Source organism: Nonomuraea sp. K271, from assembly GCF_009908215.1.
GTDB classification, from domain to species: Bacteria; Actinomycetota; Actinomycetes; order Streptosporangiales; family Streptosporangiaceae; genus Nonomuraea; species Nonomuraea longispora.
This window is the reverse complement of record NZ_JAAAHR010000010.1, coordinates 57,470-102,687: the sequence shown is the minus strand read 5'-3', so window position 1 is coordinate 102,687 and position 45,218 is coordinate 57,470. Positions and strand designations below refer to the sequence as shown.

At 71.7% G+C, this 45,218-nt stretch carries 37 protein-coding genes and 1 pseudogene (1 of these 38 cut by a window edge); 17 read left to right on the top strand and 21 right to left on the bottom strand.

All coding sequences use genetic code 11. From position 1 onward, the window contains the following. From GUY59_RS05615 to GUY59_RS05590, 6 genes are all read right to left on the bottom strand, one after another. Window positions 1–2,630 (bottom strand): amino acid adenylation domain-containing protein (locus tag GUY59_RS05615; protein ID WP_201760535.1); only part of this gene is annotated, 2,630 nt, incomplete at its 3' end. Window positions 2,631–2,682: 52 nt separating this feature from the next. Next, on the bottom strand, window positions 2,683–3,513 hold the full coding sequence (locus tag GUY59_RS05610; RefSeq protein ID WP_201760534.1) for an SDR family oxidoreductase: 831 nt from the start codon (window positions 3,511–3,513) through the stop codon (window positions 2,683–2,685). Further along, complete coding sequence (locus GUY59_RS05605; RefSeq protein ID WP_138199139.1) at window positions 3,510–4,223, bottom strand: thioesterase II family protein; 714 nt, start codon at window positions 4,221–4,223, stop codon at window positions 3,510–3,512. Before GUY59_RS05605 ends, GUY59_RS05610 begins: the two co-directional genes overlap by 4 nt. Before the next feature lie 684 nt (window positions 4,224–4,907). Further along, window positions 4,908–5,435, bottom strand: a complete 528-nt coding sequence (locus tag GUY59_RS05600; RefSeq protein WP_138199138.1) for a hypothetical protein — start codon at window positions 5,433–5,435, stop codon at window positions 4,908–4,910. A 60-nt stretch (window positions 5,436–5,495) separates the two neighbouring features. Continuing rightward, complete coding sequence (gene argG, locus GUY59_RS05595; RefSeq protein WP_138199137.1) at window positions 5,496–6,941, bottom strand: argininosuccinate synthase; 1,446 nt, start codon at window positions 6,939–6,941, stop codon at window positions 5,496–5,498. A gap of 76 nt (window positions 6,942–7,017) precedes the next feature. Further along, window positions 7,018–7,722 (bottom strand): GntR family transcriptional regulator, encoded by a 705-nt coding sequence (locus tag GUY59_RS05590; protein ID WP_161714420.1) that lies wholly within the window; start codon window positions 7,720–7,722, stop codon window positions 7,018–7,020. A gap of 108 nt (window positions 7,723–7,830) precedes the next feature. Here GUY59_RS05590 and GUY59_RS05585 point away from each other — a divergent pair, with 108 nt between their 5' ends. Genes GUY59_RS05585 through GUY59_RS05565 form a run of 5 tightly spaced genes read left to right on the top strand, consistent with a single transcriptional unit; the run spans window position 7,831 to window position 12,751 of the window. Continuing rightward, window positions 7,831–8,580 (top strand): sulfite exporter TauE/SafE family protein, encoded by a 750-nt coding sequence (locus tag GUY59_RS05585; protein WP_161714419.1) that lies wholly within the window; start codon window positions 7,831–7,833, stop codon window positions 8,578–8,580. A 2-nt stretch (window positions 8,581–8,582) separates the two neighbouring features. Further along, on the top strand, window positions 8,583–9,965 hold the full coding sequence (locus GUY59_RS05580) for an amidohydrolase family protein (protein WP_138199134.1): 1,383 nt from the start codon (window positions 8,583–8,585) through the stop codon (window positions 9,963–9,965). Further along, entirely contained in the window at window positions 9,962–11,200 is a 1,239-nt protein-coding gene (locus GUY59_RS05575; protein WP_138199133.1) for an MFS transporter, read from the top strand. The genes GUY59_RS05580 and GUY59_RS05575 overlap by 4 nt, the downstream gene beginning before the upstream one ends. Then, window positions 11,200–11,901, top strand: coding sequence for a fumarylacetoacetate hydrolase family protein (locus GUY59_RS05570; RefSeq protein ID WP_138199132.1), 702 nt, complete (start codon window positions 11,200–11,202; stop codon window positions 11,899–11,901). Before GUY59_RS05575 ends, GUY59_RS05570 begins: the two co-directional genes overlap by 1 nt. After that, the gene (locus tag GUY59_RS05565) at window positions 11,879–12,751 is read left to right on the top strand and encodes a polysaccharide deacetylase family protein (RefSeq protein ID WP_138199131.1); all 873 of its coding nucleotides are present in this window, start codon (window positions 11,879–11,881) and stop codon (window positions 12,749–12,751) included. Before GUY59_RS05570 ends, GUY59_RS05565 begins: the two co-directional genes overlap by 23 nt. A gap of 199 nt (window positions 12,752–12,950) precedes the next feature. Here GUY59_RS05565 and GUY59_RS05560 read toward each other — a convergent pair whose 3' ends face one another. From GUY59_RS05560 to GUY59_RS05530, 7 genes and pseudogenes are all read right to left on the bottom strand, one after another. Beyond that, window positions 12,951–14,414, bottom strand: coding sequence for an aldehyde dehydrogenase family protein (locus GUY59_RS05560; protein WP_138199130.1), 1,464 nt, complete (start codon window positions 14,412–14,414; stop codon window positions 12,951–12,953). Between the two features lie 424 nt (window positions 14,415–14,838). Next, a complete protein-coding gene (locus tag GUY59_RS05555) occupies window positions 14,839–16,095 on the bottom strand; it encodes a cytochrome P450 family protein (protein WP_138199129.1) in 1,257 nt (418 codons plus the stop codon). A gap of 315 nt (window positions 16,096–16,410) precedes the next feature. Further along, window positions 16,411–16,896: a DUF3224 domain-containing protein gene (locus GUY59_RS05550; RefSeq protein ID WP_201760533.1), complete on the bottom strand. Its 486-nt coding sequence runs from the start codon at window positions 16,894–16,896 to the stop codon at window positions 16,411–16,413. A 97-nt stretch (window positions 16,897–16,993) separates the two neighbouring features. Beyond that, the gene (locus tag GUY59_RS05545; RefSeq protein WP_161714418.1) at window positions 16,994–17,626 is read right to left on the bottom strand and encodes a TetR/AcrR family transcriptional regulator; all 633 of its coding nucleotides are present in this window, start codon (window positions 17,624–17,626) and stop codon (window positions 16,994–16,996) included. Window positions 17,627–17,840: 214 nt separating this feature from the next. Continuing rightward, window positions 17,841–18,244, bottom strand: a pseudogene (locus GUY59_RS05540) (IS1634 family transposase); the annotation flags it as partial. A 300-nt stretch (window positions 18,245–18,544) separates the two neighbouring features. Then, window positions 18,545–19,546, bottom strand: a complete 1,002-nt coding sequence (locus tag GUY59_RS05535; protein ID WP_138199127.1) for a nucleoside hydrolase — start codon at window positions 19,544–19,546, stop codon at window positions 18,545–18,547. Between the two features lie 39 nt (window positions 19,547–19,585). Next, window positions 19,586–20,311 (bottom strand): GntR family transcriptional regulator, encoded by a 726-nt coding sequence (locus tag GUY59_RS05530; protein WP_138199126.1) that lies wholly within the window; start codon window positions 20,309–20,311, stop codon window positions 19,586–19,588. A gap of 134 nt (window positions 20,312–20,445) precedes the next feature. Here GUY59_RS05530 and acnA point away from each other — a divergent pair, with 134 nt between their 5' ends. Then, window positions 20,446–23,091, top strand: a complete 2,646-nt coding sequence (gene acnA, locus GUY59_RS05525) for an aconitate hydratase AcnA (protein ID WP_138199125.1) — start codon at window positions 20,446–20,448, stop codon at window positions 23,089–23,091. On the opposite strand, the gene GUY59_RS05520 is transcribed toward acnA, so the two are convergent. Continuing rightward, complete coding sequence (locus GUY59_RS05520; RefSeq protein WP_138199124.1) at window positions 23,078–23,554, bottom strand: hypothetical protein; 477 nt, start codon at window positions 23,552–23,554, stop codon at window positions 23,078–23,080. The genes acnA and GUY59_RS05520 overlap by 14 nt on opposite strands. A gap of 270 nt (window positions 23,555–23,824) precedes the next feature. On the opposite strand from GUY59_RS05520, the gene GUY59_RS05515 reads away from it, so the two are divergent. The 6 genes from GUY59_RS05515 to GUY59_RS05490 all read left to right on the top strand — a co-directional run bounded on the left by GUY59_RS05515 (window position 23,825) and on the right by GUY59_RS05490 (window position 31,255). Continuing rightward, window positions 23,825–24,955, top strand: a complete 1,131-nt coding sequence (locus tag GUY59_RS05515) for a sensor histidine kinase (RefSeq protein ID WP_138199123.1) — start codon at window positions 23,825–23,827, stop codon at window positions 24,953–24,955. Beyond that, window positions 24,948–26,105, top strand: a complete 1,158-nt coding sequence (locus GUY59_RS05510) for a hypothetical protein (RefSeq protein WP_138199122.1) — start codon at window positions 24,948–24,950, stop codon at window positions 26,103–26,105. The genes GUY59_RS05515 and GUY59_RS05510 overlap by 8 nt, the downstream gene beginning before the upstream one ends. Further along, complete coding sequence (locus GUY59_RS05505) at window positions 26,039–26,764, top strand: response regulator (RefSeq protein WP_138199121.1); 726 nt, start codon at window positions 26,039–26,041, stop codon at window positions 26,762–26,764. Before GUY59_RS05510 ends, GUY59_RS05505 begins: the two co-directional genes overlap by 67 nt. Before the next feature lie 426 nt (window positions 26,765–27,190). Further along, complete coding sequence (locus GUY59_RS49815; RefSeq protein WP_138199120.1) at window positions 27,191–29,119, top strand: AfsR/SARP family transcriptional regulator; 1,929 nt, start codon at window positions 27,191–27,193, stop codon at window positions 29,117–29,119. Window positions 29,120–29,245: 126 nt separating this feature from the next. Beyond that, a complete protein-coding gene (locus GUY59_RS05495; protein WP_138199119.1) occupies window positions 29,246–30,619 on the top strand; it encodes an alanine/glycine:cation symporter family protein in 1,374 nt (457 codons plus the stop codon). 39 nt (window positions 30,620–30,658) lie between these two features. Continuing rightward, window positions 30,659–31,255, top strand: coding sequence for a DinB family protein (locus GUY59_RS05490; RefSeq protein WP_138199118.1), 597 nt, complete (start codon window positions 30,659–30,661; stop codon window positions 31,253–31,255). Here GUY59_RS05490 and GUY59_RS05485 read toward each other — a convergent pair. Then, window positions 31,252–31,851: a TetR-like C-terminal domain-containing protein gene (locus GUY59_RS05485; RefSeq protein ID WP_138199117.1), complete on the bottom strand. Its 600-nt coding sequence runs from the start codon at window positions 31,849–31,851 to the stop codon at window positions 31,252–31,254. The two genes, GUY59_RS05490 and GUY59_RS05485, sit on opposite strands and share 4 nt — an antisense overlap. Before the next feature lie 82 nt (window positions 31,852–31,933). On the opposite strand from GUY59_RS05485, the gene GUY59_RS05480 reads away from it, so the two are divergent. Together GUY59_RS05480 and GUY59_RS05475 are read left to right on the top strand one after the other, a co-directional pair. Continuing rightward, a complete protein-coding gene (locus tag GUY59_RS05480) occupies window positions 31,934–33,109 on the top strand; it encodes a DUF418 domain-containing protein (RefSeq protein WP_138199116.1) in 1,176 nt (391 codons plus the stop codon). A gap of 197 nt (window positions 33,110–33,306) precedes the next feature. Continuing rightward, window positions 33,307–34,917, top strand: coding sequence for an ABC-F family ATP-binding cassette domain-containing protein (locus GUY59_RS05475; RefSeq protein ID WP_138199144.1), 1,611 nt, complete (start codon window positions 33,307–33,309; stop codon window positions 34,915–34,917). Between the two features lie 74 nt (window positions 34,918–34,991). On the opposite strand, the gene GUY59_RS05470 is transcribed toward GUY59_RS05475, so the two are convergent. Genes GUY59_RS05470 through GUY59_RS05460 form a run of 3 tightly spaced genes read right to left on the bottom strand, consistent with a single transcriptional unit; the run spans window position 34,992 to window position 39,326 of the window. Beyond that, a complete protein-coding gene (locus GUY59_RS05470; protein WP_138199115.1) occupies window positions 34,992–36,902 on the bottom strand; it encodes a hypothetical protein in 1,911 nt (636 codons plus the stop codon). After that, window positions 36,890–37,888, bottom strand: coding sequence for a hypothetical protein (locus tag GUY59_RS05465; protein WP_132334450.1), 999 nt, complete (start codon window positions 37,886–37,888; stop codon window positions 36,890–36,892). Before GUY59_RS05465 ends, GUY59_RS05470 begins: the two co-directional genes overlap by 13 nt. After that, entirely contained in the window at window positions 37,875–39,326 is a 1,452-nt protein-coding gene (locus tag GUY59_RS05460) for a hypothetical protein (protein WP_138199114.1), read from the bottom strand. The genes GUY59_RS05465 and GUY59_RS05460 overlap by 14 nt, the downstream gene beginning before the upstream one ends. Window positions 39,327–39,521: 195 nt before the next feature. On the opposite strand from GUY59_RS05460, the gene GUY59_RS05455 reads away from it, so the two are divergent. Together GUY59_RS05455 and GUY59_RS05450 are read left to right on the top strand one after the other, a co-directional pair. Next, a complete protein-coding gene (locus tag GUY59_RS05455) occupies window positions 39,522–40,862 on the top strand; it encodes a DUF4407 domain-containing protein (protein ID WP_138199113.1) in 1,341 nt (446 codons plus the stop codon). Further along, window positions 40,852–42,366, top strand: a complete 1,515-nt coding sequence (locus GUY59_RS05450) for a serine/threonine-protein kinase (protein WP_138199112.1) — start codon at window positions 40,852–40,854, stop codon at window positions 42,364–42,366. Before GUY59_RS05455 ends, GUY59_RS05450 begins: the two co-directional genes overlap by 11 nt. Before the next feature lie 83 nt (window positions 42,367–42,449). Here the strand turns inward: GUY59_RS05450 and GUY59_RS05445 are convergent, their stop codons facing one another. The 3 genes from GUY59_RS05445 to GUY59_RS05435 form a co-directional block, all read right to left on the bottom strand. Next, the gene (locus GUY59_RS05445; protein WP_138199111.1) at window positions 42,450–43,337 is read right to left on the bottom strand and encodes a hypothetical protein; all 888 of its coding nucleotides are present in this window, start codon (window positions 43,335–43,337) and stop codon (window positions 42,450–42,452) included. Between the two features lie 141 nt (window positions 43,338–43,478). Continuing rightward, window positions 43,479–44,135 (bottom strand): TetR/AcrR family transcriptional regulator, encoded by a 657-nt coding sequence (locus GUY59_RS05440; RefSeq protein ID WP_138199110.1) that lies wholly within the window; start codon window positions 44,133–44,135, stop codon window positions 43,479–43,481. Beyond that, window positions 44,132–44,716 (bottom strand): TetR family transcriptional regulator, encoded by a 585-nt coding sequence (locus tag GUY59_RS05435; RefSeq protein ID WP_138199109.1) that lies wholly within the window; start codon window positions 44,714–44,716, stop codon window positions 44,132–44,134. Before GUY59_RS05435 ends, GUY59_RS05440 begins: the two co-directional genes overlap by 4 nt. Window positions 44,717–44,813: 97 nt before the next feature. Here GUY59_RS05435 and GUY59_RS05430 point away from each other — a divergent pair, with 97 nt between their 5' ends. After that, window positions 44,814–45,218 carry the 5' portion of an NAD(P)-dependent alcohol dehydrogenase gene (locus tag GUY59_RS05430; RefSeq protein WP_138199108.1) on the top strand. Its footprint extends 636 nt past the window's final position, so the window shows 405 of its 1,041 coding nt (coding positions 1–405); the start codon lies at window positions 44,814–44,816; its stop codon lies off the right edge, out of view.

Sequence of the window (45,218 nt, the reverse complement as noted above, 5' to 3'; positions counted from 1 at the left end):
GTGAGCGGCAGCGCGGGCAGCGCCGTGACGGTGGCGGGCATCATGTGGTCGGGCAGCACCTTGGCCGCGCGCCGGCGCACCTCGGCGGGGTCGACGTCGGCCGGGGTCACGTACGCGTCCAGCCGCGCCAGCGCATGATCGACCGCCTGCTCGCCTCCGGCCTCGCGCCCACCGTCGGCCGCGGGTCCACCCCCGGTCGCGTGCCCGGCCGTGTCCGTCCGTCCGGGCGCGTCCGGGCGGCCGTCGCGGAGGACGACGGCGGCCGAGGTGACCGCGGGGTCGTCGAGGAGGACGTTGCGGATCTCGTCCAGCTCGATGCGGAAGCCGCGTACCTTGACCTGGGTGTCCAGCCGGCCCAGGTGTTCGAGCCGCCCGTCGGGCCGCAGACGGCCGCGGTCGCCGCTGCGGTACATGCGGCCCCCGGCGAACGGGTCCGGCACGAAACGCTCGGCCGTCAGCTCCGGGCGGCCCAGGTATTCCGTGGCCACCCCCGTCCCGCCGACGTGGATCTCGCCGGGCGCGCCGACGGGAACGGGACGGCCCCGCTCGTCGAGGACGTACACGTGCCAGCCGGGCAGCGGGCGTCCCACCGACCGGGACCCCGCGATGGCGTCGCCGCGGGTCACGGTCTGTGCGGTCACGTGGACCGTGGTCTCGGTGATGCCGTACATGTTGACCAGGCGGCAGCCCGGATACCGGTCGAACCAGCCCAGCAGCGGGCGGACGTCGAGCGTTTCGCCGCCGAACACCGTCAGCCGGACGGCGAGCCGTTCGTCCCGGAGCCGGTCGGCCTCCATGAGCTGGGCGAACGCCGACGGCGTCTGGCTGAGCACGGTGACCCGCTCGCGCACCAGCAGCTCGTGGAACTCCTCGGGCGACCTGGACACCCAGTACGGCACCAGGACCAGCCGGCCGCCGGTGAGCAGCGGCCCCCAGATCTCCCAGACGGAGAAGTCGAAGGCGCTGGAGTGGAAGTTCGACCAGGTGTCGCCGGGACCGAGCCCGAAATCGTCCTGCGTGGCCGTCAGGAGGGCGACGACGTTCCTGTGCGGCACCACGACCCCCTTGGGGCGGCCGGTCGAGCCGGAGGTGTAGATGACGTACGCGGCGCCGTCGGGACCGCCGCTCTCCGGAACGCCGCCGCCGTCGGAGGCGGCGAGCCCTTCGGGGGAGACGACGCTCAGCCCGTCGCCGGCGGGGAAGTCACGGTCGGCGACGACCACGCGCAGCGCGGCGTCCCCGGCCGTGTACGCCAGCCGCTCCGCCGGATAGGCGGGGTCCATCGGCACGTAGACGGCCCCGGCCTTCAGCACGGCCAGCATGGTGGTCACCAGGTCGGGCGTGCGGTCCAGGCAGAGTCCCACCCGGTCGCCCGCCCGCACGCCCATCCCGCGCAGGGCGGCGGCGCGGCGGCCGGCGAGCGCGTCGAGTTCGGCGTAGGTGAGCGAGCGGTCCCCGCCGGTGACGGCGACGGCCTGGGGCTGTTCGGCGGCACGGGCGGCGACGATCTCGTCGATCCGCTCAGGCCGCCGTCCGAGGGACGTGGCCGGGCGGCCGAGGCCGACCACGTGGCGGCGCCTGCGCTCGTCCAGCAGGTCGACGTCGGCGGGGACCAGGTCGTCATCGCCGGCCAGCCGCTCGTACGCGCGGGCGACGTGGACGGCGAACCGCCGCGCCGACTCGCCGTCCACGTCTGCCAGCCGGTGCCGTACGTCGAGGAGGAAGGAGCCGTCGTGGTCGCGGCGGGGTACGAGGGTGAGCGGGAAGAGGGCCGTCTGGCAGGGAACCTCCTCGTCCGTGGCGGTGGCCAGCAGCCCCGCGAGGACCCGGCCACCCGCATCCGCGCAGAGCCGGGCGTACCGGCGGGCGTCGCACCAGCCGCCGTCGCCTGCGAGGACGCGGGCGCTCCCGGCCACCAGCTCGCCGGTCGTGGAGGCGCCCGAGAGGTCCACCGTCAGCAGCGTCCCGGCGTCGAACGCCCCCAGCGCCTCCTCCGGCCGCGCGGGCGGCTCGGTCACCGCGCCGATCACGGGGCAGCGCTGGTCCTCGTACCGTCCCAGGACCAGCGCGGCCGCCACCGCCATCCGGGCGGCCAGGTGCGGCGAGTCCCGCACCGGCACGCTCACCACCCCGGTACGCTCACCCGCCGCGACATCCCCCGAGGCCCATTCGACGGCCCCGGAGTAGTCGGCCTCCCGCCACCGCTTGACCAGCTCGTCGTCCGGCGCGGCCGCCTGCGGCCGGCCGGCGTGGAACCGTCTGTACGGGACCCGCTCCGTGAGCACCTCGGCCACCATCCGCAGCGACGTCGCGTCCAGCCATGCCCGGTGCGCGACGAGCACCAGGTCGGCCGGCCCGTCCGCGTACTCGAGCAGCACGGCCCGCAGCCCGCGCGCCGGCCTGAGCAGCTCGGCGTCGAGCGCCCGCGCGGCCTGCGCGGAACCGGCGGCGGCGGGCACCCGTTCCGTCCACAGGCGGGCGGGCTCGCCCCACCAGTGGCGGGCGGCGTGGTCGAGGATCCGCGCCATCCGGGCGGCGTCGGCGCCGCCGGGAAGCCTGGTCCGCCGGGCGTGGCAGTGCCCGGACGGCGTGACGGCGGCGGGGATCAGCGTGTCAACGGTGCGGTACACAGAGTGATCTCCAGTGGGTTCGGGTGGCCGGCGGGGCCGGTCGGCGAAGGCGTCAGCGGGTGGTGAAGCCTCCGTCGACGGTGAGCACGCTGCCGGTGACCTGGCGGGACTCGTCGGAGGCCAGCCACACGGCGGCGGAGGCGACGGCGTCGGGCTCGATAAGCGCGTTGGACGGCTGGGCCTGCAGGAACGCCTCCTCGTGCGCGCCCACGGGCACGTCGAGCGAGCGGGCGATCTCCGCCAGCATCCGGCCCTCCACCTGCGGATCGTCCCTGACCGAGCCGGGGCACAGCGCGTTGACCCGCACCTGGCGCGGGGCGTAGTCGAGCGCCGCCGCCTTCGTCAGCCCGATGAGACCGTGTTTGGCGGCGACATAGCCGGCGAAATGCCGGTAGCCCACCAGCCCGGCGGTGGACGCGACGTTGACGATGCTGCCCGAGCCGCGCTCGCACATGAGCCTGCCGACCGCCCGGATGGCCCGCCAGGCGCCCGAGAGGTCAACGTCGAGCATCAGCCGCCACTCGTCCTCGTCGATCTCGTGCGTCACCTTGCCGGACGGCGCGGCGATGCCCGCGTTGTTGACGAGCACGTCCACGGCGCCGAACCGGTCGACCGCCAGGGCCACCGCGTCCTCGATCTCGCGCAGGTCCCGTACGTCGGCCTCCTTGACCAGTACCGCGACGCCGGCCTTCCGGCAGAGCTCCTCGGTGTGCCAGAGCTGGCCGGGGGAGCCGAGCGGGTAGGGAACCCCGGGCAGGTCGCGCGCGATGTCGATCAGCACGAGGTCGGCTCCCTCGTGGGCGAACGCCTGGGCGGTGGCGCGTCCGAGGCCGCGGGCCGCGCCGGTGATGACGGCCGTCTTGCCGGCCAGGCGCAGCGTCACGTTCGTTCCTCGGACAGCTCGTCCGTGATCAGCCCGAGCAGGGCGGCGGGGTCGTCCGCCAGGTACATGTGGCCGCCGTCGAGCTCGGCGGTCCTGAACCCGGCGCTGGTGACCTGCTCCCACTGCGCGAGCTGCGCGCCGTCGACCAGCTCGTCGTCTCGGCCGCGCAGCGCGGTGACCGGAACGGGCAGTGGCTTGTCCGTGGCCGGCTCGTACGTCTCGTGCATCTCGACGTCCGCCCGGATCACGGGCAGCAGCAGCGACCGCATCTCCGGGTCTTCGAGCGCCGGATGCGTGTAGCCGGAGAACTCCCCGACCCTGGCCAGGAACTCGTCGTCGCTGAGGCCGCTGGCTTTGGCCTCGCGCCCGTCGTGCGGGCCGGGTGATCCGCTCACGAACAGCCGCTCGGGCGTCACTCCTCTGCCGTTGGCGAGGTGGTTGGCCAGCTCGTACGCCAGCACGGCGCCGAGGCTGTGGCCGAAGAGCGCGACGGGCGGGGTGGCGCCGTCGATCCTGGCCAGGACCTGGGTGCACGCCGCCTCGGCCGCGCGGGCGACCTCGGTGTAGGGGGCTTCGTTGAAACGTTCTTCGCGGCCGGGCAGTTGCACCGGCAGGATGGTCAGGTCCTCGGGGGCCTGCCGCTGCCATCCGCGGAAGAACGACGCTCCGGCGCCGGCGAAGGGCAGGCAGACAAGGTACGTGGGTTCCATGATGCGGATTTCTCCGATCGATCGTCCAGAGGCGGAATCCGGGCCGCGGGGACGTCACCGTTCGGGCGAGCATCCCTGAGCCGATTACGTAGTGGTCCATGCCGGATACTTTGTGTGACGCTCCCGGTCGGACCGCTGGCCTCTATCGCCTCCCCCGTCCATTCGCGACCGACAAGCCGGGCAGGGCCCGGGGCGGGCGTCGCGCATCGCTCGTTGCGGCCCCAAGCATGCCGAACGACGGCCAAAACTACGGAGTTTCGGTCCTTTAGGTCAAGTCGAACATGAGAAAACTGTGACACACGGTGGTGGTTCGGCACCTTCCTGCGTCACATGTCGGACCCCTTCCCCGGGCCCTCTCATCCCTGTTCTGACCTGCGGTTATATAGCCGTCCTAGGGGTCGGTTCCGGCGGGTTTTACATCGTTCCATCGCCGCTCGGCGATTGCCGCAGTTCGTTGTCAGGCCGCAGGCACCCGAGAGCGTATGTCCTGAATCTAAAGTTTGGGGTAGCCGTATGTAAAACGTCTGTGTCAGTATGTGAGACGGCGTCAGTTACGGCTACAGCGCGTTCGCTGGAGAAGGAAGGGTTTGTCTGGCAGGTGACGTACCTCATCGGCACGATCGCCGACCCCGCCCGGCAGCCGTCAGCTCCCGGCGCGCGATTACCGCCCGGCGCGGCCCACCGCTAGGACACCTCCGCCGGCCTGCCGGTGAGAGCTCGCAGACCCATGGTGACGGCGGCCGCCAGGAGCACCACGCCGGACAGCACCCCGCTGACCACCGGCACCCACGCCACGGCCGCGGTCGGCGCGAGGGCGAGCCCGGCGGCTCTGAGCAAGGTCAGCACCACACCGGGCACGGCGATGCTCCAGTCCTTCCAGACGGGCGCCAGGGCCACGAAGTGCACGCCGACCACCAGCGCCTTGCGCGGGTCGTCCAGCACGTCGGCGTGCACGATCGTGCGCATCGTCATGCCGCGCCGCAGGGCGTCGAGCACGCTGCGCCGGCTCCGCAGTTCCTGGCGGCCCTGCGCGGGCTCGCCCACAGGGTGCATGGCGCGCAACTCGCCGGCCGAGCCGGCCAACTGCGCGATCTGCTGCCGGACCAGCTCGCTGTCGTCGAGCCGTTCGACGTCGACGGGGATGCCACGGAGCTCGCCCACCACTTCTGCCAGCCGGTGGGCGAGCCGCGCCGGCGACGCGCTCTCGTTCATACGCCTCCTTCGCCGCTTCTCCGACGATTGTCGCGTACGGGACTGCGGCGAGGGTGGGCCTCAGTCGGTGCCGAACTCCATCGCGGCGTGGTCGAGCAGCTCGTCCTCGGGCGCCTCGCCACGGGAGGCGATCGCCTCGGCCCCGCCCTCCGGCATGGCGCCGATCAGTTTGGTCGAGGACGTCTCCGCCGCGGCGATCAACGCCGAGTGGCCGGCTCCGACCATGCCGAGCCCGGCGTACTGCTCCAGCTTGGCGCGGGTGTCGGCGATGTCGAGGTTGCGCATGGTCAGCTGGCCGATGCGGTCGACGGGACCGAAGGCGGAGTCTTCCGTGCGCTCCATGGACAGTTTGTCCGGGTGGTAGCTGAACGCGGGCCCCGACGTGTCGAGGATCGAGTAGTCCTCGCCGCGCCGCAGCCGCAGCGTCACCTCGCCGGTGATCGCCATGCCGACCCAGCGCTGCAACGACTCGCGCAACATCAGCGCCTGGGGGTCGAGCCAGCGGCCTTCGTAGAGCAGGCGGCCCAGCCGGCGCCCCTCGCTGTGGTAGACGGCGAGGGTGTCCTCGTTGTGGACCGCGTTGACCAGCCGCTCGTAGGCCGCGTGCAGCAGCGCCATGCCAGGCGCCTCGTAGATGCCCCGGCTCTTGGCCTCGATGACGCGGTTCTCGATCTGGTCGGACATGCCGAGGCCGTGCCGCCCGCCGATGGCGTTGGCCTCCAGCACCAGGTCCACGGCCGAGGGGAACTCCTTGCCGTTGATCGTCACCGGACGGCCGCGCTCGAAGCCGATGGTGGCGTCTTCGCAGGCGATCTCCACGCTCGGGTCCCAGAACGGCACGCCCATGATCGGCTCGACCGTCTCGATGCCGGCGTCGAGGTGCTCAAGCGCCTTGGCCTCGTGGGTGGCGCCCCAGATGTTGGCGTCGGTGGAGTAGGCCTTCTCCGTGCTGTCGCGGTAGGGCAGGCCGCGCTCGAGCAGCCACTCCGACATCTCGGTGCGGCCGCCGAGCTCGCTGACGAACCCCGCGTCGAGCCACGGCTTGTAGATGCGCAGCGACGGGTTGGCCAGCAGGCCGTAGCGGTAGAAGCGCTCGATGTCGTTGCCCTTGAAGGTGGAGCCGTCACCCCAGATCTGCACGCCGTCCTCGAGCATCGCGCGCACCAGCAGGGTGCCCGTGACGGCCCGCCCGAGCGGGGTCGTGTTGAAGTAGCCGCGACCGCCTGAGCGGATGTGGAAGGCCCCACAGGCCAGGGCGGCGAGCCCTTCCTCCACGAGCGCGGCCCGGCAGTCGACCAGCCGGGCGACCTCAGCGCCGTAGGCCGTCGCACGCCCGGGCACCGAGGCGATGTCGGGCTCGTCGTATTGGCCGATGTCTGCGGTGTATGCGCACGGCACCGCGCCCTTCTCGCGCATCCACGCGACCGCTACCGAGGTGTCGAGGCCGCCGGAGAAGGCGATGCCGACACGTTCGCCGACAGGCAGAGAAGTGAGAACCTTGGACACGCGTGAAGTATATACATAGGTATGCATGATCATGCAACGTCGGCCTGTCACGACTCTCCGCCGTGTCGGGTCGTGCTCAGCGGGCGGGCTGCCCGGCCGCGGCGGCCCGGGGTTCGTTCTCCGAAGCCGGTTTGTACGCGCGCCCGGCCGCCTCGATGTGCGCCTTGGCCGCCTTCCCCGCCGCCTTCGGATCTCCGGCGCGGATGCCGGCGACGATGGCCTGGTGCTGCTCGGTGATCGCGCCGGCCCAGTGGGGGTCGTCGAGGTTGGCCACGGTCGTGACCGCGATGCGATCCCACACCCGGTGCAGGGTGTCCTCCAGGAACGGGTTGCCGGCCGCCGCTCCGATGGCGCGGTGCAGGGCGAGGTTGGCCTGAGCGGAGGCGTGGGCGTCGTGGGTCTGCACCGCCGCCTCGACCGCGTCGACGGCACGGTCGAGCGCGTCGATGTCGGCGGGGGCCAGTTGCCCGCGGGCCTGCCGGGTGGCGGCCAGCTCGGCGGCCAGCCCTTCGAGCGTGGCGCGCAGGACGAACAGGTGCTCCGCCTCGGCAGCGGTCAGCGCGGCGACGGCGACGCCTCGGGCTGCCGGGATGACCAACCCTTCGGCCAGTAACCTGCCGATGGCCTCGCGTACGGGAGTGCGGCTGACGCCCAGGTCGGCGGCCAGCGCCGCCTCCGTCAGCCGTTGGCCGGGAGCGTATCGCCCCTCCGCGAACCGGTGGCGCAGCGCCACGTAGACCGCATGGGCGCTGCCCGGCTGGGATTCGGAAGAGACCGCCATGGGGCGAGTATACATTGCATGCAAACGCTGCCCGAGCACTCTTGACATGCATTGCATGCAATGAATACGTTGCCACTCATCGAGGCAGGAGCCGGAAGGAGGGCGACCATGCTGGACCCGCTTCAGCTGCTCGTTCTCGCCGGCGCGGGCTTCCTGGCAGGCGCCGTGAACGGCGTCGCGGGCGGCGGTTCGCTGATCTCCTTCCCCGCGCTCATGGCGATGGGCTACTCGCCGATCACCGCCAACGTGACCAGCGCCCTCGCCACCCTGCCCGGCTACGTGGGCGGGCTGGTCGGCTACCGGGACGAACTGCCCGCCGTGCGCCCGCAGGTGCCGCGGCTCTCCGTGGTCAGCGCCTGCGGCGCCGTGTGCGGGGCCGCGATCCTGCTCGCCGCGCCGCCGGAACAGTTCGAGTCGATCGTCCCGTTCCTCGTCCTCGTCTCCGTCGTCGCGCTGGCCCTTCAGGAAAGCCTGGCCCGGCGCGTCGGCGGGGACAGGGCGGCGGGCGGCGGTCACGCGCTGCTGGCCGGCCAGTTCGTGGTCGCGATGTACGGCGGCTACTTCGCCGCCGGGCTCGGCGTCATGATGCTCGCCGTCCTTGGCACGTTCCTGGCGGACGACCTGCACAGGCTCAACGCGCTCAAGAGCGCGCTGTCCCTGGTCGTCGGCCTGATCTCAGCCCTGTGCTTCTCCGTGTTCGGCCCCGTCGAGTGGATCCCGGTCGCGGTCATGTCGCTCACCGGACTGGCCGGCGGCCGGAGCGGAGTGGTGCTCGCCCGGCGCGTGCCGCCGCACGTCTTACGGTGGCTGATCGTCGGTTTCGGTCTCATCCTGTCCGTCGCGCTCTTCGTGAGGTGACCATGCGCGAACGACCCGACCTTCTCATCACCGGCACTCACCTGATCTCCATGGATCCCGCCGTCGGTGACGTGGCGAACGCCGACGTCCTGGTCCGTGACGGGCGGATCGCGGAGATCGTTCCGCACCCCGGCGCGCACGACGTCACGGACGCAGAGGTGATCGACGGAACGGGCACGATCATGCTGCCCGGCTTCGTCGACACCCACTGGCACCTGTGGAACTCGCTGCTGCGCGGCACCGTCGGCGACCGTCCCGGCAGCGGCTACTTCACCGTCAAGCGTGCCCTCGCACCCCACTTCGAGCTCGGCGACTTCTACTGGGCGGCCCGGTTCGGGCTGGCCGAGGCGGCCAGTGGCGGCATCACCACGGTGCACAACTTCGACCACAACGTGCGCACCCCCCAGGACGCCGACGCCAACATCCAGGCGCACCTGGACTCCGGGCTGCGCGGGCGCTTCTCGTACGGACCGCCGGACTCGGCGTCGCCCGACGCCACCAACGACCTCGACGACCTGCGCAAGCTGCGGGCCCGCTGGCCCGACCACCAGCTCGACGGCAGGGTGGACTTCGGCGTCGCGCTGCGCGGGCCGTACCGGACGCCGCCCGAGGTCTACGAGCGCGAGTGGGCCGAGGCCCGCGCGCTCGGGCTGCCCATCACCATGCACTGCGACCGGTGCCTGCGTGAGGAGGGCTGCCGCGCCTGCGGTCTCGCCCGGCTGGAGGAGCTGGGGCTGCTGGGCGAGGACGTGCAGGTCGTCCATGCCGTGCACGCCGACGGGCGCGACATCGAGGCGCTGGCCCGCACGGGCACCCGGGTGTCGCTGAGCCCGATGACCGAGCTGCGCACCATGGGCATCCCGCTGGTCACCGAGTTGCTGGAGGCAGGCGTGCCGGTGTCGCTCTCGCTCGACACGCTCGCCATGCCGACCAGCGCCGACATCCTCGGCCACCTGCGCATGATCGTCTCCGTGGAGGCGGCGCGCACGGGCTCGGCCGCGATCACCCCGCGCCGGCTGCTCCAGCTCGCCACCATCGACGGGGCCAGAGATCTCGGCCTGCACGACACCGCCGGCTCCGTCACTCCCGGCAAGCGCGCCGACCTCGTGATCCTTCGATCGTCCGACATCAACCTGGTCCCCTCGGGCGACCCTGTCGAGGCGCTCGTCTACACCGGCCAGATCGACAACATCGACACCGTCATCGCCGACGGCCGCGTACTGAAGCGTCGGGGCGCGCTCGTCCTGGACGACGGCGAGCCGGACCCCGTCGCGGTGGCCGCGGCCCGCCGGGACGCCCTGCTCGCCAGGGCCGCCGCGGCAGGCGACTGGCCCCCTTCATCGACCACGCCGTCAACCACCGCAGGCGAAAGGAGTCTGCAATGACCGCCCCCCACCCCACGGCCACGCGGGGCGCACTCGCGCCCAAGGTCGCCGTCGCCATGTTCGGCCTGCTGCTGCTGGCCTACACCGTCAACGCCATGGACCGGATGGTCTTCCCCATCCTGCTCGTCGAGGTCCGCGCCGAGTACGGCTTCAGCCTGGAGGCGGCGGGGCTGCAGGCCACCGTGTTCGCCATCGGCATGGGCCTGGCCGGTCTGCCCGCCGGATACCTCCAGCGCAAACTCGGACGCAAGCGCACGATCGTCGTCGGCACGCTGGTGTTCTCGGTCGCGACCGCGCTCACCACGGTCTCCATCGGGTTCTTCGACATGCTGGTCTGGCGCGTGCTGTCCGGCGTCGGCGAGGCACTCCAGCTCGCGATGATCATCGCGGTCGCGTCGAGCGCCTTCCCCGCCCGTCGCGGGGTCGCGATCGGCAGCGTCAACATGGCCTTCGCCGCCGGCTCGATCATCGGCCCCTCGCTCGGCAGCGTGCTGCTGGAGGGGTACGGTACGTGGCGGGCCCCGATGATCGCGTACGCCCTCATCGGCGTCGCGCTGACCCTGGCCATCGTGTTCCTCGTCTCGCCGCGGCTGACCGAGATCGACCCCGCGGAGAACGCGACCAGGCACGTCGGCGGCGCCCGCAGCATCCTGTCGCGCAACCCGCTCGTGCTGGCCGTCATCACGGCGCTGTTCGGGCTGGCCGACTTCGCCTTCATCGGCATGTACGCCAGCTACCTCCGCGACCAGCTCCACTACAGCCCCGGCGGCGCCGGGTTCGTCATCGGCCTGTCCGGCCTGGCGGCCTTCGCCTCCCCGGCCGGCGGCCACCTCGCCGACCGGTTCAGCCCGAGGGTGGTGTTGACGGTGCTCAACCTCGGCGTGGCCGCCAGCGGCCTCGCCCTCTTCCTCGGCTCCGCGTCCACCCCCTGGCAGGCGACCTTCTCGTTCCTGTTCGGGCTGTTCGCCAGCGCCGGCATGTACGTCGCCGCCGCCAGCTACCTCGTCAAGTCCGCCGGCCCCGAGATCGTCAGCCGGGCCGCCGGGCTCTTCGTCACCTGCATCTACGTCGCGGCCGGCGTCGCGGGCCTGCTCTTCAGCACCCTGGTCGAGGCCACCGGCTGGGTCGGCGCGGGCATGGTGCAGATCGTCGGCTTCTCCGTGCTGGGCGCGGCGCTGGCGCTCGTGCTGCGCCCCGACCTGTTCAGCAGGACCCTTCCATCCGAGGTGCACTGATGCTCTGGCAACCCACCCAGGTCGCCCTGCCCGTGAACGGCACGGCCGACCGGTTCCCCGTACGCCGCGTCTACTGCGTCGGCCGCAACTATCTCGACCACATCAGGGAGATGAAGGAGGGCGACGAGCGCGACGACCCCTTCTTCTTCCAGAAGCCTGCCGACGCGGTCGTCCCCGACGGCGCCGAGGTGCCCTACCCGCCGCAGACCGGGGACCTGCACTACGAGGGCGAACTGGTCGTCGCCATCGGCGCCGAGGGCGCGGGCGTCGACGTGCGGGACGCGTACGGGCTGGTCTTCGGCCATGCGGCCGGCATCGACCTGACGCGGCGCGACCGGCAGCGGGAATGCCGCGAGCGGGCCCACCCGTGGGAGGCCGGCAAGTCCTTCGACCACTCGGCGCCCTGCGGCCCGATCCTGCCCGGCTCCGACCCGCTGGACGGAGAGCTGACGCTCACCGTCAACGGCGAGCGGCGCCAGCACACCGGGCTGGAGCTGATGATCTGGAACGTGCCCGAGATCATCAGTCACCTCTCGCGCTCGTACCGGCTGATGCCGGGCGACCTGATCTACACCGGCACCCCGGCGGGCGTCGGACCCGTGCTGCCCGGCGACCGCGTGCGCGTCGAGGTCACAGACCTGCCCTCCCTGACCGTCACCATCGTCGAAGGAGAGACCCATGCGACCCAGCGAACGGCTTGAGTACGACCCCATCGAGGGCCGCCCCGCGCTCCGACTGCCCGCCGGCGAGCGCATGGCGGTCTGGGTCATCGTCAACGTGGAGACCTGGTCCGACACCGACCCGATGCCGAGGACGGTGCTCACGCCGCCGGCCGGCGGCATCCCCGCCCCCGACGTGCCCAACTGGGCCTGGCACGAGTACGGCAACCGCGTCGGCGTGTGGCGCATGATCGAGGCCATGGACCGCCAGGAGGTGACCGGCACGCTGGCCATCAACGGCCAGGCCGTCACCCACTACGCGCAGATCTCGAAGGCCGCACTGGACCGCGGGTGGGAGTTCGTCGGCCACGGCTTCACCCAGAAGAACATGCAGAAGGTGGAGGACGAGCGGGCCGACATCCAGGCCACCACCAAGGCGATCGAGACGGCGACGGGCCGCCGCCCGCGCGGCTGGCTCGGCCCCGGGCTGACCGAGACCTGGGAGACGCCCGACATCCTGGTCGAGGAGGGCTACGAGTACGTCTGCGACTGGGTGCTGGACGACCAGCCCGTGGAGCTGGCCACCCGGACGTCGCCCATCGTCAACATCCCCTACACGCAGGAGTGCAACGACGTCGCGATGATGCTGATCCAGCACCATCCGGCCCGGGAGTACTTCCAGCGCGCCGTCGACCAGTTCGACCAGCTCTACAAGGACTCCGCGGACTCGGCCCGGGTGATGGCGCTGGTGGTGCACCCGTACATCATGGGCGTCCCGCACCGGCTGCGGTATTTCGAGCAGGCGTTGCAGCACATCCGGGCGCACAAGGACGTCGCGTTCATGACCGGCGAGCAGATTCTCGACTGGTACCGGGACGTACGCCCTTCGTGACGCCGCCCGGGATCCTGCCGGCCACGGACCTGCCCGTGACCCAACGGGCAGGCTCCCGGCCGCGCCGGGCGGGCCGCCGCGTCTCGTTCCTGCTGCGGTTGACGAACGGGCGCGTGAGGTAGCCGGTGAAGGCAGGGGTCGCGCGGTCGGCGAGGGCGGCCCGCGTGCTCAAAACTTCAGTGAAGTCCGTACCTGACCGTCAGGAGGGGAACCCCACCGAATGGGTGTCCATGAACTCGCGGATGCCCTCGATGCCCATCTCCCGGCCCATGCCGCTGTGGTTGAACCCGCCGAACGGCGCCCGCTCGTCCAGGTGCCCGGCCCCGTGCGCGTTGACGAACGTGTAGCCCGTACGCATCCGCGCCGCCACGGCCGCGGCCCGGCCGGGGTCCTCCGTCCACACGGAGGAGCACAGCCCCGACCAGGTGTCGTTCGCGCGGGCCACGGCGTCGTCCACGTCGTCGAACGGCAGGATCGGCAGCGTCGGGCCGAACTGCTCCTCCGTCACCACCCGCGTGTCATCGGCGGGGTCGAGCACCAGCGACGGCCGCAGGAAGTTTCCCGTGGACAGGTCGGCCCCCTCGGCGGGGGCGCCGAACTCCCGCACCTCCGCCCCCGACGAGCGGGCCTGGCCGAGCAGTTCCCGAACGTACGTGAGCTGCCGCCGGCTGTGCAGGGGACCCATGGTCACCCGCTCGTCGAGACCGTGACCCAGCCGGGTGGCCGCGAGCATCCCGGACAGCCCCTCCACCACCTCGTCGTAGCGCGACCGGTGCACGTAAAGGCGCTTGATCGCCATGCAGATCTGCCCGGTCGAGTCGAACGTGCCCGAGAACAGGCGGTGCATCGCGTCAGGGCCGAGCTCGGCGTCGTCCAACACGATCGCCGGGTCGTTGCCGCCCAGCTCCAGTGCCACCCGGGTCAGCGACTCGGCGGCCATGGACATGATGCGCTTGCCGCCCGCCGGGCTGCCTGTGAAGCACACCTTCTTGACCCGGTCGTCCTGGATCAGCGCCCCGCCGATCTGCGCGTCCGCGCCCGTGACGATGTTGAGCACACCCGGCGGCAGCGCGCGCGCCACCACCTCCGCGGTGCGCACGGTCGCGAGCGGGGTCGTGGGCGGCGGCTTCACCACGACGGTGTTGCCGGCGATCAGCGCCTGCGGCAGCGAGGCGGCCAGGATCGCCAGCGGCCAGTTGAACGGAACGATGATCGTCACCACGCCCAGGGGCATGTGGGAGATCTCCGTCCGGTACGGCGGCGCCGGCAGGGTGGTCACCTGCCCGACCTCGCCGGCCAGTCCGGCGGCAAGCCGGAAACGGTGCTCGAAGACGACCGAGTCGATGTGGGACTCCAGCCGGATCTTGCCGTTCTCACGGGTGAGGATCTCGGCCGTGGCCGCCCGTTCGGCCTCCAGCGGAGCCAGCGCGGCGATCAGCGCCGCCGCACGATTCTCCGGGGTGCGGGCGGACCAGGCGGGGAACGCCCGGTGGGCGGCGGCGACCGCCGACGTGGCCTGCTTGGCGTCGGCGGCCGCGGCGTAGCCGACGACGGACGTGCCGTCGGCCGGGTCGATCACCTGCAGCGAGTCGCCCGCGCCGTGGCGCTCGCCGTCGATGAAGAGGTCGGTGCGGATCTCGGGTAGCTGGTCCAGCGGCGTCATCGACTGTCACCTCAGCGTCGTCCCAGGACCCGTGTCACCGGACCCGTCCTGTTTGGCGTCATGCTACAGCGGGTTCGCCGGGGTCTCTCGTGGTCATCCGACCCGTTCCGTCCGGGGCGATCCGGCAGGGCCGACCGAGACAGAAGACGTAGACGGCTACCGGCCGGAACACCCGAACCGTGATCTATCCAACGGGCCCAATCACGGAGTGTGTGCCTGATCCAGTTTCCACCCGTCGTCGACATCACCAAGCCCCATCCCGCCGGACCAGCCGGCGGGATGGGGCATCGTCGAGTGATTCGCTGCTTCTCCGCCACAACCGCCACGCAAGTGGTACTGGCTCGTCCAGTGGCTTGAAGAGCCGGGGAGGGCGAACCCCGGCCGATTGCGTGGATCGGACGGGGTCTCGTCTGTTTCAGTCCGGCTATCTCTTGAACGGCCCGACTCGGATGGGGAGGGCTTCCAGGCCGCGGAACACGGGCGTGATCCCCCCGGCCCACCAGCGCAGATCCTCCGGTGGGCAGGCGAGGGTCATTTCGGGTAGGGCGCGCAGCAGTGTGCCGATGGCGATCTGGCCCTCCAGGCGGGCGAGCGGCGCTCCGAGGCAGAAGTGGATGCCGTGGCCGAAGGCGAGGTGGGAATGGTTGGTGCGGGTGACGTCGAGGCGGTCGGGACCCGGCAGGTACGCCGGGTCCCGGTTCGCGGCCGAGAGGACCACGGCCACCACGCTGCCGGCCGGGATGGTCACGCCGGCGATTTCGATGTCCTCGGTGGCGAATCTCGGGGTGGCGTGTTCGAAGGGGCCGTCATAGCGGAGCAGTTCCTCGATTGCGCCGGGGAGCAGGTCGGGGCGGGCGCGCAGGAGCTTCAGCTGGTCGGGGTGGCGAAGCAGCGCGAGCATGGCGTTGCCGATGAGGTTGACGGTGGTGTGGTGCCCAGCGGTGAGGAGGATGCGGATCGTGCCGAGAAGCTCGTCCTCCGAGAGCCGGTCGTACTCGTCTCGGGCCACGATGAGGGCGCTGACCAGATCGGGCAGGTTTTCGAGATCGCTCGTGTGGTCGATCTCGTCCCGCTTGCGTGCGACCAGCTTGGTGAGGTATTCGGTCATCTCCGTCTGGGCTGTGCGCAGGCTGGCCAGGCCCTCGGGGGTGGACGGTGGGATGAGGGCGCGGGTCCACGTGCGGAAGTCGTCGCGGTCCTCGGCAGGGATGCCGAGCAGCTCGCAGATGACGATGATGGGGAGCGGGAAGGCGAGGTCCTCGATCAGGTCGAAGCGCGTGAGTCCGGCCAGGTTGGCGATCAGTTCGTCGGTGATCTGCTGGATGCGGGGCCTGAGCCGCTCGACGCGCTTGGGGGTGAAGGCCTTCATCGTGAGCCTGCGCAGCCGGGTGTGATCGGGCGGGTCACTGGAGAGCATGTTGAGGCCCACAGGTGTCGGGCTGTCCGCTGCTCCGACGCCGAAGTTGTGCAGCCAGGCTGGGGCGTGGGAAGGGTGTTTGGCCAACCGTGGGTCGTTGAGTGCGGCACGGGCTTCGGTGTAGCGGCTGATCAGCCAGAACTCGCTGCCCATGGGACCGGTCGCCTGGTGGACGGGTGCCTGGCCACGTAGCCGCGCATACGTCGGGTACGGCTCGGCGCGGAAGCTTTCATGCCAGATGTTGGTCATCGTGGGTTCTCTCATCCTTGGGTACGAAATTGTCGATGGGAGCCTGGCAGTGCCGTGAGGTCACGTTCATGTCCCGGTCATGTAGCGCTGCATGGCGGACCCAAGCAGGCAGAGATCATCTCCACGCCGTCGGGCAGCCCTGCCGCCAGCGCGCTGCCGGGCGTGCTCCTCCATCGCCGCGCGAGGATCGGACAAGTCGCGGGGGAGCGGCGGCGACCCCCCTGCCGCCGAAGATCAGCACGGGACCGCCCCCGAGGGCCTCGTGATAGATGCGCACGCCGTCTGTCTGGAGATATCCCACGCGGACGTTGCCGGGCATCATGCGGGTGCTCATTTCTCGTACCAGTGCGTGAAGGCGTCCTCGGCGTGCCAAGTACCGTCTGGCTCCTGCCGTACGGTGAATGTGCCGCGTCCGCGCAGCCCGGCCAGCTCGCCGGTGCCGGATCCGGGCACCACGGTCCAGTAGCCTCGGGCCGATCCCGGCCGGTCGCCGTAGCCGTAGCAGGTCAGCACGAACGTTCCCGACCGGCCATCGACCGAGCCGACGACGCGCTCGACGCCGGCGACGATCTGCGAGCCGTCAGGCTGGACGACCCGGACATGGTCGGCGTGCCCGAGGCCGTCGATGCCGCCGCTGAACTTCTCGGTCATCAGCGTTGCGAAGACCGCCGGGCCTCCCACGACCTGCGGGCCGATGTCCAGCCTGTCCATGGTGAGCACCTGCACGGAGCTGGTGTGTGTCACCGCCTCCGCCGGCGGGTGCTCTTCGGCGTACGTGGTGGGCCCTTCGGTCAGCCCGCCCCAGGCGAAGGTCATGTCGTCCGTCCTTTCCGCCGATTCCTCGGCGCTATAAAACTGTACTGTTCAGTTTGATAACGAGGCGTGAACAAGGGAAACTCGCCCGCCGGGGCGATCAGGTGATGGTGAGTGCCCGCAGGAACAGGTCCACGATCTGCTCGATCCGTTCGCGGTCCGGGGCGGCCGCCGGCCCGTTGGCCGCTACGATGCCGTCCGGCAGGAAGTAGGTCAGCACACCGCCCACGTACAGCCTGGTGGCCGCGTCCAGGTCTGCGACCTCGATCAGTTCGTAGTCGCGGGCCCGCTCCAGGAGTTCCGTCACCAGCGGGCGGACGCTGGTGGTGATCGTCTGCGCCCACAGCCGCCCGATCTCCGGCACCCTGGGTGAATCGGCGATGATGACCCGCGCCAGCGCCAGGTAGTCGCTGCCGGAGACGGCTTCCAGCACCTCGTACGCCAGGTCCGTCAGGGTCTGGCGCAACTCGGGCAGCGTGCTCGCCGGCCGGTCACTGTCCAGCACCGCGTGGTCGCGGTTCAGTTTCGACAGCAGGGAGTCGAGCACGTCCACCATGAGCTGCTCTTTGCTGCGGTAGTAGACGTACAGCGTCTGCTTGGACACCCCCGCCGCCTTGGCGATGGCGTCCGTGGTGGCGCCGGCGAATCCTTCGGCCAGGAAGACCCGCGTGGCGCCCTGCTGGATCTGTGCCCGCTTGGCGTTGCTGCGTGCCGAGTCCTGACTCGCCATCATCTCGCCTCCCCGCGACAAACCATACTGTTCAGTTTGATTCGTGGTCAAGCAAGAAGACGATTCCCGTGCCCGGCGGCCGCACTGGGTGTGGATCTCGGCCAAGCGTGTCGGTGACGCCCCCTGTCCCGGGTTCGACATAATTGCGCGGCATGGAGGCCCGAATCTAGGTCCTGACCTGTGCTGACATGGGTGTGGTCGCCTGGAGGGCGTTTCTCTAGGCGGAGGTGTTCGCGCTGTTCAGGCGGGGTGCGGGCTGGAGGTCGACGACCTGCTTGGGCGCGGGGATCGCAAGCTTGGCGAGCAGGTCTCGTTGGGGCTTGGTGAGGGCGGTGACTGGGCGCGGATGCGTTCTTCGAGCCGGTGATGGACCGGCCGCAGGTCGATGATCTGTTTCATGTCGCGCCAGCCTCGTTCCACCTCCAGCAGTTGCTTGTAGCCCAGGGTGATGTCCTCGGCGCTCAGGTGCGGGTCGCTGCAGCGCAGCAGGTACTTGCCGTCCAGGTTCTCCTCGACCTTGACCTTCACGGCGTCGATGCGGAGCTTGCCCGCCGGCGTGGTGCGCAGGTACCGGTTCAGACCGGGCTTGCCGGCGATCTTCCCTCGGAGCTCGCCGCGCTTGAACTCGCGAGCGTTTCGTGAATTTACGGACTTAGTCCGTGCCAACTCGGAGTGTTTCGGACAGGCGGGAGGGGTGACTTGGCTCGGGAAGGACCGCTGCTGAACAGGGATAACAGGTAGGAGCAGATGGGCGACACAGCGGCTGGCGTCGTCCTGAGGTCGACTAAGGCTCGCTGTCTGCGCGGTCTATGGCCGCAGATCCCGGCGGCCAGCCGGAAACGCCGGGGTCTCTCGTGGTCATCCGACCCGTTCCGTCCGGGGCATTCCGGCAGGGCCGACCGAGACAGACGACGTAGACGGCTACCGCCCGTTGAGGGTGTCGAGGAAACGTCGCTCGAAGGCGGCGGTGCCGGCGGTGACGCCGTAGGCGAGCAGGCGCCCCCTGGGCGACAGGATCGTACGGCCGGCGGACGGGCCGTCCAGCACCACGTCCACGCGCCCCCTGGTGAACTCGACGTGCCCGGGACGTACGGCGCTCATGGCGGCCAGCGGGTCCCACCAGTAGAGCAGGCCGTCGGCGATCAGCGGCTGGACCTCGGGGTGGGTGACGATCTCCAGCACGGTGTCGGCGGCGGGAGTGCGGTGGTCCGCGCCGAGCCGGTCGAGGAACGCGGCGGTGATGGGCACCTCGTTGGCGGCGTCCAGCGACACCATGCGCACCTCGCCCCTGCCGCGGGTGAGCGCCGCCCGCGCGCCGGCGGGGTCGAGCCAGTAGTTGAACTCCTGCGTGCCGTCGAACTCCGGCGGGGTGCCGCAGCACAGGTTCCCCGGCACCTTCACGGCTCCGCCCATCGAGGTCAGCCGGGAGGCGGAGGAGGGCAGGGCGGCGGCGACGTTGCTGAGCGGGCCGGTGGCGATGATCTGCGTGGACGGGTCGGCGCGCAGCACCTTCGCGATCAGCTGGGGGGCGCGCACCCGCGAGGGCGTCTCGTCACCGGAGCATCCCGGGGTCGCCGATTCGAGCACCCTGTCGAACAACTGGCGAAGGTCGGCGGGGAACGCGTTGGGCCCGGTCTCCGACCCGTCGGCGATCATGACGTCGCGCAGGCCGAGCCGTTCGGCCAGGCACCGCGCGTGCCGGATCGCCCGGCCGGGTAAGCCGGCGCCGTTGCCGGTCACGGTGATGGCGCGCAGGTCGATGCGGCGGGCCCGGTGCTCCTGGGCGAGGTAGGCGAGAGTGGCCGCGTCGTCGAAGTCCATGTCGGTGTCGAAGATGAACGCGGGCGGCCGGGCGTGCGCCGGCGGCGGGACGGTCAGTGCGGGAACGAGGGCCAGGACGAGGGTGAGCAGGATTCTTCTCATACGTTGTCCTCGGGTTCGAGGCGATGGTCAGAGATCCAGTTAATCCCGGTCCCGGCCGTGTGACGAGAGCTCGGATCGGACGGGCCCGCCGGGCAGGTCGCCGAGCAGCCGCCGGGCGGCCTGGGCGCCGAGGCTGGTGTCGATGTGCCGGCGCATGACGGCGGCCGCGCCCTCGGCCTCACCCGCGATCACGAGCTCGACCAGCGCCTCGTGCTCGGCGGCCTTGCGGTCGCGGGCGTCCTGGCCGCGTCCGGCCTCCAGCGCGAGCCGGCGGTAGCGGTCGGCTTTGTCCCACAGGCTGTCGAGCGTCTGGATGAGCAGATCGTTGTGCGAGGCCGCGTAGAGGGCCCTGTGGAACCGGCGGTGGGCGACGAGGTGCGCGTAGGCGGGGTCGGCAGGCAGCGGCTCCAACCCCTGAGCGGCGGCGCGCATCGCGGTGATGTCGGCTTTCGTACGGCGCTCCGCGGCCAGCGCGACCGCGAGGGGATCGAGGGAACGCCGCAGCTCCAGCAGGTCGCGGGCCTCCTCCGCGGCGAGCGGGGCGACGCGGGCGTCGCGGTGGGCGTCCAGCTCGACGAGCCCTTCGCTCTTGAGACGGCGCAGGGCCTCGCGCAGCGGAGTGGTGCTGATGCCGATGTCGCGGGCCAGACGCGCCTGCGCGATGACGGAGGCGGGCGGCAGCTCGCCGGAGAGGATGAGCTCCTTGACCCGCAGGTAGGCGAGGTCGGCCTTGGTGGAGTGGGGCTCGGTCACGGGTGCGGTCATCGTCGTCCTGTCTCGTCGATCCCGGTTATAACCTACATCAGCCGGTTGTGCCGCACTCACGTACGGGAGACGACAGCTTGACGTCATAGGTTATAACGAAGCAGAGTGTGCGCCGTCGGCCGAGGAGGAAGCACATGACCACCTTCCAGGCGGGAGACCGCCGCGCGGCAGGACGGGCCGCGGTGACCTCCACCCTGACGGTGGGAGCCCGCCGCTACCGCGTCCACCCCGTCGACGCCCCCGCGCGCCTGCCCTACAGCCTGCGCATCCTCCTGGAGAACCTGCTGCGCCACGACGCCCCCGCCGAGCAGGTGCGGGCCGTGGCCGGATGGCGGCCCCGCGCCGAGCGGACCGCGGCCGTGGATCTGCACCCCTCGCGCGTGTTCCTGCACGACACCAACGGCGTGCCCGCGCTCGCGGACCTGGCCGCCATGCGCGACGCCATGGCGAGCCTCGGCGGCGACCCCGCCCGCGTCAACCCCGCCGTCCCCGCCGAACTCGTCGTCGACCACTCCATCATCGCCGACGCCTTCGGCGGCCCCGGAGCCCTGGCCCGCAACACCCGGCTCGAGTACGAGCGCAACGCCGAGCGCTACCGGTTCCTGCGCTGGGGCCAGGCGTCGCTGCGCGGCTTCACCGTGGTGCCGCCGGGCAAGGGCATCATGCACCAGATCAACGTCGAGCACCTGGCCCGCGTGGTGATGCGCCAGGACGGCGCGGCCTTCCCCGACCTGTGCCTCGGCACCGACTCGCACACCACCATGGTCAACGGCCTCGGCACGCTGGGCTGGGGCGTCGGCGGCATCGAGGCGGAGGCGGCGATGCTCGGCCAGCCGGTGTCCATGCTCGTCCCCGACGTGGTGGGGGTGCGACTGCACGGCGTGCTCCCGCCCGCCGCCACCGCCACCGACCTCGTGCTCACGCTGACGGAGCTGCTGCGCGAGCACGGTGTGGTCGGCAAGATCGTCGAGTTCCACGGCCCCGGCGTCACGGCGCTGCCGGTGACCGACCGGGTGACGATCTCCAACATGAGCCCCGAGTTCGGCTCCACCGCCGCGCTGTTCCCCATCGACGCCGAGACCGTGCGCTACCTGCGTTTCACCGGCCGCGCCGCCGAGCACGCCGACCTCGTCGAGGCGTACGCACGGGCGCAGGGGCTCTGGCACGACCCCCGGTCGGCGCCCGCCTACACCGCCGGCCTCGACCTCGACCTGTCCACGGTGACGCCGTCCATCGCCGGGCCGCGCCGACCGCAGGACCGCATCCCGCTCGACGCCGTGAGAACCGCCTTCCGCGCACAGCACAGGAGCGGTGCGGGAGCGGCCGGCGGGCGGCGGATCGGGCACGGAGCCGTCGCGATCGCCGCGATCACCTCCTGCACCAACACCTCGAACCCCTTCGTCATGGTCGCCGCCGGGCTACTGGCCAGGAACGCCGTCCAGCGCGGCCTGCGCGCCGCACCATGGGTGAAGACCACCCTGTCGCCAGGATCGCGCGTCGTCATGGACTACTACGCGGCGGCCGGCCTGACCCCCTACCTGGAGCAGTTGGGCTTCCACCTGACCGGCTACGGCTGCATGACCTGCATCGGAGCCTCGGGCCCGCTCACGGAGGAGATGTCGAGGGCGGTGGCCGAGCACGACCTCGACGTGGCCGCCGTCCTGTCGGGCAACCGCAACTTCGAAGGCCGCATCCAGCCCGAGGTGCGCTCCAGCTACCTGGCCTCGCCGCCGCTCGTCGTCGCGTACGCCATCGCCGGCACGATCGACCTCGACCTCACCACCGAACCCCTCGGCACCGACCCGGACGGCCGGCCGGTGCACCTGCACGACCTCTGGCCCGGCCCCTCCGAGGTGCGCGACGTCATGCGGGAGGCGATCCGGCCGTCGATGTTCGCCCGCGCGTACGCCGGCGTGCTCGACGGCGACGAACGCTGGCGGCGGCTGGACGCCCCGAGCTCGGCCACCTTCCCCTGGGACCCGGCCTCCACCTACGTGCGCCGCGCCCCCTACCTGGACGGCATGCCCCTCGACCCTCCTCCCGTCACCGACATCGAGGGCGCCCGCGTGCTCGTCATGCTCGGCGACTCCATCACCACCGACCACATCTCACCGGCCGGGGCCATACCGCCGTCCAGCCCCGCCGGCCGCTACCTCACCGGGCTCGGCGTGCCGCCCGACCGGCTCAACACCTACGCCTCCCGGCGCGGCGACCACGACGTGATGACGCGGGGTGCCTTCGCCAACGTACGGCTGCGCAACGCCCTCGTCCCCGGCGTCGAAGGCGGGTTCACCGCCGACCTCCTCGACGGCGGCAGGATCGCCACCGTGCACGCCGCCGCCCGCGCGTACCAGGCGGCGTCGGTCCCGGCCGTGGTGCTGGCCGGAGAGGGCTACGGTGCGGGCTCCTCGCGCGACTGGGCCGCCAAGGGGCCCGCGCTGCTGGGCGTGAGAGCCGTCATCGCCAAGTCGTACGAGCGCATCCACCGCTCCAACCTGGTCGGCATGGGCGTGCTCCCGCTGCAGTTCCTGCCCGGCGAGGGTGCCGGGGAGCTGGGCCTGACCGGCAGGGAGGCCTTCACGGTCCACGGCCTCGCCCCGATCGGCGCGGGCCGGGTGCCGCCCACGGTGACCGTCACGGCCGGCGACGTCACCTTCCGGGCGCGGGTCCGCCTCGACACCCCACGCGAGGCCTACTACCACCGGCACGGCGGCATCCTCCCGTACGTCCTGCGCGACCTCCTGGCCCGGCCCGCCGGGGTCGCGCTCAGCCGGGGGTGAGGCGTAGGACGGCGCGGTCGCCGGTGAGGTGGGTGAGGTCGAGTCGCATGTCGTTGATGTGGCCGGTCTCGCCGGGGGCGAGCACCAGTTCGCCCTCGTCGCGGCAGCGGTCGTTGACGCAGTTGCTGCTGATGCTGCCCGCCATCCCCTGGACGCTCAGCTTCCCCGCGGATCCCTTGAGCGTGATCCGGGCTCCGTCCGGGCCGAGGGTGCCGATGGCCAGCCGCCGGATCCCCAACCGTCTGCCGACGGTGAACGAGTCGCCGGCCCGGATCTCGATCTCGCAGTCGGCGTCCTCGCACGACGACAGGTCGCGCCCGTCGGCCGCCAGGGACCCGGTGGGCGTTTCGTCAGGGGTGGACGCGCCGGGCGCGCCGCCCGCCGCCGGTGCGGTGGGTGTGGTGGCGCAGCCGGTGAGCACGAGCAGCAGGCAGGCGGCGGCGGGCCGGGCGAGGATCGGCATGGGGCTCCTTGTCGGACGGTGTGCCAACATGAAGAAGATAACCCTCTGTCACCATTCGAATCCATCCGGTCGTGATCGTAGAGTCACGTAGGCGGGCCGCGCTCCCCGCACCGCCGGAGCGCGGGGCGCGTCAGGCTCCCGCCCGTGAAGTTGATCAACCGACGGCGGCGTGGGCTGGCGACTGGTTAGGCTGCGTCACAGCGCGGCGAGAGATCAGGCGGCGAGGAAGCAGGCGCCAAGGGATCAGGCGGCGAGGGATCAGGCGGCGAGGTGACGGTGGTTGGTGAGGCGGCGCGGCTGCTGGAGGGCTTCGGCCGCCGGTACGCGGCCGCGGTGCGCCTGGCCACGGTCGCCCCGATCGTCGCGATCGCCCTGTTCCGCGCCTCGCCCGAGAACTTCGCGGGCACCGCGGTGGCGGGCGGTGCGGCAGCGGTGTGGACGTGCGGCTACGCCTGGTGGCTGCGCGCGGGCCGCGGGCACGCGCCGGTCGCCCTGGACGTGGTCGTCCTGGTGGGCCTGTACACGAGCATCTTCCTGACCGACGCCGTCGAGGACCGCAACACCGGCTGGCTGCGGCTGCTGATCACGTTCGCCTGCGTGACGTGCCAGTGGCACACCCCGCCACTGGCGGGAGGTCTCGCCGCGCTGGCGATGGGCGGCGGGGCGGTCGGCCTGGTCACCATGGCGGGAGCGGCGGAGGTGGACAGCAGCCTGATCACGGGGACGGTGTGGGCGATGCCGGCGGCGGGGTTGTCCAGAGCGGCCTGGGTGCTCGTGCACCGCGCCGCCCGGCGCGCGGACCGGGCGGCGGCCGAGGCCGTACGCGCGCGCGCCGAGTCGCAGGTGGCCGAGGCGGTCCGGGCCGAGGAACGCGAGCTCGGCAACTCGTTGCACGACACGGCCGCCACGACGCTGCTGATGGTCGGCATCGGGCAGGTGCGCTCGGACGCGCAGTGGCTGGCCCCGCAGGCGAGTCGCGACCTCGACCGGCTGCGTTCCGACAGCGGGCGCACGCCCGAGCATGCCGACCTCGTCGAGTTGTTACGCGCCGACCTCGACTCCGTGCAGCTGACCGTGGAGTTCGAGGCTCCGGACGCGCTGCGGCTGCCGTTCGAGGTCGCCAGGGCGATCGCCGACGCGGCCAGGGAGTCCCTCACCAACGTACGCCGCCACGCGGGAACGACCCGGGCGGCCGTCCTGCTGAGCGGGGACGCCCGGTCGCTGCGGCTCGACGTCGCCGACCAGGGCAAGGGGTTCTCGCCCGGCACCGTGGCCGGCACCCGTCGGGGCCTGCGCGAGTCCGTACGCGGCAGGATGAGCCGCATCGGCGGCACGGCCACGATCACCTCGGCCGAGGGCGCGGGCACCCTCGTCAGGCTCGAATGGCGCGCCGATGAGTGAGGCGGCCGAGGAGATGACCCGGGCGCAGTTGCGGCACGGCCTGCGGCTCGCGACGCTGCTCATCGTCCTGGGGACGGTGTGCGGGCAGGGGCTGCCCAACGTCCTGCGCCACCTCGGCTCGTACCCGGTGCCGCTCGCGCAACTGGCCGCTTACGCGGTGCTCGCGTCCGTGCTCGCCGGCGAGGCCGTTCTGCTCCTCCGGCGGCGGACGTGGGGACGGCTGCTGCGCCGGATCGCCGTCGCCGCCGTGCTCGCCGCGTCGGTCCTCTCGTACGTGACCCTGCCCGAGGGGCGCACCTCGACCAGCGTCGACTGGATCTTCGGCGCCGCCAACTGGGTGGGCCTGGTCGTGCTGCTCGACCGTCCGCTGCGGGCCGCCGTGGCGTTCCTGGTCGCCCACGACCTGACCGCCCTGGCGCACCTGGTCACCATCGACCCCAACCGGGGGGATCTGGCCAGGTTCGCGACCGGCTCGGTGACCGTGATCGGCCTTCCCCTGTGCGTGGCCGTGGTGGCGGCCGTGTTCAACTCGCTCAGCGCGGCGGCCGCGGCCGCCCGCGCGGAGATCGAGCGGGTACGTATCTCCGAGGCGGTCGCGGAGGAGTCCCACCGGCGCAGGCGGCAGCGGCTGGCCGAGCTGTCGGCGACCACGATCCCGCTGCTGGAAGGGCTCGCCGACGGCTCGCTCCGCCCGGAGGACCCGGCGATCCAGCGGCGCTGCGCGATCGAGGCGGGCCGGATGCGCAGGTTGTTCGCCGAGACCGACACCGTGGCCAACCCGCTGCTGCACGAGCTGCGCCACTGCGCCGACGTCGCGGACCGCAAGGGCGTCGTGGTGGAGCTGGACGCTCGCGGGCAGTGGCCGACGCCGCCCGTGGCGGTCCGGCGTGACCTCACCGAGCCGGTGCTGAGGGTGCTGGCCACCGCCGCCTCCCGGGCCCGCATCGCGGTCGTCGGCGGCGCGGACCTGGTGTCGGTGAGCGTCGTCGCGGACAGCGGCGAGGTGGACGTGCCGGAACCGGTGATGCGCGGGGTGCACGTCGAGACGGTGACCAACGACGACACGGTATGGATGGAGGTCCGATGGCAGCCGACCCCCCAGCAGACCCCCCAGCAGACCACGCAGCCGGCCGCACTGCAGGCGAGCTGATCACCGCGGTGATCGTCGACGACCACGCGGCGATCGCCGCGGGCGTGCGCGCCTGGTGTTCCGAGGCCGTGCCACCCATCGCGCTCGTCGACGCCGGCGACCGGCTCGCCGACGTGTGGACCGGTCCCGGCGCCGACGCCGACGTGGTCATCTTCGACCTGGAGCTGGTGCCGCGCCGCCCGGACTTCGGCGAGCTGCGCCGACTGGTCGACAACGGCCGCCGCGTGATCGTCTACTCCCAGCACACCGACGACGCCACCGCGATCAAGTGCGTCGACCTCGGCGCGCTCGCCTACCTGACCAAGCGCGAGGGCCCCGACCACCTGGTGCCCGCCATCCGCTCGGCCGCGCGGGGCGAGCCCTACACCGCGCCGTCGTTGTCCGGGGCCCTCATCGCCGACGACGCTCCCGGCCGGCCGCGCCTGTCCCAGCGCGAGACCGAGGTGCTGCGGGCGTGGTTCGTGGCCTCGTCCAAGGAGCTCGTCGCCGCGAAGCTCAACATCACCGTCAAGACCGTCGACACCTACATCGCCCGCGTACGGGTGAAGTACGCCAACGTCGGACGGGCCGCCCGCACCAAGAGCGAGCTCGTCGGCCGCGCCCTCGACGACGGGCTCATCACGCTCGCCGAGCTCAACGACACGACGACCGCTTTGTAGGGCGTTCACCGGACACCGGTCCCGCCCGTGCCTTCCTAGACTGGCCAGCGGTCGCGGCCATGCCGAGCGGCACCCTCCGCGATGGGGCGACGGGTGCCCGCACCACTCGCGTACGAAGGCCACAGGGAAGGTTCCTGTTTTGCCGTTGAAGCTCTGGACGGGCGCGTTGGCAACGGCCCGCGAACCGCGTGGGAACCCGTAGGGGAGTGATCGGTCAGTGCCGGTCGGCGGGCTGGGCCTGTTCGTGTCCGAGTTGGTCGTGCGTGAGGCCGCGGTCCTCGGGAGACGGTTGAGGAGTTCGCCGGGCAGGGCGGCCGGATTCGGGTACGGGACCGCCGTCCTGCTCTTCCCGGCGCAGGTCTTCTTCTCCACCCGTGGCGCCACAGAGGGCTCGCGACGGTCATCCACTGTGACAGGGAAGCGCAAATGGGACTGGAGATCAGGTTTCTCGGGCCATTCGACGTCATGGCGAACGGGGAGCCGGTGAAGCTGGCCGGACTGCGGCGTGCGGGGGTGCTGGCCCGGCTGGCTCTGAGCGCCGGCCGGGTGGTCCCCGCGGACCACCTCCTCGCCGACGTGTGGGGCCACAGCACGGTGAGGACGGCGGGAAAGCAACTGCACATCGTGGTGTCCAAGCTGCGCGGGCTCCTCCAGCCGTACCAGGGCGGCGAGATCATCGCGACGGTCGCCGGCGGCTACCAGCTCGACCTTCCCCGCGAGAGCGTGGACGCCCACCTGTTCACGTGCCTGACGCGCCGGGCGCGGGCCGCGCGGGACGAGGGGGAGATCGCGACGGCGGACGGGCTCTTCCGGCGGGCCCTGGCGTTGTGGCGGGGCAACGCGCTGGAGGGCATGCCCGGCGCGTGGGCGCAGGCCACGTGCGCCCGTCTGGAGGAGGAGCGCCTGACAGCGCTCGAGGACCACATCGACCTGCGGCTGGAGTCCGGGGACCATCACGCGGTGGTGCCGGTGCTCACCGCGCACGCCGAGGCTTACCCGCTGCGGGAGCGGCCGCGCGCCCAGCTGATGCTGGCGATGTACCGGGCGTCGCGGCCGTGCGAAGCCCTCGAGGTGTACCAGGAGACGCGCCGCGTCATGGTCGGCGAACTGGGCGTCGAGCCGGGCGCGGTGCTGCAGCGCATCCAGCAGGCGGTGCTCAGGCGCGACCCCGCGCTCGACCTCTCATCCCCGGCGCAGCGCGCCACGCTCACCAGTGCCGCCGTCCCGCACGAGCTTCCCGCCGACACCCGCGCGTTCACCGGCCGCACCGCGGAGATCGCCTGGCTGCGCCGGGCGCTCACCGGCGCGGTGCCGGGGCGGCCGGCCGTCGCGGCCGTCCACGGCGCCGGAGGGGTCGGCAAGTCCGCGCTGGCCGTGCACGCCGCGCACGGTGTCGCGGGCGGGTTCGCCGACGGCGTCCTCTACCTCGACCTGCGCGCCGCCACCGCCGGGCGCACGCCGCTGACGCCGTACGAGGCTCTGAGCCGGCTGCTGCGCTCCCTCGGGGTGGACGGCGCCGCCGTACCGTCCTCGCTGGAGGAGGCAGCGGCCCGCTACCGAGCGCTGACCTTGACGCGCAACCTGCTCGTCGTCCTCGACGACGCGCTCGACGCCGGCCAGGTCGGACCGCTCGTCCCCGCGGGACCGAAGTGCGCGGCCGTCATCACCAGCAGGCAGGTCATGGCCTCGTTCGACACCACGAGCCGGCTGGACCTGACGAGGCTCGCCGACGCCGAGGCCACCGGGCTGCTCGCCCGGACCGTGGACCCCTCGAGGATCGCCGCCGAGCCGGCCGCGGCGCAGCGGATCGTCCGGCTCTGCAACGGGCTGCCCCTCGCGCTGCGCATCTCGGCGGCGCGGCTGGCCGGCAGGCCGGACCGGCGGTTGTCCGCCCTGGCCGCGCAGCTGGCCGACGACACCCGCCGGCTCGACGTGCTCGAACACGCCGACCTGTCGATCCGCGACAACATCGCGGCCGGCCTGCAGCAGCTGCGGGCAGCGCCCGACGCCGTCCACGCCTTTCGCCTGCTGGGGCTCATGGGCACCGGCACCCACACGGCCGCCGCCACGTCCGCTGTCACCGGCTGGCCCGAACCGCGCGCGGAGGCCGCGCTCGACCGGCTCCTCGACGCCCGCCTGCTCGAACGCGGCGGGTCCCGCCGTTACCGGATGCCCGAGCTGATCCGCCTCTACGCCCGCGAACAGGCCGCGCGCCACGTGCCCGAGCCGGTCCGCGTCACCGCCGCCCGGCAGGCGTTCCACCACCACCTGGCCAGGGAGCACGATCCGTTCGTGCACCACCGCGGCCCGGCCGACCGTGGCGCCGCCCTTTCGCGTCCTCTCGCCGTCCACTGACTCACCGGGGGTCCCAGACCCGGCGTGTCCGTGCGCGCCCGTGATCCGCACGGACATAATGGGCGGGGTTCGCTGTGTTGTGTGGGGGAGGCGCCTTCCTTCACGCGTGACCGTGAGGAGCATGGGGTGCAAGAGGTCCTGTCCGCGATCTCCGACTTCGTCTGGGGACCGTTCCTGCTGATCCCCCTGCTCCTGCTGACAGGCCTCTACCTCACGATCGTGCTGCGCGGCCTGCAGTTCCACAAACTCTTCTACGCCCTGTGGCTCGCGCTCATCCGGCGCAAGGAGGTCTCGGGCGTGGGCGACATCACCCACTACCAGGCCCTGTCGACGGCCCTGGCGGCCACCGTGGGCGTCGGCAACATCGCGGGCGTCGCCACGGCCATCCACCTCGGCGGCCCCGGTGCGGTGTTCTGGATGTGGGTGACCGGACTGGTCGGCATGGCGACGAAATACTCCGAGGCGTTCCTCGGCGTGCGCTTCCGCCGTACCGACGCCAAGGGCGAGCAGAGCGGCGGCCCGATGTTCTACCTGACCTACGGAGTCGGCGGGAGGTTCGGCGCGATCCTGGGCGTGTTGTTCGCCGTCTTCGGCGCGATCGCGGCGTTCGGCATCGGCAACATGGTGCAGTCCAACAGCGTGGCGGACGCGATCAACTCGCAGTGGGGTGTTCCCATGTGGCTGACCGGCGTCATCATCACGGTGCTCGCCGCGATAGTCATCCTGGGCGGCATCAAGAGCATCGGCGCGGTCACCAGCGCCTTCGTCCCCGTGATGATCGTCTTCTACATCATCGGCGCCATGTGGATCATCATCGCCAACGTCGGCAACCTGCCGGGGGCGCTGGCCCTGATCTTCACCGACGCCTTCACCGGCACCGCGGCCACCGGCGGGTTCGCCGGCGCGGGCATCCTGCTGGCCATCCGCTACGGTGTGGCCCGGGGCATCTTCTCCAACGAGTCGGGCCTCGGCACCGGCGGCATCGCCGCGGCGGCGGCCAAGACGAACGAGCCGGTGCGTCAGGCGCTCGTGTCGATGACCCAGACGTTCATCGACACGCTGGTCGTGGTCAGCATGACCGGCCTGGCCATCGTCGTCACCGGCGCCTGGACCAGCGGCGAGGACGGCGCCCCGCTGACCACCATGGCCTTCAGCCACGGTCTGCCCGGCCAGTGGGGCGGCATCGTCGTGACGATCGGCCTGGTCTTCTTCGCGTTCTCGACGCTGCTCGGCTGGGCCTACTACGGCGAGCGCTGCATGGACCGGCTCTTCGGCAGGGTGGCGGTGGTGCCGTACCGGTTGTTGTTCATCGCGCTGATCTTCGTCGGCACGGTGCTGGAGCTGCAGACCGTGTGGACGTTCTCCGACATCATGAACGGGCTCATGGCACTGCCCAACCTCATCGGCCTCCTCATCCTCTCCGGGCTCGTCGTCCGCGAGACCCGCGCCTACTTCGACCGCCCCGACTGGGAGAAGGTGCCCGAGGTCGATCCGCGGTGACGGAGTGCGCGTCTCCGTGGCGCCTGTCAGGATGCGCGCATGACCGATCTCGAACTGAAATCTGATTTGCGCCTCTACCTGCAGCGTGCGCGTGAGGCCCTGGTGTGGAAGCTCGACGGCCTGTCCGACTATGACGTACGCCGCCCATTGACGCCCACCGGCACCAACCTGCTGGGTGTGGTCAAGCACGTCGCCGGCACGGAGGCGGGTTATCTCGGCGACGTCTTCGACCGTCCGTTCCCCGAGCCGCTGCCGTGGATGACGGAGGACGCCGAGCCCAACGCCGACATGTGGGCCACCGCCGCCGAGTCGCGCGAGAACATCGTGGGTCTCTACCACCGGGTGTGGGCCCACTCCGACGCGACCATCGACGCGCTGGCGCTCGACGCGGTCGGCGCGGTGCCGTGGTGGGGGGAGAAGGGCCGCCGGGTGACGCTGCACCGGATCATCACCCACATGATCGTCGAGACCAACCGGCATGCCGGGCACGCCGACATCGTCCGTGAGCTGATCGACGGGGCCGCCGGGTTGCAGCGGGGCAACGACAACCTGCCGCAGGGGGATCCGGCGTGGTGGGAGGCCTACCGGGCCAGGCTGGAGCAGGTGGCGCGCGAGGCCGGGCCGGCGATCGGCTAGGTGAGGCGATCGGCCAGTCCGATCGCCGGCAGTATCGCCTGGTCGACGATGTCGGCCAGGTCCGCGTCGGTGGGAGGCGCCCCGTCGAGCAACCGTTTGACGACGAGCGCCTCGCCGATGTCGGCCACCACCGGGGTGATGCGCGAGGCGGGGAAGTGGCCGCGCTCGGCGTAGTGCCGCAGCACCGTGCTGGTGAACGTGCCGCCCCGCTTGGCGAAGACCTGCTCGACCAACTCGTCGGAGACCTGCTCGATGCCCTTCGGGTCGGTGAGGATGGCGGCTACGGCCCGGCCGGCCGGGCTGAGCGTCCACTTGACCATGAGCTGGAGTGAGCGGATGAGGTCGCCGCGCAGGTCGTCGGCTCCGGGGGTCGGCTCCTCGACCGGGTGCGCGTGATAGAGGGCGTCGAGGAGCACCGCGATCGGATCCGGCCAGCGGCGGTAGAGCGTCGTGCGGGCGGTCGCCGCGCGCCTGCCGATGCCCTCCATGGTCAGCCGGCCGACCCCGACCTCCAGCACTTCTTCCAGCACCGCGGCGTGAATGGCGTTGATCAGCTCTTCGCCGCGCCGCCGTGTCCTGCGGTCGTTCTGGCTCATCGCCTTCCCTCTTTTGGCTACGTTGCTGTATCTTATCGCTCAGATAAGCTACAGTCTTGTATCTAAAGGTGAGGGGTCATCCATGTCCGTCTCCGCTCCGGCGCCCGTCCAGGGCGCCGTCCCGATCGCAGGGCGATCCCTCGCCCCTGACCTCGCACGGGGACTCATGCTGCTGCTCATCGCGGTGGCACACGCGCACATGTACCTGGCGGGCCACCCCACGGGTTTCCGTGGCTACGCCCTCGACGGAGGAGCCCTCGACCGGATCGTGGCCGGCGTGCAGATCCTCCTCGTCGACGGCCGCGCGCTGCCGATGTTCGCCGCCCTGTTCGGCTACGGCCTGGTCCAGCTGGCGGACCGGCGGCTGAGCGCCGGGACGAGCTGGCCCGAGGTGCGGCGCGTGCTCCGCCGCCGGAGCCTGTGGCTGCTGGCGTTCGGGTTCTGCCACGCGCTCCTGCTGTTCTTCGGCGACATCCTCGGCGCGTACGGGCTGGTCGGGCTGGTGCTCGTCGGCTTCCTCCGGCGCAGCGACCGTGCCCTGCTCTGGGGCGCGGGCGTAGCGGCCGTCCTGCACGTCGTCGTGCTGGCCCTGTTCGGGCTGCTCACCGTGACGGCCGAGAAGGGCGACACGCCCGCGGCCATGGCCGACCCGCTCATGGCGGCGGCGACGCGGATCATCGGCTGGGCCGGGATGACCCCCACCTACTTCGCCGTGAGCGTCGTACCGGCCTTCCTGCTCGGGATCTGGGCGGCCCGCCGCCGGCTGCTGGAGGAGCCCGAGCAGCACCGGGCGCTGCTGTCCCGGGTCGGCGCCGTCGGCGTGCTGATCGCCGTCGCCGGCGCCCTGCCGCTGACGCTGGCCGACACGCAACTCTGGAACGCCTCCGACCCGGCCGCCATCTCCGTGTACGCGCTGCACAGCGTCACAGGCATCGCCGGCGGCCTCGCGTACGCCGCACTGGTCGGGCTCTTCGCCGCCGGCGGCGGGCGGCGTGCTCCCGGCGGCGTCACCAGGGCGCTCGCCGCCTGCGGCCAGTGGTCGCTCACGTGCTACCTGCTCCAGTCGGTGGTCTTCGTCACGCTCTTCACGCCGTACCTGGGCGGGCTCGCCACCCGCGCCGGCGACGCGGCCGCCTCCGGCATCGCCGTGCTGACCTGGGCCTCGACCGTGGTCCTCGCCGCCGTGCTGTCGCGTACGGGGCGGCGGGGTCCTGCGGAGACGGCGTTGCGGAGGCTGACCTACCGCCGCGCCCGCTGAGCGGCCGCCGTTATAGTGGACACGTGCAATATCTGTTCTTCCTCTGAGGATGACGACGCCGGCCGCCGTAGCCGACCCGGTTCTGCCCTGATCGACGGGCCCGGGCGCGGCCGGATAACTCCGTCGTCAGCTCTCGTCTCTCACCGGGCGTGCGTCTGCGCGCGAGCCCGGTCCTTGGAGGAAGCGTGTCCACCGCCATGTCCCTACCGGCTCGTGCGCGGGCCCATCTCAGCGCCACCGACGTGCGTATCGCCCGCGGTGGCAGGCCGGTCCTGACCGGCGTCAACCTCACCGTCTCCCCCGGAGACCGCCTGGGCGTGGTCGGCGAGAACGGCCGCGGCAAGACCACACTGCTGCACGTGCTCGCCGGCACCCTGACCCCCGACTCGGGCTCGGTCACCCGGGTCGGCACCGTCGGCGTCGCCGACCAGGAACTGCCCGCCGCCGACGACCGCACGGTCGGCGACCTGATCGACGTCGAGCTCGCGCAGGTGCGGGCCGTGCTGCGCGCGTTCGACGCGGCGACGCGCGCACTCGGGCAACAACGTCCGGGTGCCGAGCAGGACTACGCCGACGCGCTCGCCGACGCGGAGTCCCTCGGCGCGTGGGACGCCGACCGCCGCGTCGACGTCTCGCTCGCCGCGCTCGGCGCCGTCACCGACCGCGACCGCCCCCTGGCGGGCCTGTCCGTCGGGCAGCGCTACCGGATCCGGCTCGCCGGCCTGCTGGGCGCCGGGCACGACCTGCTGCTGCTTGACGAGCCGACCAACCACCTCGACGCGAGCGGCCTCGACCATCTGACCGCACGGCTGCGGGCGCACCCGGGCGGGGTCGTGCTGGTCAGCCACGACCGCGCGCTGCTCGCCGACGTCGTCACCACCGTGCTCGACCTCGACCCCACCAGCGACGGGCTGCCCCGTACGTACGGCGGCGGCTACGACGGCTACCGCGAGGGCCACCGCGCCGAACGGGAACGCTGGGAACTCGCCTACCGCGACCAGGAGAACGAGCGCCAGCGGCTCGCACAGGACCTGTCGGCCGCCCAGAACCGCCTGGTCACCGGATGGCGGCCCGACAAGGGCACCGGCAAGCACACCCGAGCCACCCGCGCGCCCGCGCTGGTGCGGGCCGTGCACCGGCGGCGGGAGGCACTGGAGTCGCACGTGCTCGACGTACCCAAGCCGCCGCTGCGCTTCCAGCCGCCACGGCTGGAGGCGACGCCGGGCGTCACGCTGCTGCGGGCCGACGACGTCACGGTGGCCGGCCGGCTCGACACGCCCCGATCGGTGCACCTGCGCGCCGGTGAGCGCCTCGTGGTGACCGGGCCCAACGGCTCGGGCAAGTCCACCCTGCTCGCCGTGCTCGCCGAGCGGCTGAAGCCCGACTCGGGGACCGTGCAGCGCAGAAGGGGCGCCCGGATCGGACTGCTCGCCCAGGAGTCGCCGCCGCCGTCACGGCGCCGGGCCTTCGAGGTGTATGAGGCCGCGCTCGGCCGGCTCGTCAGCTCCGGCGTGCTGCGCGAGGGCGACCAGGTCGGGCTCACGCAGCTCGGGCTGTTGCCCTCCGAGGCCGCGCACCGGCCGGTGCACGAACTGTCGGTCGGCCAGCAACGCCGACTCGACCTGGCGATCCTGCTGGCCGGGCGGCCCCAGGTCGTCCTGCTCGACGAGCCGACCAACCACCTGTCCATGGCGCTGGTCGACGAGCTGACGGAGGCGCTGTCCTCGACGGCCGCGGCGGTGGTGCTGGCCACCCACGACCGTCGGCTGCTCCGCGACACCGCCACCTGGCCGCGGCTGCGGATCTGACGCGACTCGCGCCGGTCAGGGCCACAACCCGCAGACCGCGGTCGTCGGGCCACGGCTCGCAGGCCGCGGTGGTGTCAGGGCCACAACAACAGGGCGAGGGCGGCGACGACCATGACGACCGAGGCGGCGGCGAGGACCTTGCCGGGCGTGGAGGCCGGGCCCAGCCGGCGCAGGCCCGCGCTCCGGCGGTATCGCGCCGCCCGTCCGTCGCCGTCCCGCGAGAACATCCGGTCGATGCCGGCCCTGACGTCGTCGGCGACGGGGGTCCCGGTCAGGCTCAGCTCGCGCATGGTGCCGCCTGCCATGACCTGGAGCAGCGCCGGGGCCGTTCCCGGCGCGCACAGGGTCATCATCGCGAGCAGGAACGTCCTTGGAGGGCTGTCCAGGTCGGCAAGGATCTCCTTGATGTCGGCCCTCGTCAGGTCGCGGCGATGGCCGACCTGGAGCACCTCGCGGTAGCAGAGGACGCTCTCTTCGGCCGCGTGCACGGAGCTGATCGCCTCGATGAGGTAGCGGTGCCGCGCCAACGCGTACCTGACGGCCTCCATGCCGCGCGGGTCGCTGGGCAGCGCGCGGCGGTCCGCCTCGTCGAGCACGATCTCCAGCACCTTGCGGTTGCGGGACCGTACGGCGACGTCGCACAGCTCTTCCTCCGACATGGTGGCGAGCACTTTGTGAAGGTGCTCGGGGCCCAGCAGGTGCGCGATGAGCAACCTGCCCGAGGGAGCGCTCGACGGCAGCAACCTGCCCATCGCGGCGAGCACCGCCGCGGGCGGAGCGGCGCCAGGCCGGTGCGGGACGCCCAGATCGACCAGCATCTCCTCGACGTCGACCGCCCGCATCCGCGCCGCGTACAGCAGCCGCAGCAGGACCTCGAAGAAGTCGCACAGGACGGCAGAAGCGCCCAGCCTCTCCGGCGGGCGGATCGGGTTCGCCCTGACGAACACGCGGTAAGTCCTGCGGTCCTGGTCGGTCACCCGGTCGCGAGCCCGCTCCGCCAGCAGCGTGGTGAGCTCGCCGAGCCGCCGTTCGTCGGCGTTCGCGATGCTCTCGCGGCACTGGCGCAGCAACTGCTCCACCGACGGTCGCGGCGGGTGGGCGGCGGACCGCCCGCCGCGGGCCCACACCTCGCCGCGCAGCAGCCTGGTCGCCGCCGCGCGGTGCGACGCGTCGCCGAAGTCGCCCGGCTCCACCAGCGTGCCGAGCCAGCCCACCAGGTCGCCGAGGTCGTCCCCCTGGTAACGCTCGAGCTCCTTCTCGTAGGCCAGCGCCTCCGACGGGTACGACGCCGGCCGTTCGTCCGACTCCCACGGCAGCTCCCACGTGCCGTGCGTGGGCGGCACCTCGGCGAACGAGAGCCGGATCCGGTGCAGGGAAGCGCTGTTGGTCCAGGTGGAGACCGCCAGCGTGTGGCGGAACCCGTACGGGAGCAGCGCGGCCACGGCGTCCAGGAAGTCGAGCCGGCGGTCCGGCGACAGGTGGCCGGCCCGCACCACGCAGACGGGCCGGCCGGTGAGCAGGAGCGCCGCCGCCCGCCGCGCCGTGGGGTTCACCTGCGCTGCGAGACGGCGTTCGTCGTAGGCCGCCGGGGAGAGCAGGAACGGCGCGTCGCCGGAGAAGTCCTGGCCGGCCAGCGCTTCGTACAGGGCGCGGTAGGACACCCTGCTCCCCCCCGCGACGAGGTCGGCCCAGCGCACGCAGACGTAGTACGTCATCGCGTACGGGCGGTGGAAGCCGTCCTGGGAGTCGGGCTCCCTCTGCAGCGACAGCCCCAGCCACGGCTCGCCGCCGGGGCCGGCGGTGAAGTAGCTGGTCGCCACGCGGGGCAGGGCCTTCGGCTCCATGGTGCCGGAAGTGAACGCCTTGAGCCACATGCCGAACTCCGCGTTGGTGATCGCCCCCGTGCTGCAACGGATCACGCCGTAGTCGTCCAGGCTCTCCGGCGTCTTGCCGAGGATGGCCCAGTGGGCGGTCAGCCGTTCCATGGCCTGTTCCTGATCGCGCCCGGCCTGAGCATGCTGCCGAGCCAGATCACGGGCTCCATGACGTTCATCGGGCGGATGGCGCCCCTGATCGTCAGCCCGCCGCCCGCGTTGTCGATGACGTTGAGGAAGTCGTCGGGGTCGAAGCGGCCGAGTTCCTCGTCGATGAACAGGCCGACCGACGACGTCACGAAGTATCGGATGCGGTCCTTGTGGAAGAACGCCTCGATCAGGTCGAGGATCGTCTCCGTGTTGTGGTCGTAGGACTCCTGGCACAGCAGCCGGAAGAAGTCGCGCACGCGGTCGGGCGGCACCTGGGGGATGCGCAGCTCGTCGCCGGGGTCCCGCTCGGTGAACCCCTCCTCCATCGCGATCCTCAACACCCGGGGGTCGTCGTACTTGGTGATGCAGACCGCGATGTAGTGGGGCAGCTTGCCGTCCTCGTACTCGTCGCCGACGAGCATCCGGCCGGCGACCTCGTGCAGGGCGGCGTCGAGGTGTTTGAAGGCGTCGCCTACGCGGGCCTCACGGTCGGGGTCGAACATGTAGAGCAGCCCGCGGCTCTTGACGAGGCTGGTGATCAGGGCCTGTTTGTCGATGTTCGACTCCGACTCGGCGTACAGGTCGCCGCGCAGGTCGAGGAAGTCGAGCTTGATCTTCGGGGCCTTAGCCGGGAGGGCCGTCCACGGCCACCACCAGCGCCGGCGTGTCTCCGGGGGCCCGATGATCATCCAGCTGTAGTAGGTGAGGGCCTCCGTGGGGGCGGGGAACGTACGCGCCTGCAGCAGCGTGTTGCGTAGTTTGGCCAGTTCGGTCCGGGACACCGGGTTCTCCCCGATGAGCCGCCACCCGGCGTCGCGGGACTTGTTCAGGGCGATGCTCAGCGCCGCGAGGAAGGCGGTCTTGCCGCTGCCCGAGGCGCCCCACATTGCGATGTCCGGCTCGCGCCCGCGCTCGGGATCGCCGGGGGCGGAGTCAGTTTCGGCCACCGCTGTCCTCACTCTGGGAGACGAAGGGAAGGGAGAGCACCTTTGCGGGCTCGGACACCAGGCCGAGCCGGAACGCGAGCTCTTCCGCATTGACGGCGTCCACCCGGAACACCGCGGTAGAGCCGAGCCGGTGCCAGGGCGACGTGGGCGCGGCGGGCGGGTGGTCGCAGATGACCGCGCTCCTGAGGTCGTGGCGCTGCTCCATCTCGCGCAGCAGCGCCAGCCAGTCGTAGCGCTGGGGGCAGGCCGGCACCCGGTCGAGGCCGGACCGCGGCGGGTGCGGGGGTCGCGCCCCGATGGTGAGCAGCGCCGTGCGGGTGTTCGCGGGCTGCCTGAGCAGGCGGGTGCTCACCTCGGCCAGCATGTCCTCCAACTGGGCGGCGTGCGGGTAGGTCGGCGTGGTGGGCCGCAGGGACTCGAGGGCGGCGCGCGCCTGGGCCGTGGACGCCGACCAGGCGGCGAAGGCCGGGCGGCTGCGGTCGGCGCGCCGCGTGCCGTACACGTGGGTGCCGTACCCGACGACCGACACCTGGAGCTGCTGGGGGTCGGGGCGGCGTTCGGCGAGGACGTCGATGACGTAGCCGGCCCAGTGGCAGCGGGCCTCGAACTCCTCCCTCGTGCCCGCCGTCTCGATGGCGCACACCAGGTGCCCCGGTCCGGGCGCGGGCTGCAGCCGGGCCGGCAGCGTGGTCACGACCTCCTCCCACGTACGGGTGTCCGGCTGGAGGCCTGGAACCTCGGGAAAGCGGACCAGCCCGGGGCGCTCCAGCACCGCCCTGAGCACGTGCCGCCCCGGCGGCAGGGGCGCGTGGTGGGCCGACACCAGCTCCGAGGGCTGGAGCGGCCCCGACCATGCGGACACCGCGAGCAACATGCCGCCCGCGTCGGTGCACGTCACGGCAACCGTGGTCGCGTCGCCGGGCTTCGCGCCGGCGCCGAAGAGCCGCCGGCCCACGAGCTCCAGCCTGCCGTCCTGCGCGCGTTCCCTGGCCACGATCAGGTCGTACGTCTGCCGCAGGGGCGCCTCGGCGGCCAGTTCGCCGAGCAGCTCCCCGACCTTCGCCCCGGGCGCCTCGACGAGGCGGGCCGACGGCCGCCACCGCCGCAGCGCGCGCAGCGCCGCCTGCTGCTCGTCCCCGTCCGCGATGCGTGCTATCAGCACGGGGTCGGCCTCGTCGGCGGAGATCAGATCCCTGGCGATCCTGTGCACCGCGTCCACGACCTCCTCGCCGGAGACGGTCAGGGTGGACCACTTGGCGGAGGCCCTGCGCGTGTGGCGGGTGGCGCCCACCTCGTCGGCACGGACCTCGAAGACGCGGATGCCGGCGGCGTCGATCTCCACGACGGCCAGCCGTTCCCTGAACGATGCGATCAGCTCGGCGAGCTCGCCCCGCAATCCGCCCTCCGCGGGCTCTGCGGGCTTCGCGAAATGGTGCAAGTATCTCCCCGCTCGTCCAAGATCCTAGCTTTTGTACGATTTATGGTGATTTGAGGCGACCTGGTAAGCGAGGTCGTGGTGAGTCGACATTTATCCTCTTGTTATAAATCATGATTGCCGGCTGTTTATGGTAGTCAGTGGATTACTCACGGGATAGGTTGTGCCGCGTCCTGTCCCTTTCCCCCGGGGTGGCGTGTGATCGGTAGATGGTTGATCGTCCTGTCGGGTGCCCGACCGGAAGTGCTGGACAAGTGCCAGGGAGAGCGCGCCAGGTTCCACGGCATGGGTGGCGCCATCCTGACCACGGCCTGCGTCGCCGCCATCTCCATGACGTTCGCGCTCGCCTCGGCGCTCAAGGTGTTCGCGCCGCTCGCCGTCCTGATCGGCCTCGTCTGGGGCGTCGCCATCCTGAGCCTCGACCGGTGGCTCGTCACGTCCCTGCCCGCCCAGGGCGGACGGCGCTTCTGGCTGGCGCTGCCCCGGGTGGCCCTCGCGCTGCTGCTGGGCGCCGTCATCTCCACGCCGCTGGTCCTGCAGATCTTCAAGCCCGAGATCGACGCCGAGATCGTCGACATCCAGCAGGAGCGGACCGACGCCTTCACCCGCGCGCAGCAGGGAGGCGAGACCGGCCGGCGCATCGCCGAGCTGGAGAAGTCGGCCACGGCCCTCGAAGCCGTGATCGCCTCGCGCGGTGAGAGCCCGCTCGACCCGGCCGACGACCCCCGGATCAAGGAGCTGACCAAGTCGCGCGCTGAGGCCGTCAAGCAGCGCGACAAGTTCTACCAGGAATGGCAGTGCCAGCTGTACATCGGTCCGCCCAAGTGCGCGAAGAAAGGGCAGGGCCCTCTCGCGAAGGCGGCGGAGGAGGCGTACGCCGGGGCCCGCGACCGGGCCAGAGACCTCGACCGGCAGATCGAGCGGCGCAGGCAGCAACTCGGCGACACCCAGAGGGACGGCAAGGCGAGCAGGCTGGCCCAGGCGGAGCAGGACCTGCGCGGCGTACAGGCCGAGCTGGTCAAACTGACCGGCCAGCAGGCCGCGCTGAGGGACAACTTCAGTGACGAGATGAGCGGATCCGACGGCCTGATGTTGCGACTGGAGGCGCTCAGCAGGGTGGCGCGCGACAACGCCACCCTCAGCGCGGCCAGGCTCCTGCTGTTCCTGTTCATCCTGCTCATCGAGTGCCTGCCGATCATCGTCAAGCTGATGCAGCGGCCCGGCAGTTACGACACCATCGTGGCGGCTCTGGAGAGAAAAGAGGTCAACGCCGTCATCGACGAGATCAACGAGGCCGACCGGCGGCTCGCGCGCGGCGCCGCCGGGCGGGACGGCCCGACCCGGCCGTACACCGCCGACGAGCCGCCTCCCGACCCCTACCACGACACCGGCACCCCGTTCCCGCTGCCGCGGCACGAGCACCACGAGACCAGGAGCTTCGAGGACGAGGCGCTGCGCAACCTCAGGGACAACCGCGCCTCGCGGACGGCCGCGACCGGCGGGCGGGGGGAGTACGCCGGGCTGAACGATGATTGGTGAGCGCGTCGCCGGCCGGTTCGTCATCGAGGCGCGACTGGGCAGCGGCGGCATGGGCTGGGTCTGGCGCGGTCGTGACTGCAAGCTCGACCGCGTCGTGGCGCTCAAGCAGGTGCGCGCGGACATCGGGCGCCTGCCCGAGCTCAAGGCGCGGGCCGTACGCGAGGCGCAGGCCCTGGCCAGGATCGACCACCCTGGCATCGTCCGCGTTCACGACGTGATCGACGCCCCCGACGGGCCGTGGATCGTGATGGACCACGTCCAGGGCACGGTGCTCGGCACGCTCATCGAGCGGGCGCCGCTGTCCGAGCCCGCCGTGGTGCGCATCGGCGCCCAGGCGCTCGACGCGCTCGCTGCCGCGCACGCCGAAGGGGTGCTTCACCGTGACGTGAAGCCGGACAACATCCTCATCACCGCTTCCGGTTCGGTCGTCCTCGTCGACTTCGGCATCGCCACCATCGAAGGGCACGACCGCATCACCGTGCTCGGCCACGTGGTCGGCACCCCCGACTTCATCGCCCCCGAGCGCATCCGCGGTGAGCCGGTAGGCCCGGCGGCCGACCTGTGGTCGCTCGGAGCCACCCTCTACACGGCCCTGGAGGGGCACCCGCCGTTCCACAAGAGCACCGAGGAGGCGACCAGGTTCGCGATCCTCACCGCGCCCCCGGCCCCGATGACCCGGGCGATCCGGCTCAAACCCACCCTCAACCGGCTGCTCGCCAAGAGCCCGGCCAACCGGATGACCGCGGACGAACTGGCACGGCATCTCGAAGAGGCCGCCAGGGGCGCGCCCGCCGCCCGCCCACGACGACCGCCTCCCGACCCCACGCCCCCACCTTCCCGGCCTCCGTGGGCGAACGACGGCGTTCCCGCCGGCGAGGACGCCCCCGGAGCCGGCGCCACACCGCCACGTCACCGAGGTCCGGGCGCACCGGAAGGCGGAGGTGCCGTCGGCGCGGGAAAGGGGGTGACGGCGCGGCGTGCGCGCCGGACGCTGGCCGAGGCCGGTGAGGCCGAACGCGGTTCGCTGATCCTCACGCTGCCCTCCGACGAGGCGGCGGTGCTTCTCGCCGAGCGGTGGAAGCTGTTCACGACCGCCGCGGTGGAGGAGATGTGCCGCGAGGCGGCCAGGAGCGCGACGATCCTGCAGATGTTGCTCCCGTCCCGCGCGGGCTGGCTGCTGAACCAGGTACGCGACCCGCACCTGGTGGCGAGGGTGGTCCTGGAGATGGGCGGCCACCACCGCGGGCTGGTGCTCGACCAGATGCACGACCGGCATTCGGCGGCGGCGATCGAGGCGATGGCGGCGATCGACGTCAGGCGGACCGGGCTCGCCGTGGCCGCGATGCAGAAGGCCCCGGCGACTCAGGCGCTGAGCCGGCTTCCGCCGGCCACGATCGCCGGGCTGCTGGCGCAGGCGCCGCCGGCCTGCCGTGACAGCCTGGTGCCGCTGTTGCCGTCGGGGGTCCGCGAGGAGGTGGCGCGGCGACTGGCTCGAAGCGGTTGAGGCCTGACGTGTGCCTTGCGCGATCTTCTCCGGTCGGGGCCGGAGGCCGAGGCCGTGGAGGCTGCGGCCTCCGGCCGACGGGCTCAGCCGGACAGGTGGCGCGTGGCGGAGGCGTTGCCCGGTGTGGTCAGGTCCTCCAGGAGCGCGTCGATGGGCGCGCCGGTGACGTCCTCGCTGGGCCGGGAGAGGAAGACGTTGACGTGGTACTCACCGGCCGCTTCCTTGCCGGTGGGGTCGAGGCCCTGCTCGGCCAGAGTCCGCAGGGCGAACTCCTGCTCCATGTCGTTGGCGAACCGTCGCTGCGGGAAGGTGGCGTTCTCCAGTTGCTCGGTGACGAGCCCGTGGCGGGCGAGCGTGTCGGCCACGGGAGCGAAGTCGACCGTCCGCAAGCAGAGGGCGGCGAACCATGGACGGCGATCCGGTGAGGTGCAGTCGAGCAGCCGGTCGATCGACCGGTCGGTGATGTAGCCGATGCCGCCGGTGACGGTGATGAGGTCGGCCTTCCCCATGATCTTCGCCAGTTCGGGCGACGGGTCGTTCCGCTCCAGGTTGTCGGACGCCCCGGCGTCCAGGAGTCCCACCTGTACGGCGTAGTCGACGGCTGACGAGGCGGTGTCCAGGCCGACCACCCGGGGGGCGGCGGGCCGCCGGCGGCTCTGGTAGAAGCCGCGGTCCTCGTCGATGAGCTCTTCCGTGGCCAGGTGCGCCACCGGGTCGTCACCGTAGTGGCCGTAGAGGTCGTCGAGCGTGAGGTCGCATTTCATCAGCGCCGCGTTCACGCCGTACGAACAGCACAGGTCCACGACGGTCGGGGAGTCGACGTCGAGCGCGTCCAGCACCTTGAGGAACACCTGCTGCCCGTGGTGGGGGACGGCGTAGTCCAGGCTGCCCAGGCGCTCGTAGTACGCCCGAGGGTCCGGACGGTCGTAGATGTCGTTGAAGCCGGCCTTTTCCAGTTTCTGGTCAGTCATCTGATCGTCTGCTCGCACACTCTGCCTCTCTGGGTGGCTGTGTCATTACAGGGACAAACGACCCGTTTAACGTATCACGTATGAAAAATCACGATTTAGTGGGATTTCCGCAGGGCGGAAGTATGGCCGGCCCTGGCCGCCCTACACGTCCGGGGAGCCGGGACGGTCGAGCCCGGCCGTGAGCTCGGCGATGGCCGCGTCGCACTGCCGGCCCAGCAGGACGGTGGCCGACTCCTGGTCCAGGCCCGCCGCCTGGTCGAGCCACCGGTCGAGGACGACGTGGAGCGCCGCCAGGACGGCGGCCGCGCACACGGCGGGATAGAAGCCGTCGCGGCCCGGGGGATCGACGCGCTCGGCGATCGCCTCGGCGAGAGCCTGCTCCTGGGAGGCGAGCACGGCCAGTTGCTGCGGCATCAACGACGGTTCGCGCCGGATGAGCCGCAGCGCCTCGACGTGGTCGTGGCTGACGGTGCCGCCCTCGTTGAGGACGATGACCACCGCCTCGCGGAACGCCCGCAGCACCGACTCCGCGCGCGGCCGGGCCCTGAACTGGGCGATGAGCTGCTCCGCGGCCGCCGACACGGGCGCCACCATGGCCTCTTCCTTGCTGGAGAAGTAGTTGAAGAAGGTCCGCAGCGCGGTGTCGGCCTCGTCGGCGATCTGCTCGACCGTGACGTTGTCGACGCCGTGGCGCAGGGCCAGGCGCAGGGCGGCATCGCGGAGCGCGGCCCTGGTGGCCTGCTTCTTACGTTCGCGGCGGCCGAGGACCGGCGGCGCGGCGCCGGTGTGCTCGCTCATGTCATCACGGCGCGCCTGACGCTCTCGCGGAGCAGGGCGCGACGCTGCTCGTGCACGTCGGAGGGCTCGTCGGCGGTCGCGGCGTAGACGTTGCTGACCGGCGACCAGGTCATGGACATCGCGATGACGATGGCCATCACGTCGAACGGGTCGCCCGGTCGTACGACGCCCGCTTCCTGCGCCTCGGCGATGGCGCGCAGCTTGTGTTGGTCGAGGCGTGCGGTGTCGGCCACGAGGTGGCCGGAGGGGCGTCGCTCGAGGCGTGCCCAGGTGGCCAGCCTGATGAGATCGGGACGGCGGAGGTATTCGTCGTAGAGGCGCACGGCCCAGCCGGCGAGGTCGGTGGCGTCGATCGGGACGACGTTGGTGATCCGTTCGAGCGAGCCGAAGAAGATGGCGTCGAACAACCCATCCTTGCTGCCGAAGTAGGCGTAGAGCTGCGCCTTGTTGGTGCGCGCGGCCGCCACGATGCGCTCGATGCGCGCCCCGGCGATGCCGTGCTCGGCGAACTCCTTGGTCGCCGCGTCGAGGATGCGGCCGCGGGTCGCGGCGCCCCGGGACGTCAGCGGCTGGTCGGCCATGCCGGCGAGCTTATCAAACAGAACAGTCGGTTTGCTGAGGGAGCGCCCGGCATGCGACGCTGAACAAACCGAACAGTCTGTTTATAGGAGCCCCGGCATGAGAACCACAGTGGGATGGCTCGCGGACGGCCCCGCGACGACGCTGCGGCAGGCGTCCCTCCAACGACGCGACCTGCGTCCCGACGACATCGCGGTACGCGTGGATCACTGCGGCGTCTGCCACACCGACCTGCACGCCGTCCGCGCCCCCCGCGAGCCCGGAGCGTCCGTCGTGCCCGGCCACGAGTTCACCGGGGTGGTGACCGAGACAGGGCCCGAGGTCACCCGCTTCGCCGCCGGCGACCCCGTCGCGGTCGGCAACATCGTCGACGCCTGCGGCACGTGCGCCATGTGCCGCGCCGGCCAGGAGAACTTCTGCCACGGGTTCCCGACCCTGACCTACGGCGGCACGGACCGCCACGACGGCTCGCCCACTCTCGGGGCCTACTCCCGCGAGTACGTC

Coding starts and splice junctions, on each gene's coding strand:
- GUY59_RS05605 (WP_138199139.1), bottom strand. CDS start 4,223: ATGGAACCCACGTACCTTGTCTGCCTGCCCTTCGCCGGCGCCGGAGCG.
- GUY59_RS05600 (WP_138199138.1), bottom strand. CDS start 5,435: ATGAACGAGAGCGCGTCGCCGGCGCGGCTCGCCCACCGGCTGGCAGAA.
- GUY59_RS05590 (WP_161714420.1), bottom strand. CDS start 7,722: ATGGCGGTCTCTTCCGAATCCCAGCCGGGCAGCGCCCATGCGGTCTAC.
- GUY59_RS05585 (WP_161714419.1), top strand. CDS start 7,831: ATGCTGGACCCGCTTCAGCTGCTCGTTCTCGCCGGCGCGGGCTTCCTG.
- GUY59_RS05580 (WP_138199134.1), top strand. CDS start 8,583: ATGCGCGAACGACCCGACCTTCTCATCACCGGCACTCACCTGATCTCC.
- GUY59_RS05575 (WP_138199133.1), top strand. CDS start 9,962: ATGACCGCCCCCCACCCCACGGCCACGCGGGGCGCACTCGCGCCCAAG.
- GUY59_RS05570 (WP_138199132.1), top strand. CDS start 11,200: ATGCTCTGGCAACCCACCCAGGTCGCCCTGCCCGTGAACGGCACGGCC.
- GUY59_RS05565 (WP_138199131.1), top strand. CDS start 11,879: ATGCGACCCAGCGAACGGCTTGAGTACGACCCCATCGAGGGCCGCCCC.
- GUY59_RS05560 (WP_138199130.1), bottom strand. CDS start 14,414: ATGACGCCGCTGGACCAGCTACCCGAGATCCGCACCGACCTCTTCATC.
- GUY59_RS05555 (WP_138199129.1), bottom strand. CDS start 16,095: ATGAGAGAACCCACGATGACCAACATCTGGCATGAAAGCTTCCGCGCC.
- GUY59_RS05550 (WP_201760533.1), bottom strand. CDS start 16,896: ATGACCTTCGCCTGGGGCGGGCTGACCGAAGGGCCCACCACGTACGCC.
- GUY59_RS05545 (WP_161714418.1), bottom strand. CDS start 17,626: ATGATGGCGAGTCAGGACTCGGCACGCAGCAACGCCAAGCGGGCACAG.
- GUY59_RS05535 (WP_138199127.1), bottom strand. CDS start 19,546: ATGAGAAGAATCCTGCTCACCCTCGTCCTGGCCCTCGTTCCCGCACTG.
- GUY59_RS05530 (WP_138199126.1), bottom strand. CDS start 20,311: ATGACCGCACCCGTGACCGAGCCCCACTCCACCAAGGCCGACCTCGCC.
- acnA (WP_138199125.1), top strand. CDS start 20,446: ATGACCACCTTCCAGGCGGGAGACCGCCGCGCGGCAGGACGGGCCGCG.
- GUY59_RS05520 (WP_138199124.1), bottom strand. CDS start 23,554: ATGCCGATCCTCGCCCGGCCCGCCGCCGCCTGCCTGCTGCTCGTGCTC.
- GUY59_RS05510 (WP_138199122.1), top strand. CDS start 24,948: ATGAGTGAGGCGGCCGAGGAGATGACCCGGGCGCAGTTGCGGCACGGC.
- GUY59_RS05505 (WP_138199121.1), top strand. CDS start 26,039: ATGGCAGCCGACCCCCCAGCAGACCCCCCAGCAGACCACGCAGCCGGC.
- GUY59_RS49815 (WP_138199120.1), top strand. CDS start 27,191: ATGGGACTGGAGATCAGGTTTCTCGGGCCATTCGACGTCATGGCGAAC.
- GUY59_RS05490 (WP_138199118.1), top strand. CDS start 30,659: ATGACCGATCTCGAACTGAAATCTGATTTGCGCCTCTACCTGCAGCGT.
- GUY59_RS05485 (WP_138199117.1), bottom strand. CDS start 31,851: ATGAGCCAGAACGACCGCAGGACACGGCGGCGCGGCGAAGAGCTGATC.
- GUY59_RS05480 (WP_138199116.1), top strand. CDS start 31,934: ATGTCCGTCTCCGCTCCGGCGCCCGTCCAGGGCGCCGTCCCGATCGCA.
- GUY59_RS05475 (WP_138199144.1), top strand. CDS start 33,307: ATGTCCCTACCGGCTCGTGCGCGGGCCCATCTCAGCGCCACCGACGTG.
- GUY59_RS05470 (WP_138199115.1), bottom strand. CDS start 36,902: ATGGAACGGCTGACCGCCCACTGGGCCATCCTCGGCAAGACGCCGGAG.
- GUY59_RS05450 (WP_138199112.1), top strand. CDS start 40,852: ATGATTGGTGAGCGCGTCGCCGGCCGGTTCGTCATCGAGGCGCGACTG.
- GUY59_RS05445 (WP_138199111.1), bottom strand. CDS start 43,337: ATGACTGACCAGAAACTGGAAAAGGCCGGCTTCAACGACATCTACGAC.
- GUY59_RS05440 (WP_138199110.1), bottom strand. CDS start 44,135: ATGAGCGAGCACACCGGCGCCGCGCCGCCGGTCCTCGGCCGCCGCGAA.
- GUY59_RS05435 (WP_138199109.1), bottom strand. CDS start 44,716: ATGGCCGACCAGCCGCTGACGTCCCGGGGCGCCGCGACCCGCGGCCGC.